The sequence below is a fragment of the Exiguobacterium sp. TDN 0502 genome (assembly GCF_050846835.1).
In the GTDB taxonomy this organism is placed as follows: domain Bacteria; phylum Bacillota; class Bacilli; order Exiguobacteriales; family Exiguobacteriaceae; genus Exiguobacterium_A.
This window is the reverse complement of the sequence record NZ_JBOZGJ010000010.1, coordinates 57,672-114,193: the sequence shown is the minus strand read 5'-3', so window position 1 is coordinate 114,193 and position 56,522 is coordinate 57,672. Positions and strand designations below refer to the sequence as shown.

57 protein-coding genes (2 of these 57 cut by a window edge) are annotated in these 56,522 nt (G+C 46.9%); 36 read left to right on the top strand and 21 right to left on the bottom strand.

The features are described from left to right. The 4 genes in view from ACRPK8_RS11640 to ACRPK8_RS11625 are tightly spaced (at most 28 nt apart) and all read left to right on the top strand, a layout consistent with a single transcriptional unit that may run on beyond the window. Nucleotides 1–575, top strand: the final stretch of a protein-coding gene (locus ACRPK8_RS11640; protein WP_432238367.1) for a glucose-1-phosphate adenylyltransferase. Its footprint begins 586 nt before the window's first position; only the last 575 of its 1,161 coding nucleotides appear in the window; its start codon lies beyond the left edge, outside the window; its stop codon occupies nucleotides 573–575. Nucleotides 576–589: 14 nt separating this feature from the next. Further along, nucleotides 590–1,690 carry a glucose-1-phosphate adenylyltransferase subunit GlgD gene (gene glgD / locus ACRPK8_RS11635; protein ID WP_432238366.1) on the top strand — a complete coding sequence of 367 codons (1,101 nt, stop codon included), beginning with the start codon at nucleotides 590–592 and terminating at the stop codon, nucleotides 1,688–1,690. A 14-nt stretch (nucleotides 1,691–1,704) separates the two neighbouring features. Continuing rightward, nucleotides 1,705–3,156 (top strand): glycogen synthase GlgA, encoded by a 1,452-nt coding sequence (gene glgA / locus ACRPK8_RS11630; protein ID WP_432238365.1) that lies wholly within the window; start codon nucleotides 1,705–1,707, stop codon nucleotides 3,154–3,156. 28 nt (nucleotides 3,157–3,184) lie between these two features. Then, nucleotides 3,185–5,608, top strand: a complete 2,424-nt coding sequence (locus ACRPK8_RS11625) for a glycogen/starch/alpha-glucan phosphorylase (protein ID WP_432238364.1) — start codon at nucleotides 3,185–3,187, stop codon at nucleotides 5,606–5,608. Nucleotides 5,609–5,652: 44 nt separating this feature from the next. Here ACRPK8_RS11625 and ACRPK8_RS11620 read toward each other — a convergent pair whose 3' ends face one another. After that, nucleotides 5,653–6,471 carry a sulfurtransferase gene (locus tag ACRPK8_RS11620; protein WP_432238363.1) on the bottom strand — a complete coding sequence of 273 codons (819 nt, stop codon included), beginning with the start codon at nucleotides 6,469–6,471 and terminating at the stop codon, nucleotides 5,653–5,655. A gap of 91 nt (nucleotides 6,472–6,562) precedes the next feature. Here ACRPK8_RS11620 and ACRPK8_RS11615 point away from each other — a divergent pair, with 91 nt between their 5' ends. Further along, nucleotides 6,563–8,299: a phospho-sugar mutase gene (locus ACRPK8_RS11615; protein ID WP_432238362.1), complete on the top strand. Its 1,737-nt coding sequence runs from the start codon at nucleotides 6,563–6,565 to the stop codon at nucleotides 8,297–8,299. A gap of 137 nt (nucleotides 8,300–8,436) precedes the next feature. Continuing rightward, nucleotides 8,437–9,333 (top strand): aldo/keto reductase, encoded by an 897-nt coding sequence (locus tag ACRPK8_RS11610; protein ID WP_432238361.1) that lies wholly within the window; start codon nucleotides 8,437–8,439, stop codon nucleotides 9,331–9,333. A gap of 160 nt (nucleotides 9,334–9,493) precedes the next feature. Here the strand turns inward: ACRPK8_RS11610 and ACRPK8_RS11605 are convergent, their stop codons facing one another. The 5 genes from ACRPK8_RS11605 to ACRPK8_RS11585 form a co-directional block, all read right to left on the bottom strand. After that, a complete protein-coding gene (locus tag ACRPK8_RS11605) occupies nucleotides 9,494–9,682 on the bottom strand; it encodes a hypothetical protein (RefSeq protein ID WP_053452628.1) in 189 nt (62 codons plus the stop codon). A gap of 141 nt (nucleotides 9,683–9,823) precedes the next feature. Then, on the bottom strand, nucleotides 9,824–10,474 hold the full coding sequence (locus tag ACRPK8_RS11600; protein ID WP_432238360.1) for an amino acid ABC transporter permease: 651 nt from the start codon (nucleotides 10,472–10,474) through the stop codon (nucleotides 9,824–9,826). Then, complete coding sequence (locus ACRPK8_RS11595) at nucleotides 10,471–11,238, bottom strand: transporter substrate-binding domain-containing protein (protein WP_432238359.1); 768 nt, start codon at nucleotides 11,236–11,238, stop codon at nucleotides 10,471–10,473. The genes ACRPK8_RS11600 and ACRPK8_RS11595 overlap by 4 nt, the downstream gene beginning before the upstream one ends. Before the next feature lie 163 nt (nucleotides 11,239–11,401). Then, nucleotides 11,402–12,508: an ABC transporter ATP-binding protein gene (locus ACRPK8_RS11590; protein ID WP_432238358.1), complete on the bottom strand. Its 1,107-nt coding sequence runs from the start codon at nucleotides 12,506–12,508 to the stop codon at nucleotides 11,402–11,404. 118 nt (nucleotides 12,509–12,626) lie between these two features. Next, on the bottom strand, nucleotides 12,627–13,460 hold the full coding sequence (locus ACRPK8_RS11585; RefSeq protein WP_432238357.1) for a PucR family transcriptional regulator: 834 nt from the start codon (nucleotides 13,458–13,460) through the stop codon (nucleotides 12,627–12,629). A 74-nt stretch (nucleotides 13,461–13,534) separates the two neighbouring features. Here ACRPK8_RS11585 and ACRPK8_RS11580 point away from each other — a divergent pair, with 74 nt between their 5' ends. Together ACRPK8_RS11580 and ACRPK8_RS11575 are read left to right on the top strand one after the other, a co-directional pair. Beyond that, nucleotides 13,535–14,671 carry a DUF445 domain-containing protein gene (locus tag ACRPK8_RS11580; RefSeq protein WP_432238356.1) on the top strand — a complete coding sequence of 379 codons (1,137 nt, stop codon included), beginning with the start codon at nucleotides 13,535–13,537 and terminating at the stop codon, nucleotides 14,669–14,671. 20 nt (nucleotides 14,672–14,691) lie between these two features. After that, on the top strand, nucleotides 14,692–15,066 hold the full coding sequence (locus tag ACRPK8_RS11575) for a YlbF family regulator (protein WP_023467337.1): 375 nt from the start codon (nucleotides 14,692–14,694) through the stop codon (nucleotides 15,064–15,066). 54 nt (nucleotides 15,067–15,120) lie between these two features. On the opposite strand, the gene ACRPK8_RS11570 is transcribed toward ACRPK8_RS11575, so the two are convergent. The 3 genes from ACRPK8_RS11570 to ACRPK8_RS11560 form a co-directional block, all read right to left on the bottom strand. Beyond that, complete coding sequence (locus tag ACRPK8_RS11570; protein WP_432238355.1) at nucleotides 15,121–15,333, bottom strand: YhzD family protein; 213 nt, start codon at nucleotides 15,331–15,333, stop codon at nucleotides 15,121–15,123. 58 nt (nucleotides 15,334–15,391) lie between these two features. Beyond that, complete coding sequence (gene dinB, locus ACRPK8_RS11565; protein WP_432238354.1) at nucleotides 15,392–16,471, bottom strand: DNA polymerase IV; 1,080 nt, start codon at nucleotides 16,469–16,471, stop codon at nucleotides 15,392–15,394. A gap of 63 nt (nucleotides 16,472–16,534) precedes the next feature. After that, the gene (locus ACRPK8_RS11560; protein ID WP_432238353.1) at nucleotides 16,535–17,440 is read right to left on the bottom strand and encodes a magnesium transporter CorA family protein; all 906 of its coding nucleotides are present in this window, start codon (nucleotides 17,438–17,440) and stop codon (nucleotides 16,535–16,537) included. A 104-nt stretch (nucleotides 17,441–17,544) separates the two neighbouring features. Here ACRPK8_RS11560 and ACRPK8_RS11555 point away from each other — a divergent pair, with 104 nt between their 5' ends. Beyond that, nucleotides 17,545–18,465 carry an HD domain-containing protein gene (locus tag ACRPK8_RS11555; RefSeq protein WP_432238352.1) on the top strand — a complete coding sequence of 307 codons (921 nt, stop codon included), beginning with the start codon at nucleotides 17,545–17,547 and terminating at the stop codon, nucleotides 18,463–18,465. 13 nt (nucleotides 18,466–18,478) lie between these two features. After that, nucleotides 18,479–19,510, top strand: coding sequence for an NADPH dehydrogenase NamA (gene namA, locus ACRPK8_RS11550; protein WP_432238351.1), 1,032 nt, complete (start codon nucleotides 18,479–18,481; stop codon nucleotides 19,508–19,510). 52 nt (nucleotides 19,511–19,562) lie between these two features. Here the strand turns inward: namA and ACRPK8_RS11545 are convergent, their stop codons facing one another. The 4 genes from ACRPK8_RS11545 to ACRPK8_RS11530 all read right to left on the bottom strand — a co-directional run bounded on the left by ACRPK8_RS11545 (nucleotide 19,563) and on the right by ACRPK8_RS11530 (nucleotide 22,272). Then, the gene (locus tag ACRPK8_RS11545; protein ID WP_432238350.1) at nucleotides 19,563–20,477 is read right to left on the bottom strand and encodes a peptidylprolyl isomerase; all 915 of its coding nucleotides are present in this window, start codon (nucleotides 20,475–20,477) and stop codon (nucleotides 19,563–19,565) included. Nucleotides 20,478–20,735: 258 nt separating this feature from the next. Then, on the bottom strand, nucleotides 20,736–21,305 hold the full coding sequence (locus ACRPK8_RS11540) for an HTH-type transcriptional regulator Hpr (RefSeq protein WP_023467344.1): 570 nt from the start codon (nucleotides 21,303–21,305) through the stop codon (nucleotides 20,736–20,738). Between the two features lie 84 nt (nucleotides 21,306–21,389). Continuing rightward, nucleotides 21,390–21,731 carry a hypothetical protein gene (locus ACRPK8_RS11535; RefSeq protein ID WP_432238349.1) on the bottom strand — a complete coding sequence of 114 codons (342 nt, stop codon included), beginning with the start codon at nucleotides 21,729–21,731 and terminating at the stop codon, nucleotides 21,390–21,392. 115 nt (nucleotides 21,732–21,846) lie between these two features. Further along, complete coding sequence (locus ACRPK8_RS11530) at nucleotides 21,847–22,272, bottom strand: HIT family protein (RefSeq protein ID WP_432238348.1); 426 nt, start codon at nucleotides 22,270–22,272, stop codon at nucleotides 21,847–21,849. A gap of 129 nt (nucleotides 22,273–22,401) precedes the next feature. Here ACRPK8_RS11530 and ACRPK8_RS11525 point away from each other — a divergent pair, with 129 nt between their 5' ends. Then, nucleotides 22,402–23,454, top strand: a complete 1,053-nt coding sequence (locus tag ACRPK8_RS11525) for a TcaA second domain-containing protein (protein WP_432238347.1) — start codon at nucleotides 22,402–22,404, stop codon at nucleotides 23,452–23,454. A 37-nt stretch (nucleotides 23,455–23,491) separates the two neighbouring features. Here ACRPK8_RS11525 and ACRPK8_RS11520 read toward each other — a convergent pair whose 3' ends face one another. Both ACRPK8_RS11520 and ACRPK8_RS11515 read right to left on the bottom strand, forming a co-directional pair. Beyond that, nucleotides 23,492–23,743: a GlsB/YeaQ/YmgE family stress response membrane protein gene (locus ACRPK8_RS11520; RefSeq protein WP_029340936.1), complete on the bottom strand. Its 252-nt coding sequence runs from the start codon at nucleotides 23,741–23,743 to the stop codon at nucleotides 23,492–23,494. A gap of 32 nt (nucleotides 23,744–23,775) precedes the next feature. After that, on the bottom strand, nucleotides 23,776–24,024 hold the full coding sequence (locus ACRPK8_RS11515; RefSeq protein WP_432238346.1) for a GlsB/YeaQ/YmgE family stress response membrane protein: 249 nt from the start codon (nucleotides 24,022–24,024) through the stop codon (nucleotides 23,776–23,778). Nucleotides 24,025–24,341: 317 nt separating this feature from the next. On the opposite strand from ACRPK8_RS11515, the gene ACRPK8_RS11510 reads away from it, so the two are divergent. Together ACRPK8_RS11510 and ACRPK8_RS11505 are read left to right on the top strand one after the other, a co-directional pair. Further along, nucleotides 24,342–25,076: an ABC transporter ATP-binding protein gene (locus ACRPK8_RS11510; protein ID WP_432238345.1), complete on the top strand. Its 735-nt coding sequence runs from the start codon at nucleotides 24,342–24,344 to the stop codon at nucleotides 25,074–25,076. Further along, the gene (locus ACRPK8_RS11505) at nucleotides 25,073–26,209 is read left to right on the top strand and encodes an ABC transporter permease (RefSeq protein ID WP_432238344.1); all 1,137 of its coding nucleotides are present in this window, start codon (nucleotides 25,073–25,075) and stop codon (nucleotides 26,207–26,209) included. The genes ACRPK8_RS11510 and ACRPK8_RS11505 overlap by 4 nt, the downstream gene beginning before the upstream one ends. Before the next feature lie 62 nt (nucleotides 26,210–26,271). Here ACRPK8_RS11505 and ACRPK8_RS11500 read toward each other — a convergent pair whose 3' ends face one another. After that, the gene (locus ACRPK8_RS11500) at nucleotides 26,272–27,570 is read right to left on the bottom strand and encodes an ammonium transporter (protein ID WP_432238343.1); all 1,299 of its coding nucleotides are present in this window, start codon (nucleotides 27,568–27,570) and stop codon (nucleotides 26,272–26,274) included. 117 nt (nucleotides 27,571–27,687) lie between these two features. On the opposite strand from ACRPK8_RS11500, the gene ACRPK8_RS11495 reads away from it, so the two are divergent. From ACRPK8_RS11495 to mscL, 7 genes are all read left to right on the top strand, one after another. Further along, a complete protein-coding gene (locus tag ACRPK8_RS11495) occupies nucleotides 27,688–27,990 on the top strand; it encodes a MerR family transcriptional regulator (RefSeq protein WP_023467353.1) in 303 nt (100 codons plus the stop codon). Nucleotides 27,991–28,133: 143 nt separating this feature from the next. After that, on the top strand, nucleotides 28,134–29,180 hold the full coding sequence (gene hemE, locus ACRPK8_RS11490) for a uroporphyrinogen decarboxylase (RefSeq protein WP_432238342.1): 1,047 nt from the start codon (nucleotides 28,134–28,136) through the stop codon (nucleotides 29,178–29,180). Next, nucleotides 29,177–30,109, top strand: a complete 933-nt coding sequence (hemH, locus tag ACRPK8_RS11485) for a ferrochelatase (RefSeq protein WP_023467355.1) — start codon at nucleotides 29,177–29,179, stop codon at nucleotides 30,107–30,109. Before hemE ends, hemH begins: the two co-directional genes overlap by 4 nt. Continuing rightward, nucleotides 30,099–31,508 carry a protoporphyrinogen oxidase gene (gene hemG / locus ACRPK8_RS11480; protein WP_432238341.1) on the top strand — a complete coding sequence of 470 codons (1,410 nt, stop codon included), beginning with the start codon at nucleotides 30,099–30,101 and terminating at the stop codon, nucleotides 31,506–31,508. The genes hemH and hemG overlap by 11 nt, the downstream gene beginning before the upstream one ends. Nucleotides 31,509–31,643: 135 nt before the next feature. Continuing rightward, nucleotides 31,644–33,095 carry a cardiolipin synthase gene (cls, locus tag ACRPK8_RS11475; RefSeq protein ID WP_432238340.1) on the top strand — a complete coding sequence of 484 codons (1,452 nt, stop codon included), beginning with the start codon at nucleotides 31,644–31,646 and terminating at the stop codon, nucleotides 33,093–33,095. A 75-nt stretch (nucleotides 33,096–33,170) separates the two neighbouring features. Then, nucleotides 33,171–34,052, top strand: coding sequence for a Cof-type HAD-IIB family hydrolase (locus ACRPK8_RS11470; RefSeq protein ID WP_432238339.1), 882 nt, complete (start codon nucleotides 33,171–33,173; stop codon nucleotides 34,050–34,052). 12 nt (nucleotides 34,053–34,064) lie between these two features. Continuing rightward, the gene (gene mscL, locus ACRPK8_RS11465; protein WP_432238338.1) at nucleotides 34,065–34,457 is read left to right on the top strand and encodes a large-conductance mechanosensitive channel protein MscL; all 393 of its coding nucleotides are present in this window, start codon (nucleotides 34,065–34,067) and stop codon (nucleotides 34,455–34,457) included. A 265-nt stretch (nucleotides 34,458–34,722) separates the two neighbouring features. Here mscL and ACRPK8_RS11460 read toward each other — a convergent pair whose 3' ends face one another. After that, nucleotides 34,723–36,885: an ATP-dependent helicase gene (locus ACRPK8_RS11460; RefSeq protein ID WP_432238337.1), complete on the bottom strand. Its 2,163-nt coding sequence runs from the start codon at nucleotides 36,883–36,885 to the stop codon at nucleotides 34,723–34,725. Nucleotides 36,886–37,133: 248 nt separating this feature from the next. Here ACRPK8_RS11460 and ACRPK8_RS11455 point away from each other — a divergent pair, with 248 nt between their 5' ends. Further along, a complete protein-coding gene (locus ACRPK8_RS11455; protein ID WP_432238336.1) occupies nucleotides 37,134–37,631 on the top strand; it encodes a GNAT family N-acetyltransferase in 498 nt (165 codons plus the stop codon). Between the two features lie 43 nt (nucleotides 37,632–37,674). On the opposite strand, the gene ACRPK8_RS11450 is transcribed toward ACRPK8_RS11455, so the two are convergent. The 3 genes from ACRPK8_RS11450 to ACRPK8_RS11440 all read right to left on the bottom strand — a co-directional run bounded on the left by ACRPK8_RS11450 (nucleotide 37,675) and on the right by ACRPK8_RS11440 (nucleotide 41,289). After that, a complete protein-coding gene (locus tag ACRPK8_RS11450; RefSeq protein ID WP_432238335.1) occupies nucleotides 37,675–39,141 on the bottom strand; it encodes a glycoside hydrolase family 32 protein in 1,467 nt (488 codons plus the stop codon). Nucleotides 39,142–39,227: 86 nt separating this feature from the next. Next, complete coding sequence (locus ACRPK8_RS11445) at nucleotides 39,228–40,811, bottom strand: diguanylate cyclase domain-containing protein (protein WP_432238334.1); 1,584 nt, start codon at nucleotides 40,809–40,811, stop codon at nucleotides 39,228–39,230. A 25-nt stretch (nucleotides 40,812–40,836) separates the two neighbouring features. Then, nucleotides 40,837–41,289 carry an N-acetyltransferase family protein gene (locus ACRPK8_RS11440; protein WP_432238333.1) on the bottom strand — a complete coding sequence of 151 codons (453 nt, stop codon included), beginning with the start codon at nucleotides 41,287–41,289 and terminating at the stop codon, nucleotides 40,837–40,839. A 166-nt stretch (nucleotides 41,290–41,455) separates the two neighbouring features. On the opposite strand from ACRPK8_RS11440, the gene ACRPK8_RS11435 reads away from it, so the two are divergent. Next, nucleotides 41,456–42,373 carry an ABC transporter ATP-binding protein gene (locus ACRPK8_RS11435; RefSeq protein WP_432238332.1) on the top strand — a complete coding sequence of 306 codons (918 nt, stop codon included), beginning with the start codon at nucleotides 41,456–41,458 and terminating at the stop codon, nucleotides 42,371–42,373. Continuing rightward, nucleotides 42,351–43,094 carry an ABC transporter permease gene (locus ACRPK8_RS11430; protein WP_432238331.1) on the top strand — a complete coding sequence of 248 codons (744 nt, stop codon included), beginning with the start codon at nucleotides 42,351–42,353 and terminating at the stop codon, nucleotides 43,092–43,094. The genes ACRPK8_RS11435 and ACRPK8_RS11430 overlap by 23 nt, the downstream gene beginning before the upstream one ends. Before the next feature lie 59 nt (nucleotides 43,095–43,153). Here the strand turns inward: ACRPK8_RS11430 and ACRPK8_RS11425 are convergent, their stop codons facing one another. Then, nucleotides 43,154–43,795: a YczE/YyaS/YitT family protein gene (locus ACRPK8_RS11425; RefSeq protein ID WP_432238330.1), complete on the bottom strand. Its 642-nt coding sequence runs from the start codon at nucleotides 43,793–43,795 to the stop codon at nucleotides 43,154–43,156. Between the two features lie 170 nt (nucleotides 43,796–43,965). On the opposite strand from ACRPK8_RS11425, the gene ACRPK8_RS11420 reads away from it, so the two are divergent. The 13 genes from ACRPK8_RS11420 to ACRPK8_RS11360 all read left to right on the top strand — a co-directional run. Next, nucleotides 43,966–44,529 (top strand): glycerol-3-phosphate responsive antiterminator, encoded by a 564-nt coding sequence (locus tag ACRPK8_RS11420; protein WP_432238329.1) that lies wholly within the window; start codon nucleotides 43,966–43,968, stop codon nucleotides 44,527–44,529. Nucleotides 44,530–44,724: 195 nt separating this feature from the next. Beyond that, the gene (locus ACRPK8_RS11415; protein WP_432238328.1) at nucleotides 44,725–45,549 is read left to right on the top strand and encodes an MIP/aquaporin family protein; all 825 of its coding nucleotides are present in this window, start codon (nucleotides 44,725–44,727) and stop codon (nucleotides 45,547–45,549) included. A gap of 30 nt (nucleotides 45,550–45,579) precedes the next feature. Further along, entirely contained in the window at nucleotides 45,580–47,070 is a 1,491-nt protein-coding gene (gene glpK / locus ACRPK8_RS11410) for a glycerol kinase GlpK (RefSeq protein ID WP_432238327.1), read from the top strand. 133 nt (nucleotides 47,071–47,203) lie between these two features. Then, complete coding sequence (locus ACRPK8_RS11405; protein ID WP_432238326.1) at nucleotides 47,204–48,859, top strand: glycerol-3-phosphate dehydrogenase/oxidase; 1,656 nt, start codon at nucleotides 47,204–47,206, stop codon at nucleotides 48,857–48,859. A gap of 141 nt (nucleotides 48,860–49,000) precedes the next feature. Then, nucleotides 49,001–49,681 (top strand): DsbA family oxidoreductase, encoded by a 681-nt coding sequence (locus ACRPK8_RS11400; protein ID WP_432238325.1) that lies wholly within the window; start codon nucleotides 49,001–49,003, stop codon nucleotides 49,679–49,681. A gap of 39 nt (nucleotides 49,682–49,720) precedes the next feature. Beyond that, nucleotides 49,721–50,710, top strand: a complete 990-nt coding sequence (locus tag ACRPK8_RS11395) for a lipoate--protein ligase (protein WP_432238324.1) — start codon at nucleotides 49,721–49,723, stop codon at nucleotides 50,708–50,710. A 50-nt stretch (nucleotides 50,711–50,760) separates the two neighbouring features. Continuing rightward, on the top strand, nucleotides 50,761–51,648 hold the full coding sequence (locus ACRPK8_RS11390; RefSeq protein WP_432238323.1) for an SDR family oxidoreductase: 888 nt from the start codon (nucleotides 50,761–50,763) through the stop codon (nucleotides 51,646–51,648). Nucleotides 51,649–51,773: 125 nt separating this feature from the next. After that, nucleotides 51,774–53,321 carry a fatty acid--CoA ligase family protein gene (locus ACRPK8_RS11385; RefSeq protein WP_432238322.1) on the top strand — a complete coding sequence of 516 codons (1,548 nt, stop codon included), beginning with the start codon at nucleotides 51,774–51,776 and terminating at the stop codon, nucleotides 53,319–53,321. Nucleotides 53,322–53,388: 67 nt separating this feature from the next. Continuing rightward, nucleotides 53,389–53,823, top strand: a complete 435-nt coding sequence (gene mgsA / locus ACRPK8_RS11380) for a methylglyoxal synthase (RefSeq protein ID WP_432238321.1) — start codon at nucleotides 53,389–53,391, stop codon at nucleotides 53,821–53,823. Between the two features lie 97 nt (nucleotides 53,824–53,920). After that, nucleotides 53,921–54,076 (top strand): hypothetical protein, encoded by a 156-nt coding sequence (locus tag ACRPK8_RS11375; RefSeq protein ID WP_432238320.1) that lies wholly within the window; start codon nucleotides 53,921–53,923, stop codon nucleotides 54,074–54,076. A gap of 134 nt (nucleotides 54,077–54,210) precedes the next feature. Beyond that, nucleotides 54,211–54,873: a response regulator transcription factor gene (locus ACRPK8_RS11370; protein ID WP_432238319.1), complete on the top strand. Its 663-nt coding sequence runs from the start codon at nucleotides 54,211–54,213 to the stop codon at nucleotides 54,871–54,873. Continuing rightward, nucleotides 54,870–56,252 carry a HAMP domain-containing sensor histidine kinase gene (locus ACRPK8_RS11365; protein WP_432238318.1) on the top strand — a complete coding sequence of 461 codons (1,383 nt, stop codon included), beginning with the start codon at nucleotides 54,870–54,872 and terminating at the stop codon, nucleotides 56,250–56,252. The genes ACRPK8_RS11370 and ACRPK8_RS11365 overlap by 4 nt, the downstream gene beginning before the upstream one ends. A gap of 110 nt (nucleotides 56,253–56,362) precedes the next feature. After that, nucleotides 56,363–56,522 carry the 5' portion of a competence protein ComK gene (locus tag ACRPK8_RS11360; protein WP_432238317.1) on the top strand. Its footprint extends 314 nt past the window's final position, so only the first 160 of its 474 coding nucleotides appear in the window; its start codon is at nucleotides 56,363–56,365; the stop codon falls past the right edge of the window.

Below are 56,522 nucleotides of genomic sequence, written 5' to 3'. Positions count from 1 at the left end.
TCTTTAACTGGGACGTCTTGAAACGTCACTTGATTCAAGATGCAGGTGATGCTGAATCAAGCTTTGACTTCGGTAAAAACATCATCCCGAACATGCTCTTTGAAAACTTGAACATTCGTGCTTATAAATTCAAGGGATACTGGAAAGACGTCGGAACGATTCAATCGCTCTGGGAAGCAAACATGGACCTGTTGACGGCAGAACCGGAATTCGATCTGTATGACCCGTCTTGGAAAGTCTATTCGGTCAACCCGAATCAACAGCCTCAATATATCGGAAATGCTGCGACGGTTGAGACATCGATCATCAATGAAGGATGCCACATTGAAGGCGAAATCAATCATTCCGTCCTCTTCCATGGTGTAGAAGTGGCAGAAGGGTCACTCGTCAAGGATTCGGTCATCTTCCCGAATGTCAAAATCGGACGTGATGTCACGATTCATCGCGCAATTCTAGCAGATGGTGTCATCGTTGAAGATGGTGCGACAATCGGATCACCGGACGGAGAAGTCTTCGTCATCGAAGCAGACAGTGTCGTCCAAAAGAATGAAGTCATCAAAGAAGCGATTCAATAAGGGGGATATACGAGATGAAGGTCGATTTATTAGGTGTCATTAATCTGAGTGGCGAAGAAGGATTTTTCAAGGAATTGACGGAGCATCGTAACTTAGCGGCAGTTCCATTTGCCGGTCGTTATCGGTTGATCGATTTTACATTAACGAACATGGTTCAAAATGATATCGCAAACATCGGTATCTTCACTCTTGAAAAGTACCGCGGGATGATGGATCATCTAGGGTCCGGTAAGGAATGGGATCTTGACCGGTCAAATGGCGGTCTGTACATCTTCCCACCTGCCTTGACTCAAGATGCGAATGAATTCCGGGGAGATTTGTCCAATTTCCATCTTCACCGTGATTTCTTCCTGCGGAGTAAAGAAAATTATGTCGTCGTCTCTGGTTCGAATATCTTATCAGCGGTAGATTATCGCGATGTCTTGCGCGAACATAAAGAATCGAATGCGGATATTACAGTCGTTTACACGAAACGTGAGTTGCCTTGTAAATATTGTCGTCCGATTCGTTTCGGCGATCAAAATCGCGTGACAGCAATCGGATCCCGCGGCTTCCAGCCGACGGACGAGACGTTCTACATGGAGACCGTCGTCCTGTCGAAGAATCTGTTCGTCCGATTGATCGACGAAGCGATTGCACGCGGTGAATACGATTTGCTACAAAGCATCATTCGCTCACAATTGAATCGCCTACATGTACATGGATATGAATACCGTGGGACGTCGCAAGTCATCCATTCGCTTCGCTCGTACTACCGTGAGAGTATGCTGTTGCTTGAGCAATGGGGCGCAATCAATGACTTCCAGCATGTCTATACAAAAATCAAGCATGAGCCGCCAACGCGTTATTTACCGGGTTCTGCTATCAAGAACTCACTCGTCGCCAATGGCTGTAAGTTAGAAGGGACGACGACAGACAGTATTTTATTCCGCGGAGTCAAAGTCGGAAAACACGCCCGCATTAAAAATTCGATCATCATGCAAAAATCGGTCATCGAAGAAGGGGCAGTCGTCGAGTATGCGATTCTCGATAAGGAAGTCACCGTCAAACGCGGTCAAGTCATTCGCGGTACGGCAGAAGAGCCGATCGTCATTAAAAAACAAACAATCGTTTAAAGGAGATGTCACTTATGAAGGTATGGTTTGCTGCCACGGAAGCGACACCCTTCATCAAGACAGGGGGGCTAGCTGACGTTGTCGGCTCGCTCCCCTTAGCGCTTGCTGAGGAAGGGGCGGACGTTTCAGTCGTCTTGCCCAATTATGGTCAAATCAAGGAGCAATACAAATCAGAGATGGAATTCTTATTCGATTTCATCGTTCCGGTCGGCTGGCGTCAGCAATTCGGTGCAGTCCTCCGCCTGAAACAGGATGGTGTGACGTTTTATTTCATCGATAATGAATATTACTTTAAACGAGATGGTGTCATTTATGGACATTATGATGATGCGGAGCGATTCGCCTACTTCTCGCGCGCTGTCCTTGAAATGATCCAACATGTCGACCGAGAGGATGTTCCGGACGTCATCCATTGTCACGATTGGCAGACGGGTGTCGTACCAGCATTCCTGCGGATTCATTATCAACATCTGGAGCGCTATCAGGACATCAAGACGGTCTTTACGATCCACAACCTTCAGTACCAAGGAGTCTTCCCGGAAGAAGTACTTGGGGACTTGCTTGGATTGAGTCAAGAGCATTTCACGGCGGACGGTATCGCTCATAACGGTCTCGTCAATTACATGAAAGCCGGACTCGTCCATTCGAACCAAATCACGACGGTCAGTCCGTCCTATCGTGATGAAATCATGGATCCGTATTATGGGGAGACGCTTGAGCCTGTCTTGCAACATCGTGCTGTTGACGTCCGCGGGATTTTGAATGGAATCGACTACCGTCAGTTCGATCCGGCCCATGATGCGCATCTTGTCGCAAATTATTCGGTTGATACCTTCACGGAAGGAAAGGCTGAAAATAAGGCTGCGCTGCAAGAAGAAGTAGGTCTTCCGATTAATCCGGATGTCCCGCTGTTTGGGTTCGTCTCACGGCTCGTCGATCAAAAAGGAATTGATTTGCTTGCTCACATCTTGCCGGATTTATTCGAACTCGATGCCCAGTTCATCATTCTTGGATCTGGGGAAGCAGAATATGAAGGGCTGTTCCATCATGCAACGTCGATTCGTCCCGATAAGGTTGCGTCTTATATTGGATTCGATGTCGGACTCGCCCAGCGTATTTATGCCGGGAGCGATGCATTCCTGATGCCGTCCCGTTTTGAGCCATGTGGTCTGAGCCAACTGATTTCAATGAAGTACGGCTGTCTACCGGTCGTACGAGAAACAGGCGGACTTCGCGATACGGTTAAACCGTTCAATCAGTTCACCTTAGAAGGAAACGGCTTCTCCTTCGCGAATTATAATGCACATGAGTTTTTGGAAGCGATTAAGCGTACCATCGAGGTCTATCACGATGAACCGGTCTTTCAGCATCTGATCGAGACAGCGATGAACGAAGATTTCAGTTGGTTACGCTCAGCGGACGAATACTTAGCGCTGTATCGCTTGATTGCACCGTCTGCCACTTGATCGTGTCACTGGGAAAAGGGGTTACTGCATGTTCAAAGATAAAGAGAAGTTCAAGGAGAGGTTTACGGAACGTTTCGTTTCAATGCATGGCAAGGCGATTACGGAAGCAACTGAAAATGATATCTATCAGACGCTTGCCTATATGGTGCGTGAGACGGTTACGACGGATTGGCTCCGCACGAAGGAAACGTATATTCATAAAAAAAGTAAGCAAGTCTATTATTTTTCCCTCGAGTTTTTACTCGGGCGTTTTCTGCATAACAATTTATTAAGCCTCGATGTCCTGAAGGATGTCGAGCGGGGGCTCGGCGAACTCGGTTATACACTTAGCGATTTGACGGAAGAAGAACCGGAACCAGGACTCGGAAACGGCGGACTCGGTCGTCTAGCGGCTTGTTTCCTCGATTCCTTGGCAGCACTCGGTCTTCCGGGACATGGAAACGGAATTCGTTATCAATATGGTCTGTTCAAACAAAAAATCATCGACGGCTATCAAGTCGAGTTACCGGATAATTGGTTGAAGAACGGCAACATGTGGGAAATCAGACGATCCGATAAAGCGGTCGACGTTCCTTTCGGCGGACATGTCTGGCTTGAAGAAGTCGGTGATGGGTATCGTGTCCATCACGAACCAGCGGAAATCGTTCGTGCGGTTCCCTATGATATGCCAATCGTCGGGTACCAAAACGGGATCGTCAATAATCTCAGACTTTGGAGTGCGGAGTCGCCGCTCGATGACGATGAATTACTTAGTCAATATCGCGGAAACTATAAGGATTTGCTGGCACATAAACAATCGATTCAGACGATTTCTGAATTTTTGTATCCAGATGATACGACTTATGAAGGAAAAGAACTACGTCTGAAGCAACAATACTTTTTCGTTTCTGCGGGATTACGGAGTATCCTGACGTCCTTCAAGAAAAGAAACCATTCATTGAAACAGCTCGGCAATCATATCGCGATTCATATCAACGATACACATCCGGTCGTCGCCATTCCGGAATTGATGCGAATTCTTGTCGATGAAGAAGGATATGGCTGGGAAGAAGCGTGGCGGATCACGAAAAGTGTCATGTCGTTTACGAACCATACCCTGTTATCGGAAGCGCTCGAGCGCTGGCCGGTCGAGCTGTTCCGTCGTCTCTTGCCACGCATTTATCTCATCATCGAAGAGATCAATCGACGGTTCTGCAAGGATGTCCTTGCGAATTATCCGCACATGGAAGCGCATATGCGCGATATTGCCATCATTGCGGATGACCGAATCAATATGGCGAACTTGGCTGTCGTCGGCACACATTCAACGAACGGTGTCGCACAAATCCATACTGAAATCCTGAAGCAACGGGAGATGCGGTTATTCTATGAGATGTTCCCGCTCCGCTTCAATAATAAGACGAATGGCATTACGCACAGACGCTGGTTCCTCTCTTCGAACCCGTTACTGGCTGAGCGCGTGACTGAAGCAATCGGAGATAGTTGGATTCATCATCCGTCCGATTTGCAACATTTGACGAAGTGGGCAGAGGATTCGGTGCTACAGAAGGATATCGCCCGGATTAAACGGAAGCGTAAAGAAGAACTGGCAACGCTGATTGAAAAAGAGACCGGAATTACGGTGGATCCGACGTCGATTTTTGATGTTCAAGTCAAACGGCTGCATGCGTATAAACGACAGCTTTTGAATGCGTTACACATTCATTCCTTGTATTACCGCCTGAAGGAAGACCGGTCGTTTACGATGACACCGCGGACATTCATTTTTGGTGCCAAAGCGGCGCCGGGCTATCATTATGCAAAAGAAGTCATTCGTTATATCAATGCGTTAGCTCGCTTGATCAATCAGGATCCAGACGTCAGTCCATACTTGAAAGTCGTCTTCCTTGAAAACTACCGGGTATCGCTTGCAGAGAAAATTTTCCCGGCAAGTGACGTCAGTGAACAGATTTCAACTGCAAGTTATGAAGCATCAGGAACAGGAAATATGAAGTTCATGATGAATGGTGCCTTGACGATCGGAACACTCGATGGAGCGAATATCGAGATTCGAGACGAGGTCGGTGATCCAAATATCTTCATCTTTGGATTAACACCACAGGAAGTCATGAATTACAAAAAATACGGTGGTTATAGTGCGTATGACCAATACAGTGCCCAGCCGGAGTTACGGCGGATCGTCGATAGCCTTGTCGACGGCACGTTGTTCGCACCGGGTGAATTCCAAGCGATTTATGATTCGTTATTGACGTATAATGATGAGTATCTGATCCTGAAGGATTTCTTGTCGTATCAACAGGCACAGGAACGAATCGACCGGATGTATCAACAACCGGAGGAATGGTATAAACGAGTCATCCTGAACATTGCCCGGTCAGGTGTCTTCTCAAGTGATCGAACGATCAAAGAGTATGCGAATGCGATCTGGAATATCAAGCCGATTCAACTGTAAAACAAAAAAAGACACCGACAGATAGTTCTGTCTGTGTCTTGCTTTTACGAAGTTGAGACGTCCTGGTCACGGCTGACCCAATCACTGTAAGAGCCAGCATAGAGCCGGACATCGGTTTTTCCGAGTGAATGAAGAGCGATGACATTGACGCATGCCGTCACACCGCTACCGCAATAGAGGATCGGCGCTTCGATCGGTAAGATGTCGGCATACAGTTCTTTTAAGTCTTCCGCATCCCGCAATCTTCCTTCTGGTGATAATGCTTGTTCGAAGTAACAGTTGACGGCACCGGGAATATGTCCGGCGACTCGATCGAGCGGTTCTACTTCACCGCGATAGCGGTCTGGGGCACGTGAATCAACGAGTAGTGTTTCTGAAAGTTGCTCTTTTAATTGATCGAATGAAACAAGCATCTCATCTTGGAAACGAGGCGGATAATGTGAAGACGGGTAGCGGGTGATCTCGTCTGTCACCGGAAGGTCGAACGCCAGGTAAGCAGAGAAGCCTCCTTCTAGAACGACGACGCGTTCATGTCCAATCCACTTAAACAACCACCACGCACGTGCTGCGTATGGAAAACCGTCATCATACAGGACGACGAAGTCTTCCGGGGTGACACCATGTTGTTCAAGTGTCTGTTGCCATGCTTCCTTTGACGGAAGTGGATGCCGACCGCCGACGTCGTCGAGCGGACCAGATAAATCGGTCATTAAATCGAGATGTTGTGCGCCTTCGACATGTTGCTGCGAGAACGCATTCCGACCATATTCAGGTTGTTGTAAGTCATACCGGCAGTCGAACCAGCGAATCTGATCCGTTCGGACGAGTTGCTGTAAGTCTGCCATTTGAATCGTGGGAAACATGCCTCATCACCTAACCTTTCTAGTGTTAATCATATGAAAGGTGTCGCATCATCGCAAGTCTTACCCTCATTAAAAAAGGAGTCGATTTACCATGTCATGGAAAGAAACCTATCAAAAATGGGATCAGTTCACTGATCTCGACAGTACATTAAAAGAAGAATTAGTCACGTTAGCAACGGATGAAAAAGCAGCCGAAGAGGCCTTCTACAAAGAACTCGAATTTGGAACAGGTGGCATGCGCGGAGAAATCGGTGTCGGAACAAACCGGATGAATGTCTATACGGTCCGAAAGGCATCACAAGGGTTTGCGGCCTTCATTAAAGCATCGGGAGAAGAAGCGGCAGCAAAAGGAATCGTCATCGCGCATGATTCACGCCATTTTTCACCAGAGTTTGCGCTTGAAGCAGCACGGACGCTTGCAAGTAACGGGATTAAAGCGTATCTCTTCGACGGTCTACGTCCGACACCAGAACTTTCGTTTGCCGTTCGTTCTTTACAGGCAGCAGGCGGGATCGTCATCACGGCGAGTCACAATCCACCAGAATACAATGGTTATAAAGTCTACGGCGACGATGGTGGTCAACTTCCACCAAAAGAAGCGGATGAACTCGTTTCGTACGTCAGCCAAATCGAAGATGAGTTATCGATTGAACTTGAGTCGGAAGAAGTCCTTCGTGCGAACGGCTTGATTGTCCGCGTCGGAGAAGAACTCGACGACGCATACCAAGAACAATTACAGACGATTCGTGTCTTACCTTCGATTCAATCAGAATTAACGGATCCTTTAAAAATCGTCTTTACACCGCTTCACGGAACAGGTCTTGTTCCGGTAACAGAAGGGTTGAAACGGTATGGTTTCGAACATGTGACAGTCGTGAAGGAACAGGCGGAGCCGAACGGTGCGTTCCCGACCGTGACGTCACCGAATCCGGAAGAACATGCTGCCTTTAAGCTCGCCATCGAATACGGTGACCGGGCGGATGCCGATATCTTGATTGCGACGGATCCGGATGCTGACCGTGTCGGGGTTGCGACGCGTGATGAAAACGGCGAATGGACCGTTTTGACAGGGAATCAGACAGGCGCGTTGCTGCTCGACTATATCCTGTCACAAAAAGCGGCGCAGGGAACACTGCCGGCGAATGGTTTCGTTGCGAAAACGATCGTTACGTCAGAACTTGGCGCATTGATCGCACGTCACTATGATCTCCACGTCGAGAACACGTTGACAGGCTTTAAGTTCATCGGGGAAAAAATCAAACAATACAATGCATCGGGTGAATACGAATACCTCTTCGGATACGAAGAAAGTTACGGGTACCTCATCGGTGACTTCTGTCGCGATAAGGATGCCGTCCAAGCATGCTTGTTAGCTGCTGAGATGGCTGCGTACCATAAGAAAGAAGGACGAACGCTCTATGAGGCCTTACAAGCGATTTATGAGCAGTTCGGGTACTTCGAAGAATCACTCCGTTCGCTTACACTTAAAGGGAAGGACGGTGTGGCGCAAATCGGTCGTATCATGGATACATTCCGTGAGAATCCACCAAAACAAGTGGCGGGAGAACAGGTCGTCTTGTTCGAAGACTACGATGCGAGCATTGCGCACGATTTGAAGACACATCAACCTTCACCAATCAATTTGCCGAAATCCAACGTGCTGAAGTTCACGCTCAGCGATGGGTCATGGTTCTGCCTTCGTCCATCAGGTACGGAACCGAAGATCAAATTCTACTTCAGCGTCACGTCACCTGATGCTGACGAGACGACACGAAAACGTCAGCAAATTGAAGACGAAGTCATGCAAGAAGTCGAACAAATTCAATAAGTCTTACACAGGAACCCGTCGTCGACGGGTTCCTGTTTTTTGTCTCAACGCATTAAAAAGTGAAATTCGTGCAACCGGTACCATTTTGAGGTACAGTAAACGAGATAGAGTTTATACAATAGGGGAGTGAAGGACAGATGGAACGGATTCAGTTAACAGAAGATTTATCATTCTCACGCATCATTCATGGTTTATGGCGACTGAATGAATGGGAGATGACGAAGGAAGAGCGTCTCGAATTGATCGAAGCCTGTCTTGCTTTAGGGATTACGACGTTTGATCACGCCGACATCTACGGTGATTACACGAATGAACGCTTATTCGGGGAAGCACTCGCCTTAAAACCGGAGCTACGTGACCGGATGGAAATCGTCACGAAAACGGGCATCAAGATGAAGGGGAATCACTTCTCGGATCAATCGCTATCGTATTATGATACGACGAAAGAGCATATCATCAAGCAAGTGAACCGCTCGCTTCACGAACTCGGCGTCGCATACATCGATACGTTATTGATTCACCGTCCGGATCCGTTGATGGATCCGAACGAGATCGCGGAGGCATTCGTTGAATTAAAAGACGCAGGGAAGGTACGGACATTCGGTCTCTCGAACCATACCCCTGCGCAACAAAGTCTGATTCAGTCACGCTTACCGTTCATGCTCGTGACGAACCAGCTTGAGTTGTCGGTTTCAGAACTGAAACACTTCGAGGACGGATCGGTTGATCTCTGTCATGAAAATGAGATGCCGTTGATGGCATGGAGTCCGCTTGCGGGCGGCCGTCTCTTCAAGGACGAGCAATACGCACCGTTACGGGAAAAATTAGCTGAGATTGCGGAGACGATCGGAGCAGAGGAAATCGACGAAGTGGCCTATGCCTGGCTGCTCAAGCATCCAGCACGTATCATGCCAATCGTTGGTTCTGGTAAGATTGCACGCATTGAATCTGCTGTTCGATCGACGAAGCTGTCATTGACACGCGAGCAGTGGTTTGAGATTTTGAAGGCATCACGAGGTCGTGACGTCGATTAATTTGAGATTAAGGTGAAACGAACGTCCTTTCATCACATTCTTTTATAGCGAAGCGAACAGGGGTTGACGCCAAGGTCAGCCCCTGTATTTGTATACGAACGCAGAAACAGACAAAAAAAGCCCCATCTCAAGGGGGAGGAGAGATGGGGGATCTATGAGGTTAAGCTTCTAAGCGAAGCATCTCCTGACGGTATTTATCTAGACGATCTTTACTGGCGGATACAGCAGCTTGGTCATTGACTTGAATCGCATCGAAGAGCGTACTGAGCTCATAATCGATTTCGAGACGTAGCACTGGAATTCGCTGCTCTGCATCTTGTCTACGGAAAGCTTCAATTACTTGTTTCATCTCGGCCACGCTCCTTTGTAAGTTGTCAGATAATTCTGATTTTTATTAGTATACTTGATTATTCCCGGATTGCCTAGTACTAAACCTAAAAAAATCTAAAAAAACACACTTGAAATCCTGACGGTTCCAAGTGTGGAAAATTCATTCTGGAATACTGAAACGTGCTTCTAAACGATGCTGCAAGCTTTGAATAAGGGTCGACATGATCCAATAAATCGCAGCAGAGAACAGCAGCAACGGCATGACAAGATACGTCGTCGCTGAAATCTGGTCAGAGACATACGTCAATTCCTCAACAGCAACGATCGTTCCGAGCGATGTCGACTTGATGATATCGATGACCGAGTTTGAAAGCGGCGGAATGGCTCGTGATAATGCTTGCGGCAAGATGACATCCTTGAATGTCTTGCGACGCGGAATGCCGAGCGAGTCAGCTGCTTCCCATTGTCCACGATCGACAGAGGAGATGGCAGCGCGGAACGATTCCGAGATATAGGCGGAAAAGTGAAGCGACAAACCGAAAGCAAGAGCCTGGAATCCAGTCAATTGAAGCGCAACAAGACCATTATACAAAATCAAGATTTGCAACAAGAGTGGCGTTCCACGGAAGAACGAGACGTATAAACGTGCAAAACCGCTGAAGACGGCAAGGCGGCTATCACGCATGACGGCAAGAAGCAACCCGAGAATAAGCGCAAAGACGATGGCGAGACCACTTGCTAGAAGGGTCGTGCCAATCGCCTTTGCGTAGACGTCCGAGTTATCCCGGACAATCGTCAGTAATTCACTCACTTACTGATATCCTCGTTGAAGTACTTCTTACCGATTTTTGCAAGAGTGCCGTCTTCTTGCATCTCAGCGAGTGCTTTATTGAAATCTTCTGCATACTTACTGTTTTTTGCCATCATGAAGCCCGACTCGTTTTTATCGAATGTCTCACCGACAGCCTTGACTTTATAGCCCGCTTTTTTGAGCTCCGTCAAGACGAAGAGACGGTCGTTCATCGCTGCATCGACACGACCTGCTTCAAGGTCTTTCAAGACCTGGTTCGCACCTTTATAATATTTCACTTTAGCGCCTGCTTTTTCAGCTGTTTTGGCATAAAGCGAACCTTGTGTCGAACCGACTGTCTTTCCTTTTAAGTCGTCGAGTGTCTTGATATCGTTTGTTTTATTATTGACGATGATTGTTGAACCCGAGACCGTATAGGCGTCAGAGAAAGCGTACTTTTCTTGACGCTCAGGTGTAATCCCCATTTGGTTCGCGATGACATCGATTCGTTTTGAATCAAGTGCTGGGATCAGTCCTTTGAAGTCCATCGCTTTGTAATCGACTTTATAGCCGGCACGTTTTGCGACTTCATTCATGACGTCGATGTCATAACCCGTCAATTTTCCTTTTTCTTTATACGTAAATGGCGGATATGTTGCTTCCGTTCCGACTGTAATGACTTTTGATTCTTTATCAGAACCTGCGTTATCGTTCGAAGCGCCGCATGCTGCAAGCACCCCCGCTGTCGATAATGCTGCTACAGCTAATTTCAAACCGTGTTTCATAGCGCTCTCTCCTTTATAAATAAATGATTTCAATTCCTAGTTTTCAAATAGGATTAATTTTAAGCTACAAGCAGTATCATACAAAGTTACAGGAACGTCTGTCAATAAAAAAGACTGCCCTTAAAAGGACAGTCTGAAACATCGTCACTGAGCGATGGTGAAATTAACGAATCGTTGCTTCTGTTGCAGCATCGAAGAAGTGTGCTTTTGTCATATCGAAGAAGAGATCAAGCTGTGATCCCATCTCGACGTGTGAACGTGAGTCGACACGAGCCGTGAACGCTTGTTGTCCGACTTTTGAGTAGAGGTAAGACTCTGCCCCCATCAATTCGGACACTTCGATCTGTGCCGGGAAACGGTGTGCTGTTTTCGTATCTTGATAGATCAGTTCCGCATGGATGTCTTCTGGACGGATTCCAAGGACAAGATCTTTATTCGTATACCCGCGATCGCGGAGAACTTTCATTTTTCCTTCAGGTACTTCGAACTTCTCTTCTGTTCCTGCAACATGGAAGAGACCGTCTTCCGCCAGTTTACCCGTCAAGAAGTTCATCGATGGTGAACCGATGAATCCAGCGACGAACATGTTGTCCGGATGATCGTAGACTTCTTTTGGCGTACCGACTTGTTGAATGATTCCGGCTTTCATGATGACGATCCGTGTCGCGAGTGTCATCGCTTCCGTCTGATCGTGCGTGACGTAGATCGTCGTCGTCTCGAGGCGTTTGTGCAGTTGAATGATTTCTTTCCGCATTTGGACACGTAATTTTGCATCCAAGTTCGAGAGCGGTTCATCCATCAAGAAGACTTTCGCATCCCGGACGATGGCACGACCGATTGCTACCCGTTGACGCTGACCACCAGAAAGCGCTTTTGGTTTCCGCTCGAGATATTCTTCAAGACCAAGGATACGAGCTGCGTTATCGACGCGTTGCTTGATTTCATCTTTTGGGAACTTCCGAAGCTTTAATCCGAACGCCATGTTATCGAAGACGTTCATGTGTGGATACAGCGCGTAGTTTTGGAAGACCATCGCGATATCACGATCTTTTGGCGCTACATCGTTCATGCGTTTACCGTCGATGATGAAATCCCCACCTGAGATTTCTTCGAGCCCAGCGATCATCCGGAGCGTCGTTGATTTACCGCAACCTGATGGTCCGACGAAGACGATGAATTCTTTATCTTTAATGTGAAGGTTGAAGTCATCAACCGCTTTTGCATCACCTGAGTAGATTTTATCGATATGTTCAAGACGAATTTCAGCCATGTGTAGTTCCCCCTAATGTAAATGATGAAATAATAACGCTTACAAGATTTAGTATAAAAGAAGTCAGGGAGTCTGCCTATGGACAACCTGACTAAATGCAAACGTTTTCAATTAGGCATCATGCCACAAGCAGCAAGGTATAAAGGAAAGTAGCTCCTTCAAACGACCGGACATCGATTTCCGTCTGTTCCGTCAAACGGTCGAGTCGGTACTGGAGACTGTTCCGATGCAGGAATAGATGTTTGGCTGTCAGGGAGACATTCAAGTTAGCCCGACAAAAGGCAAGAACCGTCTCGCGCGCCTCTGCTTCAAGAGGTGTCAGGAATCGTTCGATGAGCAAGTGCCGGTAGCGCTCGTCTAAACCTGCAAGACGTATCATGGCAGGAAGAAACCGCTCAATGTGCATCGCTGGAACGGAAGTTAATGCGGCTTGTTCGAGTTGGAACTGAACGGCGATATCACCGGTGCCACGTTGTTGACCGATCAGCACCTTTCCGTCGAGGACGAAATCCGATTGTAGCGCTAAAAATAAATCATGAAGGTCCGCTTCAATTGCAAAATCTTCTCGCTCGATCACTGTAAAACGGTGCGTGCTAAAAGGGATGAGCCGGCTCGTTTGCGAAAAGAAAGAAGAGAGGAGTTGCTGAATCTCTTCACTCGTCCGTTCATCGATCGGATCAAACAAAAAATGAACGAGCCGAAAGGGCTGGTCTTCCAGCGCATGAGCAGATTGGAGACGCTCGCGCCATAAATCGATATCGGACCGGGACGTCGTGATGACGCGTTCAGCGAATACATCGAGCAGTTGTTGCTCCCGTTTGGAAATCGCGTTCGTCTTGATTCCGAAACAAAGCCCATCTGAGAGGCGATATACGCTATACTGTTCCTGGCAATACAGATTCGGGTCGGTGGTAAGCTGATCGTTGAATAAAGTCATCAATTGTCGTAACACACGGCATCACTCCTAAATCGTACATAACTATCTCGACTTTACCATAAGTCGAAAATCGGAAGGAATGATAACTTATGTCAGATTCGTTTTTACTCGTGTTGAAACTTGTCGGAATCGTTGTTATCGGTGTCGTCATTGGTGCTGTCACGAATCATTTGGCGATTCGGATGTTGTTTCGGCCACTTGAGCCGAAATACATCGGCAAATACCGGGTACCGTTCACACCTGGTCTGATTCCGAAACGACGGGATGAGCTCGCAGCAAATCTCGGACGGACCGTCGTTAAACATCTGCTGACACCAGAAGGAATCGGGAAGCGTCTTGCATCGCCAGCCGTTCGAGAGGCGGTCACTCGTCTCGTCGAACAAGAAGTCACGAAATGGACGCGCTCCGAAGAAACGACGGAATCATGGCTCAGTCGGTTCATCGATGAACCGAAACAACGGATTCAGGGTAAAATCAGCTATTATTTGGAACAGGAATTCACTCGTTTGATGAGTAAGTGGTGTGATCAACCCGTACGGGAACTGATCGGCGAAGCAGGGGAGCAAAAAATCGAAGAAGTCATGCCACACCTTGTAGCGTCCATCTTACAACAAGCTGAGGATTATTTTGATAGTCCTGAAGGACGTATCCAACTGGAGGAGACCGTTGCCCGATTCATTCAACAACGACTTGGTGGCGGGATGTTCGGGATGCTACTCGCGAATGTCAATGTCGTCGACATGATTCAACCGGAGTTAAAACGGGTACTTCAATCAGAGTCGACTGCTCAATTCATTTTATCGTTGTTACGTCAGGAATGGCAGAAAGGGCTCAATCGCCCGCTATCGTCATACATGACGGAAGAGACAGAGTCGCGGATCCGTCAAACGGTCAAAGAACAAATCGTGACCCGTTTGCCGATTAATACGATGCTCGATACACCGCTTCGCGTCTGGTTCGAACCATTCGAGTCACAGATACTCGGGCAGCATATGCCGGTCGTCATCGATCATCTGTTTGAGCGGACGACGAATCAGCTCGGTCAGATTTTGCAGACGCTCGATATTGAAACGATCGTTCGAGAAGAGGTCGATCTGCTCGATACAGCCTACTTGGAAGAGATCGTGCTTTCGATTTCTAAGCGGGAATTCCGGGCTATCACTTGGCTTGGAGGGTTATTAGGTGGTTTAATTGGGTTGATACAGGCGGGAATCTATCTCGTCTAAACAAATTGGAGGGTTTATTCATGGCAGAAACAAACTTATACGATCACGCGTACACACTGGAGCGTGCTTTACGTGAAACTTCGGAGTACACGACATTAAAAGATTTGTATACGCAAGTTAACGCGGATCCGGAATCGAACGAATTGTTCGCTTCATTCCGCAACATCCAACTTGAATTGCAACAAAAACAGATGCAAGGTGAAGAAATCACACCAGACGATATGGCGTCTGCTCAAACAAAAATGCTTGAAGTACAAAACAACCCACTGATCAGTCAGTTGATGCAAGAAGAGCAACGGATGCACACGATGTTGACGGAAGTCACACAAATCATCATGAAGCCGTTAGAAGAGCTCTACGCGCCAATGATGGAGCAACAAGACGACGTTCAATAAGTAATGAAAAAGGAAGACGCGCCAGCTGGCGCGTCTTCCTTTTTCATGTATCGCTCAAGATGAAGCAGGGACGATCCGTGGCAAGTAGGCTCGCTCGAAATGAATCAAACGACCTGAACGTGTGACACGAGCTGCGTGATGGGCGTATCCACTCTCATTGAGACGTCGAATCCCTTCTTCTCGTGCCTGTCCATCCGACTCTGCTTCGAAGGCGTCATCGAGCAACGTTTCACCACGATCTGAAAAGACTGTAATCGTATACTGCATACTTGTTCCTCCCTTGTCTGATCGGTCTTGTATTCAGTATAATGAATAGCCGTTCATTTTACAAGCGCAAGTCCAAATCTTGCCACGTCAGCTGTCTCGCAGCCGGAGGAGTAGTAAGGTGACTGACCGTCATACCAATCAAGCGGATCGGTCCGTCGAAAGTGATACCATTGAACAGTTTCGTTGTTTCCTCAAGTAAACGTTCTTCATCCGCCGTCTCTTCTATAAACGTATGCCGTTTCGAGCGAGACTGGAATGTATCAGTCTTCCATTTGATCGTAATCGTGCGGCAGACGAGTTCTTTCTGCTGCAGTGTTGCAATGACTGATTTCGATTCCCGGATCAACGTCTCGAAAATCGTATCGATATCTTCCGTGTCTTCTTCAAAGGTCGTCTCAGAACCAATCGATTTTCGCTCGCGTTCCGGACGAACCGGTCGTTCATCGATTCCATGTGCCATCGCATGCAGATCCGTTCCCCGGTCGCGACCAAGGAGTGCCCGTAGCTGTTCGACGGGCATTTGCTGTACATCAGCCACCGTTTGAATCCCTTGTTTTTGTAACAGCTGCTCCGTGACCTTTCCGACTCCATGTAAGTCACCGATTCGCAGTGGGGATAAAAAGGCGAGTACCTCTTCTGGTGGGACGACCGTTAAGCCGTTCGGTTTTTCATACCCGGAAGCGACCTTTGCGACGAGCTTTGAGTTGGAGACCCCGGCAGAGGCTGTCAAACCCGTCCGTTCTTTAATTTGTTGCAGGATATATTGCGCAATATAAGTCGCACTTTTTTGATCAAAATAATTTTCCGTGACGTCGAGATAGGCTTCATCAAGCGAGAGGGGTTCGACGAGTGATGTCACTTCACGAAAGAGCGCCATGATTTGGGCGCTGACGGCACGATAGACCTCGAAGCGGGGACGAATGAAGACCGCACGCGGGCAGAGCTGAAACGCCCGTCTTGACGGCATCGCACTATGGATGCCGTATTTCCGTGCTTCATAGGAACAGGTCGCGACGACCCCACGTGCATGAGGCGGTCCACCGACGACGACGGGTACACCTTTTAATCGAGGACGGTCGCGTTGCTCGACGGAAGCGTAAAAGGCGTCCATATCGATATGAATGATTTTTCGCTCCATCTGATCAACCTCTCTTCTCAACTCATGTGATATAGTTAGTATAACGAACTTATGTTCGGATATCTATTTTTTAGGTCGCTTATTTTTTGGCATCCGAACGAGCGCACCTAACCAACCACGCCATCGCATCCAATAAAAAATACTGCCGGTCGAGAGAAAGATTAAACCGAGCGAAAAGGCATATCCATATCTCCAGTCCAGTTCCGGCATGATTTTAAAGTTCATTCCCCAAATCGCACCGAGTGCCATCGTCGGTGTCGCGACGGCAGTGAAGATCGTCAGCGCCTTCATAATCTCATTTCCGCGAAAATTCGATACGGTCGTCGAGAGGTCAAGGAGGACCTCGATATCCTTTTGATAGTGTTCGATGAGCATTAATAGTCGTTGAACCCGCTTAGTGGCAAGCTGTAGCGACACATCTTCTAAGTAGTCCTTCTCTTCAAGAAAAGATTCTTCTCCAGCCATGACGAGTTCTTGAAACGGAACGATCAAATCGGACCAGTTCTCGATCGTATCGCGTAAAGCAAAGATACTATCGAGCGAATCTTCATTGATGCTGCCGCGCAACTCATCCTGTCTTGAGAATAGTTCCGTCTCAAATAAATCGATGCCGGCAAAATACGTGTTCAGCTGTAAAGCAAGAATCGTATAAAAAGCAGCGAAAGGATGGGCTGGTGAATAGGGAGCGATGAGTGTCACGATTGACTCTGACAGTCCGATTGTAATGAATTTTTCCTTCGTTACATAAAAGCAGATGGAGCGTCGGTCGCTTTTATCGACCGGGTTTTGCCATGTTACGACAGCACCATAAAGAACCCCTTTTTCCGAGCGGGTGAAGTTCATATCTTTGGAGCGCAGTTGTGTGATCCAGTCCATTTCGGATTGATCGACGATAGCCGTCGGAAATGTTTGTTCATAGTCAGCTAAATCAAGATAGCGGGACCAATTAAATTGAGGTTCCAGTTCCATGTTCATGACTCCCATATAGTAGAATGAAATAGTATATGCCTTAAGTGTAGTCAATGGAATATCAAAAAGACACCTATTTTACAGATAAAGGACGTGTTTCAAACATGAAAGGAATCGGTAAGTTAGCGATTGGAGAGACGCTCGATCAGCGGGCGATGATCAAACAGGCAGTCAAAGGAATCGCAGCGAACGGGAAGCCCTATTTAACTTTGATTTTGACGGATAAGACAGGCGAAATCGAGACGAAGATGTGGGATACGAGCGATCTTGAGAAGTATGCGCCGAAGTCAATCGTCCATGCCGCTGGAGAAGTGATGGACTATCGGGGACGGACACAGCTGAAGCTCAAACAAATCACGGTTCTTGAGGAAACGAATGTCGAAGATTATGTCCAATCGGCACCGATTCCACGGGAACAGATTGAAACGGAAGTACTTGCGTTCGTCGAATCGATTCAAAACGGTGACATGAAAAAGCTCGTGAAGCATCTGATTACGTCACGATTCGATGCCTATTTCACGCATCCGGCAGCGGTCAAGAATCACCATGCTTTTTATTCGGGGCTGTCTTACCATGTTCTGTCGATGTTGCGTCTAGCGGATCAAATCGCCAAACTTTATCCGACCTTGAACCGTGATGTGCTAATCAGTGGCATCATTCTGCACGATTATGCGAAAATCAAGGAGTTATCCGATCCGGTCACACCGGAATATACGCTACCTGGAAAACTCGTCGGTCATATTACGATGATGGTGGCGGAACTAGAAAAAGTCGGAGCAGAACTGCAAATCGACGCAGAAGTACTGACGGTCCTGCAACATCTCGTCTTAAGTCATCACGGTCGACCGGAATGGGGATCTGCCGTCGCGCCACAGATGCGCGAAGCAGAAGTTTTGTTCTTGATCGATAACCTCGATGCACGGATGACGATGATGGATCGCCTCCTTGAATATGTTGAACCAGGACAATTCTCGGAGCGGTCGTTTGCGCTGGACAATCGTGCTTTTTACCGTCCGAAGCTATAAGGGGGAAGTAAGGATGAAGACAAAGTTATTTGATGCGATTCAACTCGGATCATTGACATTCCGCAATCGGGTCATCATGGCACCGATGTGCATGTACAGTGCCAAAGAAGATGGACTGGTAACGGACTGGCATGTCACACATTATGCGACACGTGCAATGGGTGGTGTCGGAGGTGTCATCCTGGAAGCAACAGCTGTCACGCCGGATGGTCGGATTTCAGCAGGAGATCTCGGTATCTGGTCCGATGCGCATATCGACGGATTAAGACGGATCGCGGATCAAGTCAAAGCAGCGGGCGCAAAGGCCGGGATTCAACTGGCACACGCCGGACGTAAAAGTACGACGGCTAAACCACCTGTCGCACCAAGTGATTTACCGTTTGATGACACATACGATCATCCGCGGAGTCTGACATTGGATGAAATTGAGACGATCAAACAGCAATTCATTGATGGTGCCATCCGGGCGGAACAAGCCGGCTATGATTTCATTGAAATCCACGGTGCTCATGGTTATTTACTGAACACGTTCCTCTCACCACTGTCAAACGTACGTGAAGACCGATATGGTGGATCGACCGAAAACCGGATGCGTTTGTTGTTAGAGATCATTGAAGGCATTCAGGCCAATTCGAAGCTTTCGATTTGGGTCCGGATCTCAGCAGCGGATCATGCAGCAGAGGGGATGACGGCGACGGACTATATTCCACTTGCGAAAGAACTAGCAGCACGCAACATCGACTTACTCGACTGTAGCTCAGGTGCTGTCGTAGCGAATGCGGTGCCGGAAGTCTATCCGGGCTATCAAGTCGCTTATGCGGAAGAGTTAAAACGAGAAACCGGAATCGCAACAGGGGCGGTCGGATTGATTACGACAGCAGCGCATGCAGAAGACATCGTCCGTAACGGTCGTGCCGACGTTGTCCTATTAGCGCGCGAATTGCTGCGCCAGCCGTATTGGGTTTACCACGCGGCTGCAGAGCTAGGGGATACGGTCGCTTTACCGAAACAATACGAACGGGCACCAATCCGGACGGTGCGCTAATTTTGAAGCTCATAGAAAGTAAAAAAGGAAGCCTCCGCGGCTTCCTTTTTGATTACTGCTGTTGTTGCATCATTTGTTGTTGCATTTGTTGTTGCTCTTGTTTATCTAGATCGAACGCATCTTTAAAGTCTTTGTTTTCGACTTTGACGTTATATTCTTTCATGAGTGAACGATAGATATCGTTCGGGTTGACTTGTGCCGCTTTTTCAGTAGCTAGTTCTTTTTTGATCCGTGCTTTTTCTTTATCGAGCGTGAAGTCTTTTTTCTCTTTACGGTCGACTACCTTGATGATGTGGTAACCGAATTGTGTTTTGATTGGATCGGAGATTTTACCTTCAACGCCATCCTTGAACGCGTAATCTTCGAATTCCTTGACCATTTTACCTTTTGTGAAGTAACCAAGGTCGCCACCTTTAGCACCGCTACCTGTATCCGTTGATTTCTCTTTTGCAAGTTTTGCGAAGTCCGCACCATCATCCAATTGTTTTTTGATGTCTTTTGCTTCGGATTCTTTCGCAACGAGGATATGGCTCGCTTTGACTTCTACTTTTTCCTGATCGAAGCGTTCTTGGATTTCTTTATCCGTGACTTTTGATTTCGCAGATTTCGCTTCTGTTAAGAGCATCTGTGTGCGAAGTACTTTTTCGAATTCTTTTTCGTTTTGGATACCAGCAGACTTCAATGTAGAATTGAACTGCTCTTTATCCGGGAATTGATCTTTTGTTTTCTTGACTTCTGCTTCCACTTCTTTATCCGTGACTTCTTTACCGTATTTCTTCTCGAGTAATTTGTTCATCGTTTGCTGGAAAGCAATTTGGGCACCGGCTTTTTCGTATGCTTCTTCTTGGACGTCAGCCTTGTTGACTTCGCCACCTTTGTAATTGATGACGGCTTCGTCATTCGATCCACATGCTGCTAACGTAAATACACTTGCGACTGCTGCTGCGCCTAACAATTTCTTTTTCATACATACACCCCTAATTTACCATTTATTTCAACCGTTTTATCATATCATATTCTCATCTGGTTGACAGCTGTATCTTGCCATGACAAGAGATACTTGCTCTTTTCCATGCTATCACATCCAAGTAACCGGTTGAGGATAATTTTTATGGGAAATTGTGAGGGAAATAACGCTCTTGAGACATAGTAGTAATGTCCCTGTCATGAGGAAATTAGACCTAAAAAAAGCATTCTAGCTAAGAGCTAAAACGCTTTTACATCGTTATGCTTTTTTGATGGAGTCCATGACCGGATCCTGAGGACGACGATCTGCTTCTTCTGTGATCATCTTCGACGTCTCAGCGAAGATATCCATGAAGCTATCACCATACAGACGCCGAACGATAGCGGATATGTCTGTGAGTTCAGGGAATTTTCCGTATAGCTCCTGTAATGGAAGCGACGCGCGGAAAACACCATTTTCTTCAGGACGGAAAGCTTGAATCGTCTCGAGCAAGAGCGATTCTCCTTCAGGCGTCAACTGGACGTAGGTATTTCGTTTATCCGTCTCTTTTTTAGAGAACGTCAATAGTCCACGGTCTTCTAACTTTTTTGAGAAGTTAAATGCCGTCGACACGTGCATGACACCGTATTTTGCGATTTCAGAAATCGATGCGCCACCAAGAGCATGTGAAATCCATAAGATATGGTGTTCGTTGATGTTCAAATCAAAGGGTTTAATCCAATTTTGCCAATCTTTTTCTACCGTTTTCCATAGTGCTTTGCTTAACTGGACGATCTTGTGACTGTAAAGTAACGCTTCCTGTCCAGGATATAACTTTTCGTGTTCCATATCTGACTCATCCTTTCGAAAGGTGACAATGGCTCAAACGCGCAAAATGCAAACTATACAAAAACAAATCGAAGCAACGGATCTTTACTTTTGAGGAGAAAGCTGGTCTGCTTCCTGTTTCGCTTCATCAGCGAGTGACTGGATTTTCGTGAGCGATGCTTGGACTTCCGATTGGTATTCCGAGACGCTCTGCATGACTTCCTCTTTGAAGTGCATACCAGACGATTTGGCTGTCTCTACTAAGTTCTTGCCCTCCTGGGTCAAATCCTGCACATTCGTTACGATTGTAGAATAAGAATTTCGACGTTGATGACCGTTCGAAGAGTCGCTTTTCGTACCTTGGCGAAGCGCCTTCAGACCATAAAAAGTCACAAGGGATAGCGTAGCACCAAAAGCGACCCAATTACGGGCGGGACGCTTCGACATGTGGAACCTCCTTTTTAATATTAAAATATTTGTTTCATATTATTTTACCGAAAATTGAATGAAAGAAACCTATTTCGGCAATATTTCTCTAAGAATAAAAGAAAAAAGAACAGACTTAAATCCGCGAGGCGATTGATTGAGCGAGTTCAGCCAATTCATCCGCTGTGTAGTCGTCGTTATGAACTTCCCATTTAGCCCCGAATCCGTCGTGTTTATCATGGCGAGGAATGAGGTGGAGATGGAAGTGGGAAACAGATTGACCAGCGACCTTTCCGGTGTTGGATAACAGATTCATTCCGGCAGCACCTGTTTCTTGTTGTAGCGCACGACTGATTTGTGGAATCGTCGCAAAGACATCCTGTGCCTGTTCTGTAGAAAGGTCATACAGATCATCTGCATGTTGTTTCGGTATGATGAGCGTATGTCCTTTTGTGACTTGTGATAAATCGAGAAAAGCTAAAACTTGATCATTTTCGAATACGATGTGTCCTGGCACTTCTTTTCGAGCGATTTTGCAGAAGATGCATGACTCTTTTTGCATGGGATCTCCACTCCTTTGGGTAAGATAATATTAGTATACGGAAAGTTTCCGACTTCCGCACGATTGACAGTCAACTGGAACCCGATACACTTAGGAACATACAGCGAATGAAGAAAAGGAGAGAAGTGAATGGCATCCCGAATAGCCTCGACGGCACAGAAAAAACGAAAACGGCGGATGTTTATCGGTAGCGCCATCATCGTCTGTCTTGTCTTATTATGTGCCCTTTGGTTTGGGCGTCACATGCAAGAGGCAGCAAGGATGGAGCGAACGGATGAACGACTTGCGAGTCTATTGAAGGAAAAAGATCAGCAAGGATTTCAACGTTTCGTAAGCGAGAACGGAAAACCCATTTCGATGAGCGAAGCGACACGGTTGATCAATTGGTTAACAACAGATTCAGAACGGACAAAACGTGTCGTTGCTCAGGTCAAGCAGGATCAAGCGGCTCGAAAAACGGTCAAGACGCATCTGTTTACGTTAAAAAAAGAGAATGGATGGCTATGGTATGACCGGTATTCACTCGAAGTGAATCCCCAACGAGTAGCGATTTCAAGTGATGTACCTGGAACAAAAGTCACTTTTGACGGTGAGGACGTCGGTACGATCAATGAAGAACCGCTTGTGCTGAAGCGGGCGCCTGGTGAGTACGATATACAAGTCACTGCGGAACAATCAGGGCAGGCCGAGCGGGCATCGGAGACGATCCAGGTCGGGGATGAAGAGACGGCAACAGTTGATTTTAAGTTGGCTGATCGTTTTGAGGCGACTGTATCGAACGAATATGCGATCGATATCAAAACGTTACTTGAGACAGAAGTCAAGGCGCGGACCGGTAAGAGTATCGATACGATGACGGGATATTTAGGCCGTTCCCGTGAGGCATTCGAAAATACGTTTGGAGCACCGGATTCGACGGTCGCGAATCGGGCGCGATATGACGGATATGAAGTGACCTATCAGTCAGATCGAGTTCAGGAATTGTTGATTCGTTTAAATAAGACGCCGGAAGAACTAGAAGCGATTGCCGGCAAACCGGAAGAGAAGAAACAAGAACGGATCGGTACGATTTGGGAGTATCCATCTAGTTTTCTTGAAGGTGTGTTCGAATGGTTGAACATACGAGCAGAAAAACGAGTCATTGAGCGAGAGGATGGCATGTGGTTACAGTTAAAAGACTAAAAAAATCCCTCGGACATCATGTCCGAGGGATTTTGGTTTATCGTTTATTCACCGCACGGAGAATGAACGATACGATGAGGATAAGAATGATAGCGCCAAGTAAAGCTGGAACGATTGCGAATCCGGCAACCATTGGACCCCAATCTCCGAATAATGCTTGACCGATCAATGCACCGACGAAACCAGCGATGATGTTACCGATGATACCACCTGGTACATCTTTACCTAAAATCAAGCTTGCTAACCAACCAATAATACCACCGACGATTAATGCCCATAAGAATCCCATTCAAAACACTCCTTTTCAATTAGAATATATGATTACTTGCGTACTGCCCGGAGAATAACTGAAACGATGAAGATCAAGATGACTGCTCCGAGAATAGCCGGAATGACTGCGAAGCCACCAATTTCTGGTCCCATTGAACCAAAGATGGCTTGACCAATCATCGAACCGATGAAACCGGCGATGATGTTACCGATGATGCCGCCCGGTACATCTTTCCCGATAATAAGACTTGCGATCCAACCGATGAGACCACCAACGATTAATGCCCATAAGAATCCCATTTTTAAACATCTCCTCTACATATTAGTTTTACCTGTTTTCAGGCAGTTATAAACACGTGCGAAAATGAAAAAATCTGAAATCGTTCGTTTGCTTAAAGGACTAGAAGATTAGACCACTTGATAGAGAATGAATGAACGATTCATCGATTTCACTTTCGATTTGCATGTAAATCGTTTTCATATATTGATGTAACGATTACACTAAGAGTAATTGCCGAAAAAACAAGTATTAAAACATTATATTTTGAAAAAAGAGGCACAAAGCTAGAAAGTCGAAAAAGGTCTACCTTACGATGAGCTTAAAGGGAGTGGCAAATATGTTATTAGAGATCAAGGATTTATCAGGCGGATACGGATCAAAAACCGTCCTGCATGACATTCATCTAGAAGTCGGACAAGGAGAACTCGTCGGTCTGATCGGTTTGAACGGTGCCGGGAAATCAACGACGATCAAACATATCCTCGGTCTGTTACCGGTCAAGACGGGATCGGTACGGATTAACGGCTTAGATTTGTCAACGGATGAGACAGAGTATCGTCGTCAAGTGGCCTATATTCCGGAGCAGCCGATGTTATATGAACAATTGACGTTACGCGAGCATCTGCGCTTGATGGCGCAAGGCTATGATGTCGAGGAAACGCTTGCGATAGAGCGGGCACAACATTACGCCGAACGCCTTCGGATGACAAAACAACTAGAGTGGTTTCCAAGTGTCTTCTCAAAGGGAATGAAGCAAAAGGCAATGATTTTATGTGCGCTCGTCACGGGAAGCGAACTGTTGATTGTCGATGAACCATTCGTCGGACTCGACCCGCTTGCGATCCGAGAACTATTGCAGATCTTCAGTGAGCTCAAGCAGGATGGAAAAGGAATTTTAATGTCGACACATATATTAGAGACGGCGGAACGTCACTGTAACCGATTCGTGCTCTTACACGAAGGGCATATCGCGGCAGAAGGGACGACAGCCGCTTTGCGGGCTCGCTATGGATTACAGGACGGAACACTCGACGATCTATATGTTGCCGCAATCGAGGAGGCGGAACGATGAATAGCCACTCCTTATGGAAGGACCGGTATCAGGCGGCGATGACGGAGACAGTGAAGTACACGAAATATATGGCAAACGGAGGTTTACTGTTTACCGTATATTTCGTCGTGTTATACGGGTTAGTCGTCTACGGTCGGTTTCTTGACCAACTTGATCCATCATTTCCGGGTCGCTTCGTCATGGCAGCATTATTTTTGCTCCTGCCGCTTTATCGGACGAGTCGAACGTTTCTTGTGGAGGCGGATCAGGTCTTTCTGCTGCCGGTACTTGCACGCTTGTTGGGCTTCATGCAACAGGTGAGAGCGTACAATGCGATTTTCGGAATGCTTCGTGCAGTCCTTCCATTCCTCGCAATCGTCGTCCTCTATGTCCGTACGGAACAGACGTCACCGCTTGAACTTGTCCTGCTCGGAGGATCGCTTGCCCTACTTGGGGCGGCAGCGAACTTATCGAAGCTCGAAGGGGTCGCGCATCGAACGGTATTACTGTATGCGTTCGGAGCAGCGCTACTCGTCATCATCGATATGGCGTGGATGACGATCGTCGTCGCCTTGCTCTTAATGGTCGTCCTACATCTGAAACGTCAGGAGCACCTTCCGTTACGGGAGTGGATTGCGCTCGAGCAGGAATCGCGCGATCGTTTTTACCGATTAGCGAATTGGTTCGTCGATGTTCCCCATTTGACAGCAACGTATAAACGGCGTCGTCTCTTAAGTAACATGGTCGAGCGGATTCCACATCGAGCGCAAACGACATTTGATTACTTGTATGTCAAACAGTTCATCCGTAGTGGGGACGGGATCGGATTGATCGTCCGGCTGACATTGATTGGGGCGGTATTCATGTGGTTGGCAAGCGGAAATGTATGGTTCATCACGCTTGCGATTCCGGCATTCAGTGGGTTGACGAGTTTTCAATTGGCACCGTTCACGAAAGCGGTCGACCAACACTTGTTGACGCGATTACTGCCATTCGGGAATGCCATACATGCGAAGCGAAAAATCATTCGTTTCGCAGCAATCGGTCAATGCATCGTCTTGACGTTGATTGGATTCGTGTTGAGCGGGTCCGTTTATGTCGTTGGTGGGGCAGTGCTGGCAATTCTAATTGGTGAGTATTACGCCCGAAAATAAGTAATGAGAAAGAGCCTCCGCGATAAGCATTCATCGCAGAGGCTCTTTCTCATTACCATCTATTAATTGACACGTTCGTTTGAAATACCTTCTTCTTCGACCATATGCAATTCCTTACTGACCGGAGCCGGAAGATCATAAGAAGCTTGCCCGTGTTCCGCGACGTCAAGTCCACGGAGTTCGTCTTCACGCGTGATCCGGAGACCAATCGTGAGATCGAGAACCTTCAAGAAAGCATAACTTAAGACGCTGACGATGACGACGGCAAAGACGACACCGAGTGCTTGGACACCAAGTTGCGTAAAACCGCCACCGTAGAAAAGACCGGCTTGTCCGATACCTGTGATTTCAACGAGTCGAGGTGAAGCAAAGAATCCAGTTGCAAGTGTACCCCAGATCCCAGCGACGCCATGAACGGAGAAGGCACAAAGCGGATCATCAACGCGACTTGCGAGTAGAATGCTTGTGCCATACGTAATCACACCAGCTAAGAAGCCGATGACGACGGCTGCCCACGGTTCGACGAAGGCACAGGCTGCTGTGATGGCAACGAGTGCAGCTAAGACGCCGTTGATGATCGACGGGATATCTGCGACACGGCGGTGCCAGAACGAGATGGCAAGCGCACCGAGAGCACCTGCTGCAGTTGCAAGTAACGTCGTCAAGGCAACGTAACTAAAGAATCCATCGGCAATCGTTAATGTTGAACCCGCGTTGAAGCCGAACCAACATAACCAGAGAATGAAGGCACCGACGACAGAGTAGATGACGTTGTGTCCGAGCAACGGCGTTTTTTCTGCACCGATTCGTTTCTTGAGCAGTAAAGCAGCAACAAGGGCGGCAATCCCACCTTGTAAATGGACGACCGTTGATCCGGCGAAGTCCTGCATCCCGAGCGAACCGAGGAATCCGCCTGCCCAAACGGAACGTGCAATGATCGGATAGATGATGGCAACGAAAAACGTTCCGAATAACAGATAGACAGATAATTTGGCACGTTCTGCAAATCCGCCCCAAGCGATGGCAAGTGATACGGCAACGAACGAGAGCTGGAAGAGGAACTTCACATCGATCGTGATGTTCGACCAGTCGAGACTGCTGAATCCTCCATGTAGGAAGAATCCTTCTGTTCCGATGACGGCATTCCCGTCACCGAACGTCAATCCGAATCCGATCGCCCAAAAGGCGAGAGCGGCAACCGAGAAGCTGATGATTTGTTTGACGGCGACGTGCCCCGCGTTCTTGGCCCGTAACATCCCTGTTTCCAGAAGTAAGAATCCGATTTGCATCGTAAAGACGAGTAGTGCTGCGAATAAGACATAAAACGTATCGACTGAGATAGCGAGTTGTTCCAGTTTCATTGTCGTTCCTCCTTTATCCATTTAAAGTATGTGTTTACTTTAGACGGAAATACTTTGGAAGAAACGTGTTGTGTCAGAAAATCTGACATGGTATTTTTGTGGAAAGGAGTGACGAAGATGAACTACCGTGAAAAAAAGGTGATGTCGATCGGGATCGTCTGTGAACTGACCGGATTATCAGAACGTCAGATTCGTTACTATGAGGAACGGAAGTTGATCTTCCCAGAACGGACGAACGGAAAGACGCGAAAATATTCATTTACGGATGTTGAGCGACTCGTCGAAGTCGCGGAAAAAATCGAAGACGGATGGCGGACACATGAAATACGTGAAAAAGAACGCAAGGTGACGGAACAGCAACGTTCTGACTTGATCCGTGGTCAGTTAAACGCTGCATTCGGTCTTTACAAGAAACAGTGAACATTTCATGAACTGGTAACAGAACTGTCATTTTGTAAACGATTTATTGGCACAGGCTTCTTAATTTCAGATATAATGTTTCTGTGTTCACAAACTTATCGTACGTTTTTTTGGGGCGTTAGAACGAGTATAAAGGGGTAGTTATGATGAAGAAATTCAATGATACGTTTTTGCGGGCGATCCGTGGCGAGCAGATTGATCACGTTCCCGTCTGGTACATGCGACAAGCAGGTCGTTATCAAGCGGAATATCGTGAAATCAAGAAGACACGGACGCTTTTCGAGATTACACATGACTCGGAACTAGGCGCATATGTGACAGAACTACCTGTAAAACAATTAGGGGTCGATGCAGCGATTCTGTATAAAGATATCATGACACCCCTTCCATCGATGGGCGTTGATGTCGAAATCAAGAGTGGCATTGGTCCAGTCATCGCGAACCCGATTCGCACGATGGCAGATGTTGAAGCACTGCAACCATTTAACCGCGAAGATATCCCGTATATCTATGAGACGATTCGCTTATTGCGCGAACGACTCGAAGTACCGTTGATCGGTTTTTCCGGGGCACCATTTACACTTGCGAGCTATATGATTGAAGGTGGACCTTCAAAGGGATACCATAAAACGAAAGCATTGATGTATGGACAACCTGAGGTATGGCATGCCTTAATGGAGAAACTAGGTGACATGGTCATCGATTACATCAAATCACAAGTAGATGCAGGGATCCAAGCGTTCCAAATCTTTGATTCATGGGTCGGAACGACTAGCCGGAAAGATTATGTTCGTTACATCAAACCGACGATGGAACGTATTTTCACGGAATTAAAAGACACAGGTGTACCGATGATCATGTTTGGTGTAGGGGCGAGTCATTTGGCAGAAGAATGGCACAGCTTACCACTAGACGTCGTCGGACTTGACTGGCGTTTGTCGATCGATGAAGCACGTGAGCGTGGGCTGACGAAACCGGTCCAAGGAAACCTCGATCCTTCATATCTGTTGGCACCATGGGATATCCTTGAAGCGAAAGCGAAAGAGATTCTCGATATGGGAATGAAACAACCAGGGTTCATCTTTAATCTTGGTCACGGTGTTTTCCCGGAAGTCGATCCAGAAGTATTGAAACGTTTGACTGCATTTATCCATGATTATTCGAAAGAAAAAATGGAGGTAGGAAAATGAAGACGTTAGGATTACTTGTCATGGCGTATGGTACGCCGTATAAACCTGAAGATATCGAGCGTTATTATACGCACATCCGCCGCGGACGCAAACCGTCTCCAGAAGCATTGGCAGAATTGACGGAACGCTACGAAGCAATCGGTGGGGTATCACCTCTCGCGCAAGTCACGATTGATCAGGCAGAAGAATTACATCGTCAATTGTCTGAGAAATATGCGGGCGAGATTGAGTTCAAACTCTATCTTGGTCTAAAACACATCGAGCCGTTCGTTGAGGATGCTGTCGAGCAGATGGCAAAAGACGGCATCACGGAAGCGGTCACGGTCGTTTTAGCACCACACTATTCGACGTTCAGTATCCGTTCGTACAATGGTCGTGCGAAGGAAGTCGCGGATCAACACGGTATTCGCCTCGCATCTGTTGAATCTTGGTATAAAGAAGAAGCATTCCTCGATTGGTGGGGAAAAGAAATCCGCAAGACGTTCGACGCTTTACCAGTACCTGAAGAAAAAGCCGTCCTCGTCGTTTCAGCGCACAGTCTGCCTGAAAAAATCATCGCAAACGGTGATCCGTACCCAGAGCAATTAAAAGAAACAGCCGAATTGATTGCCCAACGCGCTGGTGTTCCGCATATGATCACAGGCTGGCAATCAGCTGGACAAACACCAGAACCGTGGCTTGGACCGGATGTTCAGGATCTAACACGTGACGTCTATGAAGAAAAAGGATACGAAGCGTTCGTCTATGTACCAGTAGGTTTCGTTGCCGATCACTTAGAAGTACTGTTCGATAATGATTACGAGTGTAAAGTCGTCTGCGACGAACTCGGAATCCATTATGCGCGACCGGTCATGCCAAACGCGGATCCTGCTTTCATGAAAGCTGTCACGGAGGCCGTTGCGAAACAGGTGGGTAGTTATGTCCAGTAAACGTCTCGTCATCGTAGGTGGCGGTATTTCAGGACTCGCTGCTGCCTATTATGCAGAGAAACAATTTCCGGAGATGAACATCACGTTACTCGAGGCAGAAGGTCGTCTCGGTGGCAAGGTGGCGACATATCGGGACGAAGGATTGACGATCGAGCGGGGACCAGATTCATACGTCGCACGCAAACACGTGTTGACGGATCTCATCGAAGAGATTGGATTAGGCGATCAGCTCGTCCGCAATAATACGTCACAAGCCTATATCTTGGATGCGCGTGGTCTGCATCCGATCCCAAAAGGTGCCGTGATGGGCATTCCGACGGATTTAGAGTTGTTTGCACAGACCTCTCTATTGACGGAAGAGGAAAAAGCAGAGGTGACGGAGCGATTGCTCCATCCAGCTGCTGATTTAACGATACCAGAACGAGACATTCCACTAGGGGAATACTTGCGTCCACGTCTTGGAGATGCACTCGTCGAGAAGCTGATCGAGCCGCTTCTTTCAGGGATTTATGCCGGTGATATCGACCGGATGAGTACGTTCGCGACCTATCCGCAATTCGTTGCGAACGAACAGAAGGCAGGCAGTTTGTTTGAAGGGATGCGTCTCATGCGCCCCCTTGATCAGCAACAAGGTCCGACGCTCAAAGCGACAGGGCAATTCCTATCGCTCGCAACGGGTCTTGAATCTCTTGTCGAACGGTTAGAAGAAGTGCTCGAGCGGACGGAGATTCGTCTAGAGACACCACTGCGAGCAATTGCACGGGAAGAGGACGGACGGTATCGTCTCGAAACGGATCATGGTCCAGAGTTCGCTGATGATATTTTGTTGACGATTCCACACCACCAAGTCGTATCGTTGTTACCAGAAGCGACGCTTCCTGGGCTTGCGAACCTTTCGACGCACTCGACGGCGACCGTCACCTTGATTTTCGATAAGGAAACGGCGTTACCGATTGATGGAACGGGATTCATCGTCAACCGTCGGGCTCCATATTCGATTACAGCGTGCACGGCGATTGATCAAAAGTGGAATCATGCAGCACCGAATCATACCGTGCTCCGTGCTTTCATCGGACGCCCGGGAAAAGATGCACTTGTTCGGGAATCGGACGAAGTGATTGAACGCGTCGTCTTAGAAGATCTTGAAACCATCTGTGGTCGTCCGCTACAACCGGAACGGGTCGTCATCAGTCGTTTACTTGACGGATTACCAGCCTATACGGTAGGACATGCACAGCGGATTCAAGAAGTGCGAGAAACCGTCGCTTCGCATTATCCACACATTCATTTAGCCGGACTTGCTTATGATGGTGTTGGTTTACCGGACTGTGTCGCAGGTGTCAAAGCGACACTTGAACAAATGGCGTTACAACAACCGGAACCATGCCAAGAATCATGACAGACCTAAACCTTTTTGAAGCCATTCGTGCTTTGAAAAGGTTTTTTTGTCTTCAGAAGAATGACAGGGAAGGAAACGGGAATAAGAGACAAAGGAATTAAAATCGAACGATACCGTTGAAACGGAGGGAATCGTATGGTGGAAGTGTGGAGTACGTTTACGATCGTCATCGTCTACGGATTACTCATCATGAATATCTTAGCTGTCCTGACGGTTATTTTTCTCGAGCGGCGCGATATTGGGGCGACGTGGGCATGGGTATTCATCCTGTATTTCGTTCCACTCGTCGGATTTTTCGTCTATCTGTTTTTCGGAAGACTGTTAAAAAAGAATGATTTTTATCGTGTCACGGATGAAGAGCAGCTGGAACATGATAGACGGATTGCTTTGCAGAAAAAAGAATTAACGGCGATGGGAAGACACCCGATGATTCAAAAGCACCGGGACATGATTCGGATGAACCTGATGTCGAACGGTTCCTTGCTCAGTCTCTCGAATCAACTCCAGATTCTTTCGGATGGAGAACAAAAATTCAATCGGATGATTCAAGATATTCAGCAGGCTGAGCATGAGGTGAATATCCAGTATTACATCATCCAGAAGGATCGCCTCGGTCTAGCCTTGATTGAAACGTTAACCGACTGTGCCCGTCGCGGGATCAAAGTTCGACTGTTATACGATGCTGTCGGTTCACGTAGCCTAAAACGAACGGATTTTAAGGAGTTACTGGCACATGGTGGAGAGGTGTTTGCTTTCTTTCCATCGACGATCGGCTTCGTAAATTTTCGATTAAATAATCGCAATCACCGTAAATCCTGTATCATCGATGGTCGTGTCGGTTATATCGGTGGATTTAACGTCGGTACGGAATATCTTGGAATCGATGAAAAGTTCGGTTACTGGCGGGATACGCATTTTCGCTTGGAAGGTGACGTCGTTCACGACCAGCTCGACCGATTTATTCTCGATTGGAATCAAGCGAGCGATATCTATACAGAAAAATCATTGTTTTATTATGGCACGCATACGATTCAAGACATCCTTCCCATGCAGATCGTCACATCGGGTCCGGATTCCCGATCTGAATACTTGAAGCTTGCCTTGATTAAGATGATCAACGAAGCGAAACGAACGATTTATATCCAATCGCCTTATTTCATTCCCGACACGAGTTATTTAGATGCGTGTAAGGCTGCCTTATTATCTGGGGTCGAAGTACGCATCATGATCCCGAACAAACCGGACCATCCATTCGTTTACTGGGCAACGACTGCTGCAGTAGGAGAACTCTTGTCCTACGGGGCGAAAGTCTATACGTATGAGCCTGGTTTTTTACATGCGAAAACAATCGTTGTCGATGGTGAAATCGCTTCGGTCGGAACGACGAATATTGATGCACGTAGCTTTCGGTTGAATTTTGAGATGAATTCAATCGTCTACGATCAGGCAGTAGCAGCCGAACTCGAACGATTATTCCTTGCCGATTGTGAAGTGTCGACGCTCATGACGACAGAGAAGTATGCTGCCCGTTCCCGCATGATTAAATTCAAGGAAAGTATTTCGCGTCTGTTATCCCCCATTTTGTAAAAAGGGTTTACGACCAGTCGAAATGTGAAAAATGGTATAGTGGTATGGAAATAGAAAAAGAGGAGAGTGAAGATGATGGCAAATCCAATCAAACTACTCGTATCGGATATGGATGGTACCGTTCTTTCAGGCAAACAACGGATTGAACCGGAAACGATTCAGGCAATTGAAGCGGCACGCGAACAAGGTGTTGCTTTTGCGATCGCGACAGGTCGAAATTACTTAAATGCAAAAGAACTGACGGACGCAGCGGGAATCCGCTGTCCGATCATTGCTTCAAATGGCGCGCGTGTCATGACAGCAGACGGTGAGGAATTAAGTGCAACGACTCTGACGACGGAACAGGCGCAACAAATTTACGGCATCATCAGCCAATATGAAGTCTTCTTCGAGATGTTCTGTGATCAGGGACTTGTTACAGCACACGGTGCGACGATTGATGCGGCATACGACTCGCTAAAAGAACTAAGCGAGGAGAGCGATCGTGCGAAACAGGTGCTTGATTTCTTCCATGATCGTTATTATGTCCATGAGGACGTGAAGATGATTGACGGATTCCGCTCGTTCATCCGTAATCAGGCAGGAAAAGTATTCAAATTCATCTCGTTCTCGTTTGATCAAGAGTTGATGAAGAAGATTTGGCACGAAATCGAACAAAAGGTCGACGGCGTGTATGTCACGTCTTCTGGACACGATAATATCGAAGTGATGGCAATCGGTGCTGATAAAGGAACAGCCGTCAAAATTTTGGCGGAACATCTTGAGATTCCAATCGAACAGGTCGCGGTCATCGGGGATAACCTGAACGATCTTCCGATGTTCAAAGTCGCCGGAAAAGCGATTGCGATGGGGAATGGTCATGATGAGGCAAAAGCAATTGCCCATCACGTAACGAAAACAAACGATGAGCACGGCGTCGGATATGCGATTCAGCAGTTGGCGTCCCGCGCTTGGTAAGGGGGATGTTTCATGTTTAAGGCGTTCAAGGAGTTCGCTTTTCGAGGCAATGTGATCGACTTAGCGGTCGGTGTCATTCTCGGTGCTGCATTTAGCGGAATCATCAAATCACTCGTCGACAGTGTCTTCATGCCATTGATCGGAATCATCATCGGTGGAATTGATGTCAAGGGATTATCGGTCATGGTCGGAAATGCGGAGTTGCAGTACGGTCAATTTCTTCAAGCGAGTATTGAATTCTTATTGATCGCCTTTGCACTGTTCCTGTTCGTAAAAGGCATTACTTCATTCCGGAAGAAGGAAGAAGTTGTCGAAGAAGAGGCGGTTCCAACGACGGAAGAGAAATTATTGACAGAAATCCGGGACGCCTTGATTCGTCAGAATGAGTCGTCCACAAAAAACTGATCATCACACAAAAAGGGGCTGACTCAAAAGTCAGTTTCCACAAAGATAAGGGTGGCAGATCATCATTCTGCCACCCTTATCTCATAACAAAAAGAATGACGCGTTTCACGCCACTCCTACAGGAAAAAGCGCATCTTTGCGCTGTCAGGGACGAACAAGACCCGATTTCCTGCTTGAATAAAGCAGGAAAACTGGCTTGTGTCTCGCCTGAGGAAAGGACGTGAAAAGACGCGTCATTCTTTTATGAGTCAGCCTCTTTTTTGACTCATAAAATTTCAAGTAATGCATTTTCAGAACAGACTTGTAACGATAGCTGTTTTTTCATGCCTTGATCAAACGAAATTTCTAGTACGTCGTCGACGAGGTGCAGGACTGTTCCTGGACCGAATGCCGTATGGGAGACACGCATGTTCTCGGTAATCGGAAGTGGTGGAACACTAGGCCTTGCTGCAACAGCAGGGCGCTGACGTTCTGTTTTCCGCTTGGCATCGTCCGGCGTGATGAGACGATAAACATCTTCGACGAATGGTGAAACATCAAACGACTTCGATTTAAAACGATAGGACAGGAGATGTAATTCGTGTCGGGCACGCGTCATCCCGACATAAAACAGTCGTGCGGCTTCTTCCATATCATCCAGTTGTCCATTTTTATAGGCTTTGATCGTGTCGGCGGACGGAAGAATTCCCGCTACTAAATCAATCATGAAGACACGATCGAATTCGAGCCCCTTCGCGCTGTGAAAGGTCGAAAGGGTGACCGCATTTTGATTTTTATTTTGTTTGGCATCACGCATCAATTGTTCGAGATGCGCAATTCGTTCGCGGAAAGCAAGCAACGTTGGTACGTCGCTCGCGATGTTATCGATCGTATTCAAGGTCTCAAGCAAGTGATCGAGACTAAAACCGAGACTCTCACTCATTTTTCGCAAATTCTTTTCGTAGCCCAGTTCATGACGAATCAAAGAGAGGGCAGCAGAGGGGCGAACGGTCTGAATCGAAGCAAACGTCCGCTTCATTTGCTGAAGTTGTTTCTTTTGATAGAACTTCATCTCGATTTTGTTTATGAGTAAATCAAACAACGATTCACCCGTACCAAACTGTTGCAGCTGAGCCAGTTGCGCTTTTGAGATATACCCCGCGAACTTCGTATGAATAGCTGATAAAACTTCGACATTAGTCGGATCTTGGGCGAATGTCATGAAATTTAAGATATCCTTCAAAATCCAATGACTGAAGAATTTATGATCGACATCCTTGATGTAAAAAGGAATGTTTGCTTGATCCAGTGCATTCATGACGTTGATCGAAGAGGCATTGTTGCGATACAAGATGGCCACCTCGCGGTAATTCGTTTCCGTCCGTAACTGATACAATAGGTAGCGGGTCTGATCTTCGTAAGTCGGTAACGTTTCTAGGATGATCGGACGAACGGAAGGGTTTTCCGTAAACATCTGCTTCGGATAGCGTGCCTTATTACGTTGGATAAAGCGATTGGCAATCGAGACGATGTCCTGAGACGATCGATAATTTTGCTCCATGTAAAGGATTGTCGCGTTCGGATACGTATCCTTGAAGTGGAGGATCTTCGACGCATCTGCGCCACGCCAACTGTAAAGCGTCTGGTCATCGTCCGCGACAACACAAAGTCGGTTGTGAGGTAAAGCTAACTTTTCAACTAATTGATGCTGGACGAGCGATGTATCCTGACTTTCATCCGTTAAGATGTAGTCAAAGCGACGCTGGTAATGTTGCAACAGACGGCGGTCCTGTTCGAGAATCGTATTGGCGTACGTCAACATGTCGTCAAAATCAAGTAACGGATGCAAGGGGTCGCGCGATTTAAATTGTTCATAGGCGACATAGATGTCAGGGAAATGCTTAATCGTCGTCGGAACTGCCTGGATTTCCTTTAAAGAAAGAAGACGGTTTTTGACGAAGGAAATCATCCGTAATAACTCATCCATCTGATCATCAGTAATGACACTGCGATTGATTTCCTGGAAAATACGTCGCAGTAACATCCGCTTATGTGGCGCATTCGGATGTTGTTGATCCATCGGTCCTTCAATGATCGTATACGAGAGTCGCTGTTGTGACGTATGATCCCGGACGACTTGGAAAGCAAAACTATGAATCGTCGAAAAAGCTGCTGTTGTGCCAATCAGTTCATGGAATAGATGATAAAATCGATCCGCCATCTCACGGGCTGCCGCTTTACTGAAGGTCAGTCCAAGAATACGATGCGGTTCGATTTTTTTTTGTAAAATCAAATAGGCAATCTTAAAGTTAAGAGTCGTAGTTTTTCCTGAGCCGGGTGAGGCGAGTAACAGCAACGGACCATGGTCATGTTCAATTGCCTGTTGTTGGATAGGATTCAGTTGAATGCCGGTCAATCGCTCCATCTGTTCGAAAAAGTCTTCTTGCATGATACAGTTCACCTCAAGCATGTTTATTTCGTGTTCATTCAATCGAACTCTCCCTAGTGTAGCACTTTTAGCCTCTGGATTGGATTAAGGAAAGGCGAACCGTGGAATAAGTAGATAGGTGACTAAGGTACGGAAAAAAAGAAACACCTTTCTACTAGACTAGGCAAAGAGGGAAAAAACCATTAAAATGGGAATAGATGTAAGAGAGTACTCTCTTGTCCTGCACAAAGAGGGAAGGCGGAATGAGAATGTCTGTAGTGAAATTACACATGTATACGAACGAACATTATGAACAGTGCGACGCGTTCATTCTTCCGGAAGAACAAGTCCAATTTACTTCTTTTCCGTCAGATGTCGTCACGGATGCAGTAGCGCATCCAGATAAGTTTCCTGTCGTCATAAAAAAAGATGAACTGGTCGTTGGTTTCTTCATTCTCCATTTGAACCCGCCAAAAACACATCGAACGGATGAACAAAGTGTCCTGCTGCGTGCCTTTTCGATTGATGCACGGCATCAACACCAAGGGTACGCCAAAGAAGCGATGATGCAGTTGCCGGAGTTCGTCCATCATCATTTCCCAGAAGTCACAGCGATTACACTAGCGGTCAATAAAAAGAACATTGCTGCAAAATCACTGTATTTCAAGACGGGGTACGTCGATACGTTACAATCGGTCATGGGTCCAATCGGAGAGCAACACATATTAGCGTTTGATTTGGAAAAAGAACTCCGGTTAAAACAATGAAAAAGCATTCGTCTGACTACATCAGGCGAATGCTTTTTTGATGTTAGGATAGGTCAAAGAGTGATAGATGTGCCATCGTTTGACTCGAGAAATGAATTCCCCGACTCGAAGTTTTCGGGAAAATGCGTCCGCTTGCGACGGCTTCTCCATCGTTCAAGAAAAGCTCAAAGGAAGAGCAATCTACGAATAAACGCAAGGTATGCAAGTCTTTCGCAAGGATGATCGACCGTGATGTACCGAATGTTTCTGCAGGTACTTCAGCGCCTGAGCGACTACGGTCAACCGTAAACTGACGAGACGCGACATCGTATTCGAACACGGTCTCTTCCGTCGCATCCTGACGAATGCTAAAACGGAGAGATTCGGAAGAAAACGAGAGATCCGTCATCACCAGTTCAAAAGCCTCGGCTTCTGGAATCGCGACCTCCTGATCAAAAAGACGCGTTTCATTGAACAGCGTCTCTTTTCGTAAATTCGTCAACTCACGAACGGGACGCTGATAAAGATGACCGTCTTCGATGGATAATTCTCGCGGTAATGTCAAAGCATGCGCCCAGTTATAGATATCAGACGGATAGCTGATGTCCGGTAAACCCATCCATCCGACGAGAATCCGCCGACCGTCTGCCGCTTCCGTTGTCTGCGGGGCATAGAAGTCAAACCCGAAGTCGAGTTCGCGGAAAGATGCGTGTGTGAATGTTAAGTCCGGTAAGGCTAACGGTTCGCCGATGAAATAACCGGACTGGAAAATGTTTTGATAGTTCGTATCATCGGGTTCAATTCCTTGTGGACTAAATAATAGAACTCCTTTTCCATCGAGTTCGAAATAATCCGGGCATTCCCACATATAACCAAATGTCGGGTTGTTCGTCCGCAACTCACCGAGGAATGTCCACTGTTCAGCATCCTGAGATTGATAGAGGACCGTACATCCTGTCAAGTCGCTACGTTGTGCACCAATGATGCAGTACCACGTGCCAGATGCGTCTTGGAACACTTTCGGGTCCCGGAAGTGTTCCGTATATCCTTCAGGAACGTCTGGAATAGCAGGGGGGAGGTGTTTTTCGATTCGTCCATCCGAGCGGAGGCGACCGACGATTTGGCTCGTATGGCGATTCCAATCCGCATCCCGCTTGTTACCTGTATACATGATGTGGACTTGGTCATCTTTAATGAACCCACTACCGGAATAAGCACCATGCGAATCGGGATCGTCGTTCGGGATCAAGGCGGCGCCTTCATCAAACCAGTGAACGAGATCTTTTGATGTCATGTGATACCAATATTTCAGCCCATGGACAGGACCGAGCGGAAACCACTGATAGAATAAATGATAGAGACCGTCGTGATAGACGAAACCGTTCGGATCATTTAAGAGTCCGGTCGGAGGTTGGATATGATAGGAAAATCGCCAAGGAGATGTTCGGACTTCTTCCTTCATCGCTTGGTAAACGCTCGGATCGACATCCGAGAGGGGACGGTATCGTGCTTCACGTGTCCATTGATTCATGTTGACAGCTCCTCGTTGAAAAATTATACGCTTCTCGTTCACCTTACGGAGGAGAGCTGCGCTTGTCAATCCTCCGTCCTGAATGGTCAATGAACGGACATACATCCTCTGCCGTTTTGCTTCGAACGATAGAGCGCTAAATCAGCGCGATGCATGACTTGTTCGAGTGATTCTCCTGTCATCTGTTCGGCGACTCCGATACTCATCCCGATGTGGACGGTTTGTTCTTCTAAGTGATACGGCATCGAGACGTGAGCGATCCATTGTTCTCCTAAGTATTGTGCTTCTATTAACGATTGTGTCGTTAAGACGATGATGAACTCATCACCACCAAGGCGAGCCACGAAGCCGCCAGGCGGTAGCAATTGTTCGAGACGTTGTCCCACTTCGATCAGGAGAAGATCACCCAGTGCGTGACCATAGGTATCGTTGACTGCTTTAAAACCATCTAAATCAAGACAGAGGTAGATGGAATGCGTTTCTGCAGGTAATTGTTCGATGTATTGCGCAAGACCATTTCGATTCGCGAGACCTGTTAGGCTATCGCGTTGCGATAAGCGTTCAAATGTCAATTTCTCTTGTTCGATATGAAGCAATCGACGAATCAGTTGCTGTAAGGCATCTGTCAAGGTCTCGATTTCCCGGATTCCGTGATGGTTCGGAAGTGATTTCGCCGGGTCTTCCTGCATTTGTTGCGCCGCGCGTGTGATTTTCAAGAGTGGCCGTGTCAGCAGTTTTGCTAACATCCAGCCGAGCACCGCTGTGATGAGAGAGGCAATCAATCCCGCTATGAAAATCGTTTGACGTAAGGCATCGGCATCAGCGAAGGCAACAGAGGTCGGTTGACGCACGAGAACCGTCCAACCGAGTCCGTCATAGTCTTTGTAACCACGACTCGTACTTTGACTAGAGACAAATTCTTTTCCTTTCCAAAAAGCGGTCGCCGAAGCATTTGACGTTAGTGTTACGCTATCAGGCAATGTTTTACCACTCCATCCGTTTGGTCCAAGCAAAATCGTCTTCCGGTCTTGACTAATGATGAAGACATCGACTTGTTGGAGAGAAGAGGTGGCGCTCTGGAAACTTTGTTCGATCGCTTTAGCCCATTCGAAACTGAGATGTGTTGCAAGCACTCCTGAAAATCGTTCCTTATCATATAAAGGTGTACTGATATCAACGAATTGGAGTGGCTCGCCACTTGGATTTGGTAATAATTTTGCAAGTAGAACAGCTTCATGGACGTCACCGATGAACGGTTGTGATAAAGCTTGCTGAAAGACGGGACGTTCCTTGATGGAGGTTCCTTCAAGGATCTGATTCGTTGAGGCGATGACATTGCCCTTCGCATCCAAGCGACCAATCCAGGAAAAATCAGGGATCTGCCGTTGTAATTCTTCGAGTGTCTGACGTGTTTCTGCTGTTTGATCCGTTTGTTGAATCGCCGGCAAGGAGCCGAGCAACTTTACTTCTGCATAGCGTGACCACATATAATGATCGAGTTTATCGGATAGTTGGTGAGCGGACGTTGACAGGTTCATTTCAACTTCGGATTGAAGCCGATTCGTCGAATGGTGACTAATGAAGAAGGTCAACAACAGTGTCATGCTTAAAAATAATAGAGAAATCAATCCTGCGAGCAGGGCATCAAAGCGAAGTGAAGGTCTCGGCATTTCGGAATACTCCATTCATACATTTTCATTTGTTCTTATTCAAATCACATACGTATACATCTACTTGCTGCCCGCGGTTCGAGATGCTCGGTCGCACGAAGCGGAATCCGTTTTTTATCCAAAAACGACGCGCTTTTAAATTATCAGGTAATACTGCGAGATGAACCTGTAATTCTCGGTTTAAAAACTGATCGAAAAAGGCGGTCAGTAACCGACTGCTAGTACCTGTACCGTGCTGGGAAGCAGCGAGTAAGAATAAACCGATCCAAGGTGTACCGTCTCGCGGATGTTTCGGTAAATAGTCGATCAATAAGACCGGCTCTCCCTCGTTATACCCAATCAATGATACCGTATCGGGATGGAGGAATTCTTCCTGTAAGATAGAATCGGAAAGAGGCAGTTCACGTTTTTCCATACGTGCATATTCGGGTACAGTGGCATACAAGGATTGAATGATCGGGAAATGTTGTTCCGTCACCTTCTCAAAAGAAATCATCGTCGTCTCCTTTATGGATGGAATCAAATTCTTTAATCATAGAAATTCATCTGGAATCAGATTACATATTTGTAAGAAATGGAACTTTCCTGAAAAACTGACGTACACTATATAGCATAGACAAAATACGAACGAGGAGGAAGAGCAGATGTTAAAGATTGAAAATATCTCAAAGCGTCTCGGAAAAGAACAGATTCTAAAAGACGTCAGTTTTGAGGTATCCCCAGGTGAAGTGTTCGGTTTCCTCGGACCAAACGGAGCGGGTAAGACAACAACGATTCGTATCATAACCGGTCTGCTTGAGCAGGATGCAGGAAAAGTCACGGTCAATGGATTCGATGTCGTGGAAGAACGTTCGAAAGCGTTGACGCAAATCGGGGCAATCGTCGAAAATCCGGCATTTTATCCCTATTTGACAGGAAAACAAAATTTAATTCATGCCAAAAATCTGATTCCGGGGATCGGTCAGGTCGATTACGATGCTTTGGCACGACTTGTCGGTCTCGAAGGAAAGCTTTCGAAGAAAGTCGGAGAGTATTCACTTGGGATGAAGCAACGACTCGGGATTGCCCGTGCCCTGCTACATAACCCGCGCGTCTTGATTTTAGATGAGCCGACGAATGGTCTCGATCCGTCCGGAATCGCAGAACTCCGTGAATATTTACGACAAATGGCACGTGAGCAGGATATCGCGATTTTGATTTCAAGCCATATGTTGAGTGAGATGGAACAGATCAGTGATCGCTACGCGATCATTGATCAAGGTGTCATCAAGTCGGTCGAGTCCGTTCGGAATGAAACCGGAGCGAAAATCGCACTGCGTGTCAATGCAGAAGCGATGACGGATGTACTCGATGCCCTTCGCGTCGCAAATTATCCATCAGAAGTACTCGAGGATAAAATCATTATCACGGCACCGGAAAGTGAATGCCCGGTCATTGCTCGACTCGTCGTGCCGATTGCTGATCTACATGAATTGACCGTCAAACGCTTGACGCTCGAGGAACAATTCCTACAAGTAACGAAGAAAGAGGGGGATGCACATGCTTTCGCTCATACAAAATGAATGGATGAAATGGTGGACGACGAAAAAAGCGAAGATTGTTTTAGCATTATACGTCGTCATCGCAGTCGGTATCATCATCATTGCGAAGACAAATGATTTCGAGTTCACACGTTATGACTACTACTCCTTAACGTTTCTGTTGCTGACCTCCCTGCTAGGGATCATCACGATTGTCTTTACGGCAGAGGTCATCGGGAATGAAGTACGTTATGATACGATGAAGCATTTACTGATGAGTCCCTATTCCCGGATGACGATTTACTTCTCGAAGCTGCTCTTCTCAATCTTCATCATGTTATTGCAATTCGTATTCATCGCTGTGGTCGTTTATGCGGGTTCCTTTACGTTTTCAGAGGCAGGAGATCCGATTCTATTCCGCGACACGATCGTTGAAGTCGTCAGTCCGATCTTTACGATATTCATGACGCTGTTCTTCTCATTGTTATTCCGTTCGGTTGGGATGATCATCGGTTTCACTGTACTGGCGCAGTTCTTTACGTCAATCGCCGGTTCTATCTTGATCAGCTTTAAGCCGGCTATCGCGAAATGGATCGTATTCATGCATCTCGACTGGTCGATGTACTTCAAAGATTCTAATAGCTACATGTTAGGAGAAGCAATGGGGACTTCCATGACGTTTTCGGCAATCTTCGTCCTGGCGCATATCATCGTGTTATTAGGTGCTTCTGTGCTTGTGTTCCAAAAAAAATCTTATACGTAATGTAAAAACGTCCACCGGCTAGATGAACATTCTAACCGGTGGACGTTTTTATCAGGCATTCAGGAGGTGGTTCGTTTCGGCGGACGTGCCGTAATCGGGAAGATGCGCTGGAACCATTCGATGAGCGGACCGTTCAACAGTAGAAAAATGAATGTTCCGACACCGATGCCGATCAGTTCGCGTTCAATCAGTGAAAAAAGGCTCGCGATCAAAAACGGAATGCCAAGGCTGATCGTTGCTCCGAGCGAGGTGCTTTTAAAGCGGCTGATCAGTGATTTCATCAAATAATCTGGCGGCATCAAGACGAATCCGATCTGAAGATAGAGTGCGAGACCGAGTGAGATGAGCGGCATCCCGATTAACATGTATAAAGCACGCATCCACAGTCCTTGTGGTGTATAAATCAATTGATGAATGGATAGGAAAAAGTCAATCGCAGCACCGAACAAAACAACGAGTGCAAAGCTGAGAACGATTGTCCACCAACTGAAGCGACTTCCGAGGAAAAGTGCTGTGATCAAAGCGAGTACATGTAAGACGATGATCGATAAGCCGACAGTCAGTGGTGAGATGGCCGCGACGGCCTCGCTTGCAGAAGTCCAGGGTGCACTGCCGATCGAGGCGGTCACCATGAAGCTGTTACCTAAAGCATTGATTAGAATGGAGAATAAATAGATGACGATCCGTTTTTGCTGACTCATTGACGTGCACAGACGAAAGGACTGCGCGTTCACCTCCTAAAATAAATGGTTTCGTTTAAGCTATACCCTAATCGTAGCCGTCTTTTCACTTATTTTCATGAAAAGAGCATTGCGTAATCCTGATGTTTCACGACATACTTAGGACACATCAGGAAACAGGGGGAAAACGTATGACATATTTCGGACAGAAAATCCTGCCATCCGTCAGAAAATTAGAGGACTTTGAGAAGATGCTGAAAAGTCCGTATGAATATGGCGTCTTACTCGAGATGCACGTGTCCCGCTTGAAAGCGGTCTACGAGATGGCGCATCGGTACGATAAAAAAATGTTTTTGCATATGGACCTCGTCCAAGGATTGAAAAATGACGAGTATGCAACGGAATACGTCTGCCAAGAACTGAAGCCTTACGGTGTCATCTCGACAAAAGCGAGTGTCATCTTGAAAGCACGGCAAAAAAAGGTCAAGACGATGCAACGGATGTTTTTGCTTGATTCGAGCTCGCTCGAAAAAAGCTATCAGCTCATGGAGCGCACACAGCCCGATTACATCGAAGTACTACCAGGATTGATGCCGAAGTATATTCAAGAAGTCAAAGAAAAGACAGGACGTCTTGTCTTTGCCGGAGGACTCATCGATACGGTCGAGGAAGTCGAACAGGCAATCCAAGCCGGTGCATCGAGCATTACGACCTCGAATAAGGACTTGTGGCGTCATTTTGAACCGCGTCCATAATCCGCGTGTGATGGAAATCATACGGAATATTTGACAGCGTTTTCAATGATTGTTATAGTGAAATCAAGTTGATACAAAGTGACGGAGAAAAGGGAGATTCACGTGTGAGTTCCGCTTGAACGATGTTCAAGCTTGAGCTGACGTGGACCTCCCTTTTTTGTTGCTTTTTTCACATAATAAAAAGGAGGAATACATATGTCACCCTTATTAGCGGAGTTTTTAGGAACTGCCTTACTCGTTGCACTTGGAAATGGTGTCGGGGCAGGTGTCAGTCTAACCAAATCGTTTGCGAAGGATGCCGGTTGGATCGTCATCACATTCGCATGGGGGTTTGCCGTTGCCATCGCAGCATATGCGGTTGGTCAATTCAGTGGGGCACACCTGAACCCAGCAGTGACGCTTGGTTTAGCCTTTGACGGTTCGTTTGCTTGGTCAGAAGTACCGGGTTACATCGTGGCTCAAATCGCTGGCGGAATACTTGGTGCGAGTCTCGTCTTTGTCCATTATTTGCCGCACTGGGCGGAAACGAAAGATCCGGCGACGAAACTTGGCGTTTTTGCAACATCTCCAGCGATTCCACACACCTTTGCTAATCTAATAAGTGAAATGATTGCGACCTTCTTGCTCGTCATCGGATTGTTATCGATTGGGGCAAATAAGTTTTCAGATGGTCTGAATCCATTGATCGTCGGATTCTTGATCGTCAGCCTCGGTATGTCATTCGGGGGAACGACAGGATATGCGATGAATCCGGCGCGGGACCTTGGTCCACGGATCGCCCACTTCATCTTGCCGATTCACGGAAAAGGATCATCGAACTGGGCTTACTCTTGGATTCCGGTTCTTGGACCTGTTCTCGGAGGAAGCATTGGCGGATTGTTTTATCGTTCGGTCTTCACAGGAAAAGAGACACCGGCTTTTTGGGTTGTAGGACTTGTGACAATCGTCATATTAGGCTTATGCTATAGATTCGGTGTTCGTCCGAACAAAACAACGTCAGTGAAGTCAAAGTCAGCTTAACTTATTTAGATACAAAAGGATGGGGAAGAGATGGAGAACTACATTTTGTCATTGGATCAGGGAACGACGAGTACACGTGCGATTTTATTCAATCGTGCTGGTGAGATCGTGCAGTCAGCACAACAGGAATTCACACAGTACTTTCCGAAACCAGGTTGGGTCGAACACAACGCGAACGAGATTTGGGGAAGTGTCCTAGCGGTCGTTGCGACTTGTCTGACAGAAGCCGATGTGAAACCGTCGCAAATTGCCGGTATCGGAATTACGAACCAACGGGAAACAGCTGTCGTCTGGGAGAAGGAGACGGGAAAACCGATTCATAACGCAGTCGTGTGGCAATCGAGACAAACGGCTGAAATTTGTGAAGACCTTCGAAAAGCCGGTCATGCCGAGCTCTTCCGCGAGAAGACAGGTCTGTTGATCGACGCTTATTTCTCTGGCACGAAGGTCAAATGGATTTTAGATCATGTTGAAGGAGCGCGGGAGCGTGCTGAACGTGGTGAACTCTTGTTCGGGACGATCGATACGTGGCTCATCTGGAAATTATCCGGCGGAAAAGCACATGTGACCGACTATTCGAATGCAAGTCGTACGTTAATGTACAACATTCACGAATTAAAATGGGATGACGAGTTACTCGATATCTTAGATGTACCGAAAGCGATGCTTCCGGAAGTACGTCCCTCTTCAGAAGTCTACGCAGAGACAGCAGGCTATCACTTCTTCGGAGAAGCAGTTCCAATTGCTGGTGCAGCGGGCGATCAGCAAGCCGCATTGTTCGGTCAAGCATGTTTTGATACAGGAATGGCGAAAAACACATACGGTACAGGCTGTTTCATGTTGATGAACACGGGAGAAGAAGCTGTCAAATCCGACAATGGATTGCTGACGACAATTGCGTGGGGCGTCGACGGAAAAGTCGAATATGCCTTAGAAGGAAGTATTTTTGTTGCAGGTTCTGCGATTCAATGGTTACGTGACGGCTTACGTCTCATTGATGATGCGAAAGAATCGGAAGGATATGCAACACGTGTCACGTCCTCAGACGGTGTCTACGTCGTACCGGCATTCGTCGGTCTTGGCACACCTTACTGGGATTCTGATGTCCGTGGGGCAGTCTTCGGTTTAACACGTGGGACGGAAAAAGAGCACTTCATCCGCGCGACACTTGAATCACTCGCTTATCAGACACGCGATGTCCTGTCTGCGATGGAACAGGATTCAGGCATCGAGATGAAGACACTTCGTGTTGACGGTGGAGCGGTTAAGAACGACTTCTTGATGCAGTTCCAGGGTGATATCATCGGAGCGCCGGTCGAACGTCCGGAAATCAACGAGACAACAGCGTTAGGTGCAGCATACCTCGCAGGTCTCGCTGTCGGATTCTTTGAAAACCGTGAACAGATTGCGACGCAATGGAAAAAAGAACGTCGTTTTGAGCCAATCATGGCAAAAGAAGAGACGGATGCACTCTACGGTGGATGGCAAAAAGCTGTTCAAGCTACGATGTTGTTCAAATGATGTGATGTATGTTATAGTAAGGTCAAGTTAATAAATCGGTCGGAGAATATGGAGAGACCACAGCAGCAGTTGACATAGTCAGCGTGTTTGTTGTGGTCTCTTTTTTTTCGAACCTAAACAGGAGGAACTATTCATGGCTAACCAACCATTCTCAAGCAAAAACCGTGCAGATGTCTACAATCGATTGACACGTGAAGAACTCGATCTACTCGTCGTAGGTGGCGGAATCACAGGTGCGGGGATCGCCCTCGATGCAGCGTCACGCGGTATGAAGATTGGCCTCGTCGAAATGCAGGATTTCGCGTCCGGTACGTCTAGTCGTTCAACGAAATTAGTCCATGGTGGTCTACGTTATTTAAAACAATTCGAAGTACAGATGGTCGCGGAAGTCGGTAAAGAACGCGCGATCGTTTACGAAAACGGACCACACGTCACGACACCAGAGTGGATGTTACTTCCAATGCATAAAGGCGGTACGTTCGGACCGTTCAGTACGTCAATCGGTCTTCGTGTCTATGACTTCTTAGCAGGTGTTAAACGTTCTGAATGGCGTTCAATGTTATCTGCGAAAGAAACATTGGCAAAAGAACCACTTGTCAAACAACAAGGTCTCAAAGGCGGCGGTTACTACGTCGAGTACCGCACAGATGACGCTCGTCTAACAATCGAAGTCATGAAAGAAGCAGTCGACCACGGCGCACGTGTCGTCAACTATACAAAAGCTGAAGAAATCATCTACGATGCCGGGAAAGTCGTCGGAATGCGTGTGACGGACCTCTTGACAGGTGACGTACATGAAATCCGTGCGAAAAAAGTCGTCAACGCGACAGGTCCATGGGTCGATGAATTACGTGAAAAAGATGGCTCGAAAGTCGGGAAACAACTTCGTCTGACAAAAGGGGTTCACGTCGTCATCGATCAATCGAAATTCCCACTCAAACAAGCAGTCTATTTCGATACACCGGACGGTCGGATGATCTTTGCGATTCCACGTGACGGCAAAGCATACGTCGGTACGACTGATACGTTCTTCGATAAAGATACAGCACATCCGAAGTTCACAGTCGAAGACCAAGACTACGTCCTAGACGCGATCCACTATATGTTCCCAGACGTCAAAGTGACAGCGGAAGATGTGGAATCAAGCTGGGCTGGTGTACGTCCATTGATTTATGAAGAAGGAAAAGATCCTTCTGAAATTTCGCGTAAAGACGAAGTATGGCAATCTGAATCAGGTCTCATCACGATCGCTGGTGGGAAATTGACTGGATACCGTAAAATGGGCGAGCACGTCGTTGATCTCGTCGCAAAACTCTTGAAAAAAGAAGAAAACGTCGCCTATGCACGTTGCTCGACGAAAAACATGCCAATGTCTGGTGGACACGTCGGCGGAGCAAAAGGATTTGCTGAATTCCTGAAAGCTCAAACAGCAACGAACGGTCTAACAACAGAGGAAGTTCAATTCCTAGCGAAACGGTACGGTTCGAACTTACCGAAAGTGCTTGAATATGCAGCAGCATATGATGCAGCTACGACAGCTCTTCCACGTTCGGTCTACGCACAGTTGCACTATGGTATCGAGCATGAAATGGTCGCTCGTCCGATCGACTTCTTCATTCGTCGTACAGGTGCCGTCTTCTTTGATATCGCTTGGGCACGTACGCACAAAGACGCAGTCATCGAAGAGATGAAATCGGTTCTGAACTGGACAGCAGATCAAACAGCTGTTTACACGAAAGAACTCGATATCGAAATCGAAGATGCAGCGCATGCGCTCGTAACAGAATAAGTGTTAAATAGTGAAGAACCAAGATGCAATGTCTTGGTTCTTTTTTTGCACGCATTCGAATCCACTCGGGCGGAAAGATTGCAACTCTGTCTAGAGGCGACTATGCTTAATGTATGAAATTACACAAAGGAGAGAACACAGATGAAAGTAGAAGTATGGTCGGATTATGCATGTCCGTTTTGTTATATCGGGAAGCGTCGCTTAGAACAAGCGATTGCAAACGAAAAGTTGGATGTCGAGGTCGAATTCAAGAGCTTTGAACTTGATCCAGATGCACCGGCAGTGCCGACGCAAGGATTATACGAAATTCTCGCTTCAAAATACGGAACGACGCTTGAACAAGCCCGAAACATGTCGCAAGGTGTTGTTGATACGGCACGCGAAGAAGGCTTGCACTACGAAATGGATCGTGTCATCCCAGCGAATACATTCGAGGCTCATCGCCTGACTCAATTCGCTAAAAAACATGATAAGATGAATGCAGTATCAGAAGCCTTGTTCACAGCTTATTTCATGAATGGAGAAGACTTGAATGACCCAACCATTCTGACACGAATCGCAGTGGAAGCAGGACTTTTGGAAGCAGATGTTAAAGCATTTCTAGCATCAGAAGATCTGGCGACAGATGTTCGGGAAGAAGAAGCAATGGCGCAACAACTCGGTGTCCGCGGCGTACCATTTTTTGTCTTTGACCGGAAATACGCTATTTCTGGTGCCCAACCAGTCGAAGCATTTGAACAAGTTTTCGCGAAGATGCGCCAAGAACAAACGCTTGAAGTCATCGCGGAAGGCGATGCATGTGGTGTTGACGGCTGTAACTGATCGTATTTTGATTCCATCATAAAGGAGCACGAATCCCCAATGAAATTCATCTTCCATCCCGAGATTCGCGATGCGCGAATCAATCTCGCTGTTGAAGAATTCATCTTGAACAACCTGAACGTCAATGAAGAGGACTATTTCTTGTTTTACATCAATGGTCCCTCGATCATCGTCGGGAAAAACCAAAACACGAATGAAGAAGTCAATTTAAAGTATGTCGAAGAAAACGGCATTCATGTCGTCCGTCGCCTTTCGGGTGGTGGCGCGGTGTATCATGACGAAGGAAACTTGAACTTCAGTTTCTTGACGAAAGATGACGGCGATTCGTTCAACAACTACAAAAAGTTCACAGAACCGGTCGTGCAGGCATTGCATAAACTCGGAGTAGAGGCCGAGTTATCCGGACGAAACGATATTCATGTCGGAAGCCGGAAAATCAGTGGGAACGCTCAGTTCACGACAAAAGGACGGATGTTTAGTCATGGTACACTGATGCTTGATTCGAATATCGAAGAAGTCGTCAATGCACTTGTCGTCAGCGAAGAGAAGATGCGTTCCAAAGGCATTAAATCAGTCCGGAGCCGTGTCGCGAATATTTCAGAATTCCTGACAGAGCCGTTGACGATGGAACAATTCGTCGATCATCTCCTTGCCTCGATTTATGAAGGGAAAGAGATCGAACGGTATATCTTAACAGAAGAAGATTGGGATAAAGTACGTGCCATCTCAGCAGAACGTTACGGCAACTGGGAATGGAATTTCGGGAAATCCCCGAAATTCGATGTGATTCATAAAAAACGTTTCCCGATCGGAACGATTGATTTCCGATTGAACGTCAAAAAAGGCATCATCGAAGAAGCGAAGATTTACGGTGACTTCTTCGGTGTCGAGGATGCGGAGGATATCGCGCGGGCGCTGGAAGGTTCGCGTTATGACCGTGCGTCGCTTCGTGAAGTCCTCGGGCGTTATGAGTTAAAAAAATATTTTGGGGCTGTCGAACTCGACGAGGTCCTAGACGTTTTAGCCTAACTCTTTATGGGAAAACTCCTTCTATCAACTGCATAGGGGGAGTTTTTTTCATGGGCTATAATAAAGATAACTTTTTAGAAGGTTCGTTAACGGACTTTATAGATTTTGAACGGATTTCAGAAGGATTACCGAAGACGGAAGATGAACAACCGTTACCCTATTATGAGCGTGATGATTATAAGGCAGCAGGAAAATTAGAAGGAAAGGTCGCAATCGTCACAGGAGGTAACTCTGGGATCGGACGTGCTGTTTCGATTGCTTACGTCCGGGAAGGAGCAAAGGTCGTCATCGCCTTTTATGGCGACCAAGAAGGTGCGGAAGAAACAAAAGCACGCTTGGAAGAGTTAGGTGGTGAAGTCTTGCTCTCTAAAGGCGACATCGGGGATGCGGACTATTGTGAAACGCTCGTACAGAAAACGATCGACCGTTTTGGTCGCTTAGATATCATCGTCAACAATGCGAGTATGCAAAAACCGGAAGATCGTCTAACGGACATCACGGATGAATCGATGGAGAAGACATTTAAGACGAATATTTTCGGGATGATGCGTCTGGCGCGTGCCGCTTTACCACACCTTTCACTCGGTTCTGCTATCATCAATACGACATCGTCGACGGCATATGAAGGAAATGCATTATTGATTGACTATTCTGCGACGAAGGGCGCCATCGTCAGCTTCACACGGAGTCTTTCAATGAATCTGGCAAAAGAGGGCATTCGTGTCAACGCCGTCGCGCCAGGTCCGATTTGGACACCACTCATCACGGAGACGTTCCCAAATGAATCAGTCAAGACATTCGGGAAAAACACGCCGATGGATCGTCCGGGACAGCCGGCTGAAATGGCATCTGCCTATGTTTTCCTCGCATGTAACGATTCGAGTTATATGACAGGACAAGTTCTTCACTTAAACGGTGGTGTCATCGTCAACGGTTAAAAAGAAACTCGGTGAAAACGTTTCCAAAAAGTGTTACACTATCCATACGGTCGCATTTTGACGACGTATGGATTTTTTTTACGTAAAAAATGAATAGTCATTCATTCGAAAGGGGAATTTTGCTCATGCTTGGATTGATTCAATCCGTGGAGGAAACAGCTCGAACACATCCGGACTCAACGGCGTATGTGTTTGAGGACACGCAAGTCAGCTATCGTGAGTTCGTCGAGAAGTTTCACCGGGCAGCCGGTGCGCTTGAAGCAAACGGGATCCGAAAAGGCGATCATGTGGCGCTTATTCTAGGGAACAGCCCAGCGTTCTTAGTGGCATATTACGCCGTCATGAAACAAGGAGCTATTGCGATTCCGATCAATCCTACATATACACCGGATGAGATCGGGTATATCCTGATGAACGGTGATGTGAAAGGGATTTTAGGAATCGCGCCACTCGTCGAAGCAGCAAAAGATCGTCTTGTTCATTTACCAAACCTTAAGATCGTCGTCTCTGTTCCTTACGCGGGTCAGGAAGGACCAAACGAGATGCAGCAACACGTAACGTTCATTACACTTGATCGCTGGCTCGAAATTGAGCATCCATTGACAGAAGTAACAAATGAACTGGACGATATCGCCGTCATTCTCTATACGAGTGGGACGACAGGAAAACCAAAAGGCGCGATGTTGTCGCATCGAAACCTGACATCAAATGCACGTTCGATCGGAGATTATCTACATGTATCCAGTAGCGATCGAACACTTGCTGTATTACCGATGTTCCATGTCTTTTGTTTGACGGTCGTCGTTAACGCTTCACTCGCACACGGAGCGTCAATCATCATTGCGTCACGTTTCTCACCGCAAGAGACGTTTGAATTGGCGAAAAAAGAACAGGTCACGATTTTTGCCGGCGTTCCGACGATGTATAATTTCTTACTGCAAACCGTGAAAGCCCACCCGGAATATGCAACTTATTTTGAGTCAACGCGTTTGTTCGTCTCCGGAGGAGCAAGTCTTCCTGTACCGCTCCTCGAGTCATTCGATCAGACTTTCCAGTGTCATATCCTTGAAGGGTATGGACTGTCGGAAGCATCACCGGTTACCTGTTTTAACCCAGTTAATGGGGTGCAGAAGCCGGGATCGATCGGAACGTCGATCGTTGATGTCGAAAATAAAGTCGTCGATGAACTCGGACAGGAGTTGCCGGATGGTCAGGTCGGTGAATTAATCGTTCGTGGACCGAATGTCATGACCGGATACTATAAGATGCCGGAAGAGACACAAGCGACGTTACGCGACGGCTGGCTGTACACGGGGGACTTAGCCCGTCGAGACGAAGACGGTTACTTCTATATCGTCGACCGGAAGAAAGACATGATCATCGTCGGAGGATACAACGTCTACCCACGAGAGGTCGAAGAAGTACTCTATCAACATCCGAACGTCATCGAAGCAGCCGTCATCGGCGTGCCGGATGAAGAGATGGGAGAAGCCGTCAAGGCGTTCGTCGTCGTGCGTGAGGAAATGACGGAAGAAGCAGCAAGAACGTTCTGTTCGACCTCACTCGCTAAATACAAATGTCCGACACAAATCGAGTTCATTGACCAACTGCCACGCAACACGACCGGAAAGATTTTGCGGACTGTGTTGAAGAAACAGCCGACGAATTCATGAGCCGAATCAAGAACTTCAGGTTTCTGAAGTTCTTTTTCTGTGCATAGACAAGAAGGAGGGGATAGAGATGAATATTGCGTTAATCGCACATGATGAAAAAAAAGATGAGATGATGGGGTTTACGCGTGCCTATGCATCATTTTTTAAGAAAAATACGTTATACGCGACAGGAACGACCGGACAACGAATCATGGACGCAACAGACTTGCATGTCCATCGCTGCAAATCCGGACCACTCGGCGGAGATCAGGAAATCGGAGCGCTCGTGGCACAAGGGAAAATTGATATCGTGATCTTCTTACGGGATCCATTGACGGCACAGCCCCATGAGCCGGACGTTTCAGCATTGATCCGATTATGTGACGTCTATGATCTACCACTTGCAACGAACGTCGGAACAGCTGAAATTTTGATCAATGGACTTGAGCAGGGACAGTTCGACTGGAAGGATATCATTCACAAGCGTCATGAAACGGAACAAAAAAAGTTTTCTGATGAATAATTCTCTGAGAACGCTTCTCATTTTCGGTTCAGCATGCTATAGTCAGATTGAGGATGATACTGATTATCAATTGCGATGGAAAAGGTGGCGAAGAATAATGGAGATTCTATTAATGTCGGGTGTTACAGTATTGCTAGGAGGCGGCGTTGGATTTTTAACGCACGTCGTAAAAATGGAACGCCGTCAACAGACAGCACCTGTGACGGCAAAGCGTGAACAAGTAGCGTACCCGGCACTTCGTCTCGTGAAATAATAGAAAATCTGTGCCTTTGCCTTTCTTTTCTTCTGAAAAGAGAGGTTTTTTTGAATTATTATCCACTCTCCCATAATTTTGCGGAATTCCTTTGATACACTGAAACAAAGCACATTAGTCAAGGAGTGAGAGGTATGCATACAATCTATTTGGTCGATGATGAAGTGAACTTGAATCGAGTACTCGTGAAGTACTTGGAGCAGGAAGGATGGCAGGTCAAATCGTTTACCTCGGGTGAAGCGGCAGCGTCCGCAATCGTAGAAAAACCAGATCTATGGATTTTAGATATCATGCTTCCGGATATCGACGGCTTTCAATTGATCAAGCGGATTAAAGCTCATGATGAAACGACACCTGTCATTTTCATCTCTGCTCGTGACGAGGATATCGATAAAATCATCGGACTTGAAATGGGATCAGATGATTACATCGCGAAGCCGTTCCTACCACGTGAACTGGTCATTCGCGTTAAAAAAATCTTGGGACGTACGTATGCGACTCCTAAAAGTGGTGTGATTCAATATGGTGATTACATGATTTATCCGGAGAAGCGAATCATTGAAGAGAACGGTCAAGAAATCGATTTGACATCCAAAGAATACGACCTCTTGATGCTATTCGCGACACAAATCGGGACGCCGATGTCACGCGAGCAGATTCTCGTCAGTGTCTGGGGGGACGATTACTTCGGATCGGACCGCGTCGTCGATGATTTAGTACGCCGGGTCCGTAAAAAGCTTTCCAAACTTGAACTTGAAACGATTTACGGTATCGGATATCGTTTGGTGTCTGCATGAAAAACCGTAGTCTCGGATTTCAGATTTGGGCGATGTTTCTGCTCGTCATCGTCACGCTTTCTGCGGTCATTCTTCTTGTCATCCGCTCATCGATCGGCAACTTCATTGATGAACAAGTCTATGCAACTCTTGAGAACAGTGAGGTTTTCTTCTCGAAGGATGCGTCGGTCATCGAGATGCTCCAAGATAATCCGATTGAATTCGACCGGCGGAAACAGGAGTCTCGCTCGGTCAACATCCTGTTATTATCGAAAAACGGAAAACTCTATTATGGTGGGGCGCCACAACAGCTCATCAATCAGATGTATCGCGATGCCATCGATCAAAAGACGGTGACGGCGAAGTACACGACACGACTGGATAAAGAGGACGTTTATTACAGCATCCGTAAAATCGAAGAGAACGGGGAAACCTATTACCGTGTCTCGTACGTTTGGGATGCCTATCGCCAAGAATTAATCACGCAACTGTTCTCGAAAATCGGCTTTGTCGTCATCATCGGAAGTATCTTTACGTTGTTCATCGCATTTTGGCTGGCGCGACGATTGACCCATCCACTGGTTGAAATCGAGAGAGCCGTTGGGAAAATTGCTGCACAGAAATGGGATACACCGCTGCCGCTTGATCGTGGGGATGAAATTGGGCGACTTGCGCGGTCCGTGGATGCCATGCGGATGGACCTCGAAAAGCAGGATAAAGCACAAAAGTCCTTATTGCAAAACATCTCACACGATTTGAAAACACCCATCATGGTCATCCGTAGTTATGCGCAGTCCATTTCGGACGGAATCTATCCGGATGGTGATTTAACGGGATCCGTATCGGTCATCGATGAAGAAGCAGAACGACTAGAAAAGAAAGTCGCAGCACTTCTTTATGTGACGAAACTCGATTATTTCGAGCTCGATCGTTCGACATGGGATAACGTCGATATCGACCGTATGGTGCATCTGTTAAAGAACCGCTTTTCTGGTACGAAACCGCTCGAATGGCATGTTAGTGGTGAAGCCGGGATCGTTCTCGGCGAGGGTGAACAATTGCGTGTCGCTCTTGAAAATGTCATGGATAATGCGATCCGTTATGCGGAAACACAGATTAACATCCGTTTATCGGGTACACCGGATCATGTGCATATCGAAATCGAGAATGATGGTCCGCCTCTAGATGATTCATCGCCTCTCTTCCATCAGTTCTCACGCGGTAAGGAAGGGAAATTTGGTCTTGGTCTATACATCGTCAAGCGGATCGTCGAGCGTCATGACGGAACCGTGGCGATTGAAAATCGATCAGCGGGAAATGGAGTCGGAAAAGTTTGTGTGATTTTTAATTTCCCAAGACATTTCATCGAGCAAGAAGAACCAAAAACAGAAGAATTTTAAAAACGGGATCCTTAGATCTCGTTTTTTTGATTAGGAAATAATCCGAGAGTTTGTGCAAGGAAGCGAGAAGTTTGATATAACCAATATAATCCAGGAAGGGAGCAAAGAATATGTCATATCCGATCACTGAAGAGACGCTGGCCTTGATTCCACGGTACGGCCAGTATGGCGAACCGCAAACGCTTGTCATTAGGGAGCATTCTGAAAGTATTTTAGAAGGACATCCGATTAAGCTGATTGAAGAATCATGTTTGTATTTTGGTTCATCGA

What these genes read in the sequence shown, in the direction of transcription:
- ACRPK8_RS11560 (WP_432238353.1), bottom strand. Translation starts at nt 17,440, where the DNA reads ATGGAACTGGAACCTCAATTTAATTGGTCCCGCTATCTTGATTTAGCT.
- ACRPK8_RS11435 (WP_432238332.1), top strand. Translation starts at nt 41,456, where the DNA reads ATGTTAAAGATTGAAAATATCTCAAAGCGTCTCGGAAAAGAACAGATT.
- ACRPK8_RS11590 (WP_432238358.1), bottom strand. Translation starts at nt 12,508, where the DNA reads ATGGCTGAAATTCGTCTTGAACATATCGATAAAATCTACTCAGGTGAT.
- ACRPK8_RS11515 (WP_432238346.1), bottom strand. Translation starts at nt 24,024, where the DNA reads ATGGGATTCTTATGGGCATTAATCGTTGGTGGTCTCATCGGTTGGATC.
- ACRPK8_RS11505 (WP_432238344.1), top strand. Translation starts at nt 25,073, where the DNA reads ATGAATAGCCACTCCTTATGGAAGGACCGGTATCAGGCGGCGATGACG.
- ACRPK8_RS11375 (WP_432238320.1), top strand. Translation starts at nt 53,921, where the DNA reads ATGGAGATTCTATTAATGTCGGGTGTTACAGTATTGCTAGGAGGCGGC.
- ACRPK8_RS11620 (WP_432238363.1), bottom strand. Translation starts at nt 6,471, where the DNA reads ATGTTTCCCACGATTCAAATGGCAGACTTACAGCAACTCGTCCGAACG.
- ACRPK8_RS11455 (WP_432238336.1), top strand. Translation starts at nt 37,134, where the DNA reads ATGTCTGTAGTGAAATTACACATGTATACGAACGAACATTATGAACAG.
- ACRPK8_RS11545 (WP_432238350.1), bottom strand. Translation starts at nt 20,477, where the DNA reads ATGAAAAAGAAATTGTTAGGCGCAGCAGCAGTCGCAAGTGTATTTACG.
- ACRPK8_RS11615 (WP_432238362.1), top strand. Translation starts at nt 6,563, where the DNA reads ATGTCATGGAAAGAAACCTATCAAAAATGGGATCAGTTCACTGATCTC.
- glgA (WP_432238365.1), top strand. Translation starts at nt 1,705, where the DNA reads ATGAAGGTATGGTTTGCTGCCACGGAAGCGACACCCTTCATCAAGACA.
- ACRPK8_RS11460 (WP_432238337.1), bottom strand. Translation starts at nt 36,885, where the DNA reads ATGCAAGAAGACTTTTTCGAACAGATGGAGCGATTGACCGGCATTCAA.
- dinB (WP_432238354.1), bottom strand. Translation starts at nt 16,471, where the DNA reads ATGGAGCGAAAAATCATTCATATCGATATGGACGCCTTTTACGCTTCC.
- ACRPK8_RS11575 (WP_023467337.1), top strand. Translation starts at nt 14,692, where the DNA reads ATGGCAGAAACAAACTTATACGATCACGCGTACACACTGGAGCGTGCT.
- ACRPK8_RS11605 (WP_053452628.1), bottom strand. Translation starts at nt 9,682, where the DNA reads ATGAAACAAGTAATTGAAGCTTTCCGTAGACAAGATGCAGAGCAGCGA.
- ACRPK8_RS11450 (WP_432238335.1), bottom strand. Translation starts at nt 39,141, where the DNA reads ATGAATCAATGGACACGTGAAGCACGATACCGTCCCCTCTCGGATGTC.
- ACRPK8_RS11510 (WP_432238345.1), top strand. Translation starts at nt 24,342, where the DNA reads ATGTTATTAGAGATCAAGGATTTATCAGGCGGATACGGATCAAAAACC.
- namA (WP_432238351.1), top strand. Translation starts at nt 18,479, where the DNA reads ATGAAGACAAAGTTATTTGATGCGATTCAACTCGGATCATTGACATTC.
- ACRPK8_RS11625 (WP_432238364.1), top strand. Translation starts at nt 3,185, where the DNA reads ATGTTCAAAGATAAAGAGAAGTTCAAGGAGAGGTTTACGGAACGTTTC.
- ACRPK8_RS11540 (WP_023467344.1), bottom strand. Translation starts at nt 21,305, where the DNA reads ATGGAACACGAAAAGTTATATCCTGGACAGGAAGCGTTACTTTACAGT.
- ACRPK8_RS11520 (WP_029340936.1), bottom strand. Translation starts at nt 23,743, where the DNA reads ATGGGATTCTTATGGGCATTAATCGTCGGTGGTATTATTGGTTGGTTA.
- ACRPK8_RS11500 (WP_432238343.1), bottom strand. Translation starts at nt 27,570, where the DNA reads ATGAAACTGGAACAACTCGCTATCTCAGTCGATACGTTTTATGTCTTA.
- glpK (WP_432238327.1), top strand. Translation starts at nt 45,580, where the DNA reads ATGGAGAACTACATTTTGTCATTGGATCAGGGAACGACGAGTACACGT.
- ACRPK8_RS11445 (WP_432238334.1), bottom strand. Translation starts at nt 40,811, where the DNA reads ATGCCGAGACCTTCACTTCGCTTTGATGCCCTGCTCGCAGGATTGATT.
- ACRPK8_RS11580 (WP_432238356.1), top strand. Translation starts at nt 13,535, where the DNA reads ATGTCAGATTCGTTTTTACTCGTGTTGAAACTTGTCGGAATCGTTGTT.
- ACRPK8_RS11430 (WP_432238331.1), top strand. Translation starts at nt 42,351, where the DNA reads ATGCTTTCGCTCATACAAAATGAATGGATGAAATGGTGGACGACGAAA.
- ACRPK8_RS11610 (WP_432238361.1), top strand. Translation starts at nt 8,437, where the DNA reads ATGGAACGGATTCAGTTAACAGAAGATTTATCATTCTCACGCATCATT.
- cls (WP_432238340.1), top strand. Translation starts at nt 31,644, where the DNA reads ATGGTGGAAGTGTGGAGTACGTTTACGATCGTCATCGTCTACGGATTA.
- ACRPK8_RS11365 (WP_432238318.1), top strand. Translation starts at nt 54,870, where the DNA reads ATGAAAAACCGTAGTCTCGGATTTCAGATTTGGGCGATGTTTCTGCTC.
- ACRPK8_RS11390 (WP_432238323.1), top strand. Translation starts at nt 50,761, where the DNA reads ATGGGCTATAATAAAGATAACTTTTTAGAAGGTTCGTTAACGGACTTT.
- mgsA (WP_432238321.1), top strand. Translation starts at nt 53,389, where the DNA reads ATGAATATTGCGTTAATCGCACATGATGAAAAAAAAGATGAGATGATG.
- hemE (WP_432238342.1), top strand. Translation starts at nt 28,134, where the DNA reads ATGATGAAGAAATTCAATGATACGTTTTTGCGGGCGATCCGTGGCGAG.
- ACRPK8_RS11420 (WP_432238329.1), top strand. Translation starts at nt 43,966, where the DNA reads ATGACATATTTCGGACAGAAAATCCTGCCATCCGTCAGAAAATTAGAG.
- ACRPK8_RS11415 (WP_432238328.1), top strand. Translation starts at nt 44,725, where the DNA reads ATGTCACCCTTATTAGCGGAGTTTTTAGGAACTGCCTTACTCGTTGCA.
- mscL (WP_432238338.1), top strand. Translation starts at nt 34,065, where the DNA reads ATGTTTAAGGCGTTCAAGGAGTTCGCTTTTCGAGGCAATGTGATCGAC.
- ACRPK8_RS11400 (WP_432238325.1), top strand. Translation starts at nt 49,001, where the DNA reads ATGAAAGTAGAAGTATGGTCGGATTATGCATGTCCGTTTTGTTATATC.
- ACRPK8_RS11495 (WP_023467353.1), top strand. Translation starts at nt 27,688, where the DNA reads ATGAACTACCGTGAAAAAAAGGTGATGTCGATCGGGATCGTCTGTGAA.
- glgD (WP_432238366.1), top strand. Translation starts at nt 590, where the DNA reads ATGAAGGTCGATTTATTAGGTGTCATTAATCTGAGTGGCGAAGAAGGA.
- ACRPK8_RS11425 (WP_432238330.1), bottom strand. Translation starts at nt 43,795, where the DNA reads ATGAGTCAGCAAAAACGGATCGTCATCTATTTATTCTCCATTCTAATC.
- ACRPK8_RS11555 (WP_432238352.1), top strand. Translation starts at nt 17,545, where the DNA reads ATGAAAGGAATCGGTAAGTTAGCGATTGGAGAGACGCTCGATCAGCGG.
- ACRPK8_RS11470 (WP_432238339.1), top strand. Translation starts at nt 33,171, where the DNA reads ATGGCAAATCCAATCAAACTACTCGTATCGGATATGGATGGTACCGTT.
- ACRPK8_RS11370 (WP_432238319.1), top strand. Translation starts at nt 54,211, where the DNA reads ATGCATACAATCTATTTGGTCGATGATGAAGTGAACTTGAATCGAGTA.
- ACRPK8_RS11530 (WP_432238348.1), bottom strand. Translation starts at nt 22,272, where the DNA reads ATGCAAAAAGAGTCATGCATCTTCTGCAAAATCGCTCGAAAAGAAGTG.
- ACRPK8_RS11525 (WP_432238347.1), top strand. Translation starts at nt 22,402, where the DNA reads ATGGCATCCCGAATAGCCTCGACGGCACAGAAAAAACGAAAACGGCGG.
- ACRPK8_RS11385 (WP_432238322.1), top strand. Translation starts at nt 51,774, where the DNA reads ATGCTTGGATTGATTCAATCCGTGGAGGAAACAGCTCGAACACATCCG.
- hemH (WP_023467355.1), top strand. Translation starts at nt 29,177, where the DNA reads ATGAAGACGTTAGGATTACTTGTCATGGCGTATGGTACGCCGTATAAA.
- ACRPK8_RS11570 (WP_432238355.1), bottom strand. Translation starts at nt 15,333, where the DNA reads ATGCAGTATACGATTACAGTCTTTTCAGATCGTGGTGAAACGTTGCTC.
- ACRPK8_RS11535 (WP_432238349.1), bottom strand. Translation starts at nt 21,731, where the DNA reads ATGTCGAAGCGTCCCGCCCGTAATTGGGTCGCTTTTGGTGCTACGCTA.
- hemG (WP_432238341.1), top strand. Translation starts at nt 30,099, where the DNA reads ATGTCCAGTAAACGTCTCGTCATCGTAGGTGGCGGTATTTCAGGACTC.
- ACRPK8_RS11595 (WP_432238359.1), bottom strand. Translation starts at nt 11,238, where the DNA reads ATGAAACACGGTTTGAAATTAGCTGTAGCAGCATTATCGACAGCGGGG.
- ACRPK8_RS11395 (WP_432238324.1), top strand. Translation starts at nt 49,721, where the DNA reads ATGAAATTCATCTTCCATCCCGAGATTCGCGATGCGCGAATCAATCTC.
- ACRPK8_RS11405 (WP_432238326.1), top strand. Translation starts at nt 47,204, where the DNA reads ATGGCTAACCAACCATTCTCAAGCAAAAACCGTGCAGATGTCTACAAT.